Raw genomic sequence first — 57,671 nt, forward strand, 5'->3', positions numbered from 1 at the left:
TTTTTTAGAAAAAAATGAACTTAAAGTTCAGGGTGGAATTGATATTTTAAAAAAATTATTATTTGTAGATCCAAATTTAAAATATTTGCTAGAAGTTTTGTGTAAATATGTTGATATTGATGAACTTAAAATAAAGCATGGTGTTGATAAGAAATATGATGAGATTGATTTTGAAATTAGGAATTTAAATAAAAAAATTGAAAAACAAATTAAACAGATAATAAATTTAAATTCAAATTATTTAAGCTCTACTCTTATTTATTATAAATCAGGTAAATGTACCATTGCTCTTAAATCCAGTTTTAAAAATAGAATTAAAGGGAATGTTATATCTGTTTCCTCATCTGGTGAAACATTCTATGTTGAACCAAACGAAATGGTAAGTGAAAATAATAGATTGAGTTTTTTAAATTTTGAGAAGACAAGTATAGTTTTTAGAATTTTGCAAAAATTATCAGATGAAATACGAGAACATATTTTTCTCTTAAAATCTCTTTATAGTAATTTTATATATTATGATTCTTTAAAATCCAGAGCAATTTATGGGATTCAAAGTCAAGGGATCTTTCCTAAACTTGGTGGTGATTTGAATATTATAAATGCTAGGCATCCTTTAATAAAGAATGCAAAGCCTATTAATTTTTCTCCTTTAAATAATAAAGTTGTTGTTATTACAGGTCCTAATGCTGGTGGAAAAACAGCAACATTAAAAACAGTTGCTCTTTTGAGTGCTATGTTTCAATTTGGGATTCCAATACCAGTTGATGAGTCTAGTACTTTTAAGGTTTTTGATAATATTTTAGTTGATGTTGGAGATGAGCAATCAATTGTGAATTCTCTATCAACTTTTTCAAGTCATATGAATAATATTGCTTATATTTTAAAGCATGCAACAAAAGATAGTCTTTTAATATTTGATGAATTTTGTTCGGGTACTGATATTGAGCAAGGACAAGCATTGGCTATAGCTATTCTTGAACATTTAATTTGTATTAATGCTTTTGTGATTATTTCAACTCATTATAATGCTCTTAAATATTTTGCATATACCCATGAAGATGTTATTAATGCTTCAATGCAAATGGATTTGGATAAAATGGAGCCCAGTTATAAGTTAATGTTTTCTGTTCCAGGGGAGAGCTTTGCTTTTGGTGTTGCAAGCAAATTTCTTATTGATTTTAACATAATATCTAGAGCTAAAAATATTTATGAGTCCAGTAAGACAGAAATTAATGAGATATTGGCGAGACTTACAGAAAAAGAGAGAGAAATATATTTACTTGAGGAGAAAGTAAAGAATAAGCTTAAATTTATTGAGCTTAAGGAAGTTGAGATTAATGATATTCGGGAGACTCTTGTATTAAGAGAAAGAAATTTGGAAGAGAATCTTGTTAATGAACAAAAAGAGTTTTTAAAAAAATCAAGACAGACCCTAGAAAATTTGGTTAGAGAGATAAAAGAAGGTAGTGTTTGTCTTTTGAAAAATAAGAAATTTATATCTGATATTTCAGATAATATAACTTCTAAGGTTACTAAAATTGAAACGTTAAATCAAAAAATTGCTACTAAAGTTGAATTTAGAGTGGGAGATAAAGTGAAAGTATTAGGCTCAAATTTTTCAGGAGAAATAATAGGTGTTACTAAGAAAGGATTTATTATAAATACAGGTGTATTTAAGATTACAGTTGCAGCTGTTAGTTTAGAGAAAATATTGTATAATGATAAAGCTCCAAGAGATTGTAAGAAAAAATTTAGTTTTGCTTTTGAGCAGCAAGATGATACATTAAATTTAACAGTTGATATTAGGGGAATGAGGGTAGCTGAGGCTATAAACTTTTTGAGTAAGAAAATAGATGATATGTTACTTAGAAATGTTTCTAGATTTGAAATCATTCATGGCAAAGGAGAAGGTTTACTAATGGAGGGAGTGCACGCATTTTTAAAAGATATAACGTTTATTAAAAAATATTATTTTGCTCATCCAAATGATGGAGGGGTTGGAAAAACAATAGTAGAATTTTAAATGGGTATATTAAAGTTTGAAGAATTTGAAAATGTATTGTTTAATATTTGTCTTTGTGTTGACTCTATGCTTGAAGATGAGTTTGGTGATGCTTATGAATTGCATCCGAGTAGGCTTTCTAGAGGTAAAGCAGCTAATGGATTTTTGGATGGGCTCTTTCGTGTTACAACTTCTTTTACGCTTGGATATGGCTCTAAATTTGGGAGAGGATATTTAATTATTATTGAAATGATAACTCTTGATGTGGTTGATGTAGAATTTAATAAAAGAATTGTAGAAAAGGGCATTGAGGTTTTTGGTTCAAAACTTAAGGAAAAGTTTCCAGAAAAAGACCTTCGTATAGTTTATGATATTAATGTTTATAAGATTATTGGAGATTTTTTTCATGATATGTGATTTCGGTATTGTGACTTTTAATAATCAAAAATTTATTGGTATACTTTATGCAAAGATTTGTTTTATTTAGTGTTTTGTATTACTTTTTTGTATGTTAAGGAGTTGTAGTGCAATTTGAAGTTAAAGATTTAATAAATAAAATTAAAAAAGATGGACTTGATGAGGCTGAAAGGCTGGCAAGTGAAATTATTCTTAATGCAAAGCAAGAGGCTGAAGCTATTATTTTAAAGGCTGAGAGTGAGGCTAAAGAGTTAAAAATAAAAGCAGAAAAAGAAGCTTATGATTATAAAAGATATTCTCTTGAAGCATCTCGTCAGGCATTTAGAGATTTAATTATTGGTACTGAAAATAGTCTTAAATCTCTTTTTAAATCTGCTTTAAAGGATTCTGTTTCTAATGTCTATGATTCTAATTTTTTGAGAGAACTTATTATTAGAGTTGTAGATGTTTGGGGTAAAGATGATAAGATAGATATTATGCTTAATGAATCTGATATTGATAATTTATCATCTGCTTTGAAAACAAGAATAAGAAATAAATTTGGTGATGAAATTGAAATCAAACCTTTTAAGGGTATAAATAAAGGGTTTAAAATCCAACAGAGAGACGGTAGTTTATATTATGATTTTACATCAGAAGCTATTGCTGATATTCTTTTTGAATATTTAAATCCAAGGTTTAAGGAAGTTATAAAATTGGATTAGGAGTATAGTATGTTAAGTTCATATTACTATATTATATCCTCATTACCTTATCTTGATTTAAAAGTTGGAAAGGTATGGAGTATATCAGAGTTTTTTGATAATGTTGAGATTGTTTTAAGTAGCGAAGATTTTCTTTTTATAAAGGATTTGTCAGAATTTAGATTTAATAAAGAAAGTTCAAAGGTGACTAAGAGATTTTTTGAATTTGAGGAAATAATAAGATATACTCTGTCAGTTATTAGGGCTGAAAAATTAGGATTTGAAAAAGATATATATTTAGAATCTCCTTATTTTTCTAATTATTATTTAGGAGTTTTAAAACCTCTTTGTCTTAAAGAAAATCCTTTTGAGGTAGAATTAGGAATTGATATTTTAAAGTGGCAGTTTTTGACAGAACTTGAAGTTGGAAATGAATTTAACTTTGAAAAGTTGATAATTTATTTTTTAAAATTAATGTTGATTTCAAGGAGAAATCTCTTTAGAGAAGAGATAGGTGAGAAAAATTTTGATGATGTTTGTCAAAAATTAAGTATGAAAATAAGTAAAAATTTTTGAAGGAATTTAAATGGAAGCTCAAGGAAAAGTAGTAGGTGTTATTGGAAATTTGGTTACTATTGAAATGGTAGGTACGGTTTCCATGAATGAAATTGTTTTTATTAAAACAGGTGGTCGAAGTTTAAAAGCTGAAATAATTCGTATTAGAGATGGAGAAGTTGATGCTCAAGTGTTTGAAATGACAAGAGGAATTGCTGTTGGAGATAATGTTGAGTTTACAGATAAACTTTTAACAGTTGAGCTGGGACCTGGTCTTTTAAGTCAGGTGTATGATGGTCTTCAAAATCCATTGCCAGAGCTTGCTATTAAGTGTGGTTTTTTTTTAGAGAGAGGTTTATATTTAAGTGCTCTTGATAGAAATAAAAAATGGAGTTTTAATGTAACTGCAAAAGTTGGAGATTTTGTTGTTGCTGGAGATTTTCTTGGATTTGTTATTGAAGGTACCATTAATCATCAAATTATGGTTCCATTTGATAGGAGAGATTCTTATAAAATTATAGAAATAGTTAGTAATGGTGATTATACTGTAGATGATAAGATTGCTGTTATTGAAGATGATGCTGGGGGCAAACATATTATTACTATGTCGTTTCATTGGCCTGTGAAAGTTCCTGTTACTAGTTATAAGAAGCGACTTATTCCTAATGAGACTATGGTAACTCAAACAAGAATAATAGATACATTCTTTCCGGTTGCAAAGGGTGGTACATTTTGTATTCCTGGACCTTTTGGTGCTGGCAAGACGGTTCTTCAACAGGTTACGAGTCGTAATGCTGATGTTGATATTGTAATTATTGCTGCTTGTGGTGAGCGAGCAGGTGAGGTAGTAGAAACTCTAAAAGAGTTTCCTGAACTTACAGATCCAAGAACAGGTAAATCATTAATGGAGAGAACATGTATTATTTGTAATACGTCTTCTATGCCCGTTGCTGCTCGTGAAGCATCAGTTTATACAGCTATTACTATTGGTGAATATTATAGACAAATGGGTCTTGATATACTTTTGTTGGCAGATTCAACTTCAAGGTGGGCTCAGGCTATGAGAGAAATGTCTGGTCGTCTTGAGGAAATACCTGGGGATGAAGCATTTCCAGCCTATCTTGAATCTGTTATTGCATCATTTTATGAGAGAGCAGGTGTTGTTGTTTTAAATAATGGCAATATTGGATCTGTAACTGTGGGTGGTTCTGTTAGTCCTGCTGGGGGTAATTTTGAAGAACCAGTAACTCAAGCAACTTTAAAAGTGGTAGGAGCATTTCATGGTCTTACAAGAGAGAGATCAGATGCTAGGAAATTTCCAGCAATTAATCCTCTTGACTCTTGGAGTAAATATAGAGGTGTTGTTGAATATGAGGCAACAGAATATGCAAGGGCTTTTTTGGTTAAGGGAAATGAAGTTAATCAGATGATGAGAGTTGTTGGAGAAGATGGGGTGAGTATTGATGATTTTGTTGTGTATTTAAAATCCGAACTTTTAGATTCATGTTATTTACAACAAAATTCATTCGATAGTGTTGATGCTGCTGTGAGTTTTGAGCGTCAAAATTATATGTTTAATATTCTTTATAAGATTTTACAATCAGATTTTAAATTTGAAAATAAATTGGAAGCAAGAAGTTTTATAAATGATTTGAGACAAAATATTTTAGATATGAATCTTGCTCCCTTTAAGCAAGAAAAGTTTGATAAATTAGAGATTAATTTAAAGAATTTATTACGTTCTAAAAAATTGGATTTTTGAGGTGTGCAAATGAAGAGAGTATATAGTAAGATAGAATCTATTGTTGGGAATGTAATAACTGTTATAGCAAAAAGTGTTAAATATGGAGAACTTGCCATTGTAAAATCCAAAAATGGAAGTTCCTTAGCGGAAGTGATTAAGCTAGAGAGGGATAAGGTTTCTCTGCAAGTTTATAATGGAACAATAGGCATTTCAACTTCAGATGAAGTTAAGTTTTTGGGCCATCCAATGCAAGTAACATTTTCTGAAAATTTACTTGGTAGAATTTTTGATGGTGCTGGTAATCCTAAAGACGGAGGACCACGTCTTGAGGATAATTTAATTGAAATTGGTGGACCATCGGTTAATCCTGCAAAACGTATTGTTCCAAGAAATATGATAAGGACTGGAATTCCAATGATAGATGTTTTTAATACTCTTGTTGAATCTCAGAAATTGCCAATATTTTCTGTGTCTGGAGAACCTTATAATGAACTTCTTGTAAGGATAGCTCTTCAAGCTGAGGTTGATCTCATTATTCTTGGAGGAATGGGACTTAAAAATGATGATTATTTAACGTTTAAGGATTCACTTGAGAGTGGTGGAGCTTTAAGTAGGACAATCTTTTTTGTAAATACAGCCAATGATCCTGTTGTTGAGTCTTTAATTGTTCCTGATATTTCTCTTGCTGTTGCTGAAAAATTTGCTTTGCAGGGAAAAAAAGTTTTGGTACTTTTAACCGATATGACCAATTTTGCAGATGCTATGAAGGAAATAGCTATTACTATGGAGCAAGTGCCATCTAATAGAGGTTATCCTGGTGATTTATATTCTCAGCTTGCATCTAGATATGAGAAGGCTATTGATTTTGAAGGTGCAGGGTCAATTACTGTACTTGCAGTTACTACAATGCCTGGAGATGATGTTACTCATCCAGTGCCTGATAATACGGGTTATATTACTGAAGGACAATACTATTTAAGGAGAGGTAGAATTGAACCTTTTGGCTCTCTTTCAAGACTTAAACAAATGGTTAATGGAAAGACAAGAGATGACCATAGGACGATTATGGATTCAATGATTAAGCTTTATGCATCTTCAAGAGAATCTATAGAGAAAAAAGCTATGGGATTTAATATGACAGAGTGGGATGAGAAGCTTCTTAAGTATAGCAATATGTTTGAGAGTAAGCTTATGGATTTGTCTCTTAATATTCCTTTAGAAGAGGCTTTGGATTTGGGTTGGACTATTCTCTCTAGTTGTTTTGAACCTAATGAGACTGGCATTAAAACAGAATTGCTGGAAAAGTATTGGCCTAAAAATAGGGATTAGAGATGCCTAAAGTTAAGTTGACAAAAAATGAACTTAAAAAACAAAAAGATGATCTTAAAATGTTTAGTAGGTATTTACCTACTTTGCAACTTAAAAAACAACAACTTCATTTGGAAATTAGAAAAGTTAAGGCTTTGAAAGAAGTGAAAAAACTTGAAAAGGATAAGTTGAAAAGGGATATGAAATTTTGGATTTCGTTATTTGGTGAGAGATTTCCTTTTCAAGATTGGATTCAGATTAAAAAAGTAATGAAGGGTTTTTCAAATATAGCGGGTATTACTATACCCGTATTTGAGTCAGTTGAATATGAAGATATTAAACATGATCTTTTGTTGACTCCTTATTGGGTAGATGTGGGAATAGAGGCTATTAAGAACATTATTCAAATAAATGCGGAACTTGAAGTTTTAGATGAGCAAGCTAATTTGTTGGAATTAGAACTTAATATTACTTCTCAAAGAGTAAATTTATTCGAAAAAGTTATGATTCCTAATGCTAAAATTAATATAAAAAAGATTAATGTTTATCTTGGAGATCAACAGACTGCAGCTGTTGTAAGAGGTAAAATGGCGAAAGCCAGTTTAATTAAAAATAGATGAGGATGTGTTAATGATTGTTAAAATGAAGAAGGTTTTGCTTTTAACTTTATTAAAATATAAGAGAGATTCACTTGAGATCTTAAGAGAATTGGGGGTTGTTCATATCAATTTTTGCAATAAAGTTTCAGAATCTTTACAAAAAGTTATTGAGGAGAGGGGTATTTTAAATCATGCTTTGTCTTTGCTTGGTGATGATTCTGAAGTGCAAATTTTAAGTTCTTCAAATGAGAATTTTTTAGATATTGCAAAACGTATAGTTGACTTAGGTTCTGAGATTAAAGATTTAAGAGAAATGCGTCAATCATTACTTCGTAATAGAGATATTATATCTTTTTGGGGATATTTTTCTGTTGATTTAGTCAATAAATTAAGGGGATGCAATATTTATGTGCAATTTTTTAAATCTGGAATGTCCGAATATAAAAAATTGTTGTTATTTTCTAAGGTTAAAGTTGCTCTTATTAATAATTATAAAGGTACAGCCTATTTTGTAGCTATTAATGACTCTAAACAGAATATAGATGTAGCTGAAGAATATGAATTTGAATTTGACCTGGATTCTATTGAAGCCAAGTTAAAAATGATAGATGAGGTTTTAGAGCAAAAATTAACTCAGTTGTCAATTTTAAATAAATATAGAAATATTTTAAAAGATGCAATAAAAGAGTATGAACAAATTATTGAATTTGAACAGGTTATGGCTGATATGAATGTGGAGTGTGATGAGTTTGTATATATTACAGGATTTATTCCTGAAGATAAGCAAAAATATCTTCAAAATGCGACTCTTAATGGTAAGTTTGTGGTACAATTTGCGGAGCCAGATGATAATGATTTTATTCCTACTTATGTAAAAAGAAAAGGAATTGCTAAGCTTGCTAAGCCTATTTTCGATGTTTTAGATACAATTCCTGGATATAAAGAGAGAGATGTTAGTTGTGTTTTTATGTTGTTTTTCTTTGTGTTTTTTGGGATGATAATTGGTGATGCGGCTTATGGTGTTATATTTTTATTAATAGGCATTATTATTAGTTTGATTAGCGTTTTTAAAAATAAACCATTAACTTCTGCACATGCTTTAATATTTTATTTAAGTACCTCAGCAATAATATATGGTTCTATGACTGGTACTTGGTTTGGTAGTGGTCATTTTGTTCTTGATTTGTTTCCCATTTTGAAATCTCTGAAGGTTGAGTATTTGACGGGAAATAATGGTATGCAAAATGTTATGTTTATATGTTTTACAATAGGGGTTTTACAGCTATCTTTAGCTCATGTATGGAATTTTGTTCAAAAAGTGAAAGAAAAGCCACATATACATGCAATTGCTCAAATTGGTTGGCTTGTTTTAATGCCTGGGCTTTATTATTTTGTTCTTAATTTAATACTTGGAAGTGATAATTTTCCTATGCACAGTATGATTCTTAATATGATATATTTTGGAGTTATGCTTATTTTTGTTTTTGACAAACAGGATGGTTCAAACTTTTTTGTGTGTCTGTTAAAAAGCTTTGGAGGACTTATAGAGCAATTTTTAGCTACTGTTTCAGGATTTGCAGATATAATATCTTATATTAGGCTTTTTGCTGTTGGACTTGCAGGACTTGCAATTTCTGATAGTTTTAATAGCATGTCAGTGTCTTTATTAAAATCATCTAATATTGGTCTTATAATAGGCGGTATTATTGTGATACTTTTTGGACACATTTTAAATATAATGTTATCTTTATTATCTGTTGTTGTTCATGGAGTAAGACTTAACATGCTTGAATTTTCAAATCATTTGGGTCAGGAATGGAATGGATATTCTTATAGACCTTTTAAAAAAATTAAAGACTAGATAAGGAGAGAATAAAATTATGGATATAGGTTTAGTAGGAGTTAATTCAGCTTTAACAATTTCTGCAATAGGTTCAGCTTTGGGAATGGGGGCTGCCGGAAGTGCTGCTATTGGAGCGTGGAAGAGATGTTATATGCAGGGTAAGTCGGCTCCCTTTTTATTAATTGTTTTTGTTTCAGCACCTCTTACACAAATAATATATGGTTATATATTGATGAATACTTTAGCAGAGGTGATGACCCAGGCTAATCCTTGGTTATTGTTTGGAGCTGGTTTTGGTGGTGGAGTTGCAATGGCTATTTCTGCTTTTGCTCAGGGTAGAACTGCTGCAGGAGCTTGTGATTCTTTTGCGGAGACTGGCAAGGGATTTGCAACAAATCTTTTAGTTTTGGGATTAATTGAATCTGTTGCTCTTTTTGTAATGGTATTTTTGATGATATTTAAGTTTGTTTAAACTCAAATATTCAGATATTAAATTTTCTCGCAATTTGTGAGAAAATTTAATATATTTATTAATATGTTACGATTTTTTTTATTTCTTTTTATTTTTAGTTTTATCTTAAATTTAAATTCATTAGATGTAAAAGAACTTCCATATTGGATTTTGATTGAAAAAGGGCGGCAGTTAATTTATTCTAAGGAAGGTTTTATCAAATCTAATCTTACTGATGCAATAAATTTTTTGCAGGAAGCATTGCTTAGGAAAGGTATATATCCAGAAGCTAATTATTATCTGTCTATTGTTTATAGCATGATTGGTAATGTTGTACTTCAAAAATTACATCTTCAAAAAACTTTAGAAGATAAAGATTATTTGTTGGATAAATCGTTTGAAAAAAATATACTTTTTTCTTTGGCAAAAATTGCTGAAATTGAAAATAATTATGTTGATATGATTGATTATTTAAATGAAATTTTAAGTAAATTTTCACGTGGTGATGATTATTATAATTATCACTATATTGTGAAAAAATATGGAAATACTTCGGGTGATAAATCTGATATGTCCTTTTATTTAAATTCTTATCTAAAACAGGTAAGAGGGACATCTGGTATAGATTTTACTTTTAATCTTTATAGATTTAATAATTATGGTCTAATAGATACTCATAAATTGTTATCAAAGGTATATTTGAAGATAGGTGCCCACAAACTTGCCATTACTCATGGACTTGTTGCTGCAGTTGGTATCTTAACTAGAATGTATCATTATATTAATTATTATGAACCTCTTTATGAATTTAAGAATTTAAGATCTTTTGTTCAAAAAATAAATGAATATAATGATGTTAAGTTTAGTTTTGAATCTACAGATTTTTGGGAAATAATGTATAATATTTCTTATGCTACTTATATTTATGATGAACATAAGCATAAGTTGAGGGCTGTGGATACTTGGAAATTGATAGTTGATCTTGCTCCTAAATTTTCACCTTATGTTCTAAAATCAAAGACTCATATTAAAAGTTTTTTGTTTAATAAAAATGTACATTAGTACAATATTCCTAAACATTCTATTTTAGATTTAGGGGGAGGCATAAAATTAGTTCTTATAAAAAAAATTTTTGTATTATTGCACATATTGACCATGGTAAATCAACTTTAGCAGATAGGTTTATACAAAAGGCTAAAATAATCTCAGATCGAGAGTTTAAGAGTCAAATTCTTGATAGTATGGATATTGAAAGAGAGAGAGGAATTACCATTAAAAGTCAAGCCGTAACTATTGATTATAAGTGTAGTGATGGCAATATTTATGAGCTTAATTTTGTAGATACTCCAGGACATGTCGATTTTTCTTATGAAGTCTCAAGAGCAATTTCATCTTGTGAAGGAGCACTTTTACTTATTGATGCTAGTCAGGGCATAGAAGCTCAAACCGTTTCAAATTTTTATATGGCATTTGAACATAATCTTGAAATTATTCCTGTTATTAATAAAATAGATTTACCAAGTGCAAATATTGATTTTGTGAAAGAGCAAATAGAGAATGATTTAGGACTAGATGCTAATGTTGCTGTTCTCATATCTGCTAAGAATGGAATAGGTATTGATGAATTACTTGAGGCTATTTGTAAGTATGTCCCTTCTCCTAAGGGTAGTACAGAGAATCCATTAAAAGCTTTGATTTTTGATTCGCATTATGATTCTTACCGTGGTGTCGTTGTTCATTTTAGAATTTTTGAGGGACAAATTAAACCTGGTTATAAAATTAAATTTATGCATGCAGATAGAGAATATTTTGTAGAGGAGATTGGAATTTTTAAAATCATTCTTGAAAAAAAAGATATTTTAGAAGCAGGTGATGTTGGATATTTTATTGCAGGAATAAAAAATATATCGGATGTTAAAATTGGAGACACTGTAACCCTTGTTGATAATCCAGCAGTAGCTCCTCTTGAAGGATTTAAAGAAGTTAAGCCTGTAGTTTTTTCATCTGTTTATCCAGTTGATGCTAATCAATATGATGATCTATTGAAAGCAATGGATAGACTTAAACTAAATGATGCATCTCTTACTTTTGAAAAAGATGCTTCAGCTGCTCTTGGACATGGATTTAAATGTGGATTTTTGGGGCTTTTGCATTTAGAGGTGATTCAGGAAAGAATTGAACGTGAATTTGATCTTAGTGTGATATTAACATCACCATCTGTTCGTTATAAAATTATTCCTAAAAAGGGAAATCCCTATTTTATTGAAAGTCCTGAGCAATTTCCCGGAAATGAAAATATTGAAATTACACTTGAACCTTATATTAGGGCTAATATTATTGTTCCTGCTGAATTTTTAGGTAATATTATGAGTGTTTGTTTGCTTAAAAGAGGTGTACAGGAAAATTTAATTTATCTTGATGCCAAGCGTGTTGAAGTTATTTATAAGATGCCTCTTGCTGAAATATTGTTTGATTTTTATGATAAGATTAAGTCTGTAAGTCGTGGATATGCTTCTTTTGATTATACACTATTAGGATATGAAGAGACAGATTTAGTTAAGTTGGATATTTTAGTTAATGGAGATAGAGTTGATGCATTATCTCAATTGGTTTTTAGAGATGGTGCACGAGCAAAGGCCTTAAATATTTGTAAAAAATTAAAAGATGAGATTGCAAGACAGCAATTTAAAATAGCAATTCAAGGAGCTATTGGTTCAAATATTATTGCCCGTGAAACAATTTCACCTGTTAGAAAAGATGTTACTGCTAAATGTTATGGGGGTGATATTACTCGTAAGAGAAAGCTTTTAGAGAAGCAAAAAGAAGGAAAAAAGCGACTTAAAATGATAGGAAATATTGAAATACCACAAAGTGCATTTCTTGCTGTTCTTAAATCAGATGATAATTAATTTATGTTGAGATTAGTGTTGAGATAAATTATCTTTTATTTAAAGATGTCAATTTATACGTTTGTTTGCTTTGTAGATTAGATAGTTCACACATGTCTTTATAAAAATATTGTTCAATTGTTTTAAAGTATCGTAAACTGTTATAAAATTACATTATACCAATGAAATAATTTTATATGGAGATAGTTATGCTTAAACGTAATAAAGTTGTTCTTGTTGGGGCAGGTGGTGTTGGCTCAAGTTTTGCTTATGCTTTGACAATAGACAACTCACTTGTTCATGAACTTATAATTATTGATGTAGCTCAAGATAAAGCGAAGGGTGAAGTCATGGATTTAAACCATGGTCAGATGTTTTTGAAAAAAAATATCAAAATAGAATTTGGTAATTATAATGATTGTTCTGATGCTGATATTGTTGTAATTACTGCCGGTCTTAATCAAAAACCAGGTGAGACAAGACTTGATTTGGTTGGCAAAAATACTAAGATTTTTAAGGAAATTGTAACAAGTATTGTTTCAAGTGGATTTGATGGTATTTTTGTGATTGCAAGTAATCCTGTTGATATTATGACTTATGTGACAATGAAGTATTCTAATTTTCCAACTTGTAAGGTTATTGGAACAGGTACAACACTTGATACTTCAAGACTTAGATATTTTTTGGCTGAGCGTCTTAATGTTAATACTCAAAATATACATTCATATATTATGGGTGAACATGGAGATAGTTCTTTTGCTACTTGGGATGAGACTAAAATAGCTATGAAGTCTTTATCAGAATATATTGCTGATGGGATAATAGTAGAATCGGAACTTGATGAGATTCATAATAATGTTGTTAATGCTGCTTATGAGGTAATTAAACTTAAAGGTTCAACTTATTATGCTATTGGACTTGGAATTAAACGCATTGTTAATGCGATAATTGGTGATCAAAACCTTATTTTACCGATATCTTCATATATTAATGGTCAGTATGGTGATTCTATTAAAGATATTTATATTGGGGCACCTGCTGTAGTTTGTAAAGATGGTGTAAAAGAAGTCCTTGATTTTAAAATTAGTGAGAGAGAACTTAAAAAGTTTCAAATTTCTGCCAATCAATTGAAGAGTTATCTTGATAAAATAGAATTTTAATTTTGCCCCAATTGGGGCTTTTTTATTCTTCTAATAATTTTTCTCCATGTTTTCTGTGCTCAATTGCTTCTAGTAATGATTCTCTTGAAATATGAGCCTCATCTTTTAAATCGGCAATTGTTCTTGCAAGTTTTAGGATTGAATGGGTTGCTCTTGATGATATATTAAGTTTATTTAATATATAAATCATTTCTTCTGTCAGAATTTTGTCTAGGTTACAAAATATTGCGATGTGTTCTGGTTTGAGATCAGAATTTTTATGAACATTTTTAATATTTTCATATCTTTGATTTTGTATATTTCTTGCTTTTATTATTCTCTTTTTAATTTCTTTTGAACTCTCATTGTCTTCTTGAAATAATTTGGCATTATTTACTGGTTTAACTGGTACTCTAATGTCAATTCTATCAAGCATTGCTGCTCCAAATTTTTTCCAGTAGTTTGAAACTTCTTGTTGTGAACAAAAACATTCAATATCGTTTTTTCCAAGGTTGCCACAAGGACATGGATTTGTTGCAATCATTAATTGAAAGTTTGCAGGATATTTAAATGATTTTGAACTTGCTCTTACTATTGAGATTGTCTTATCTTCTATTGGTTCACGCAGTGATTGCAATATTGATTTTTGAAATTCTAGAGCTTCATCTAAAAATAGGATGCCATTATGAGCAAGTGATACTTCTCCAGGAAGTGCATTAGATCCTCCACCAATAATGCCTTCTTTGCTTGCAGTTTGATGTGGTTGTCTAAATGGTCTTTTTCTGATTATTTTTGTATCTATTAGCTTTCCTGCAATTGACCAAATTCTATTTGTTTCAATAATTTCTTTATTTGTAAGTGGAGGTAATATTGATTGTACACATTTAATACTGAGTGTTTTGCCACTTCCAGGAGGTCCAAATATCATAATATTATGTCCTCCTGCTACTGCTATTTCTAGTGCTCTTTTTATCCTATGTTGTCCTTTAATATTTTTAAAATCGTATTCAAATTCTTCTTCATTTTCTTCTGTTTTGAAATTAATTGTAGGTTTTGCGGGAAATATATTATTATTAAGATGTTCAATTATTTCTAGAGTTTCTTTTAAAGTTTTGACTCCCCAAATGTTTAAATTTGATATTAACAGGGCTTCTTCAAGATTATCAAAAGGTATTATTATACATTTAATTCCTTTTTCTTTTGCAAGAGAAATTGCAGGTAATACTCCCTTAATTGTTCTTATTTGTCCATCTAGTTGCAATTCTCCTAACATTAAGACTTTTAAATTGTTATTTTTATTTTCTTTTGTACTTATAATGCTAGTTGCAATTGAGAGATCAATTGCTGTTCCAATTTTTTTGATACCTGCTGGTGCAAGATTTATTAATATTCTATCTTTTGGGAAAGTAAATTCTGAATTTTTAATAGCTGCTTTTATTCTTTCTCTTGATTCTTTAATTTCACTTCCAGCTAATCCAACAATATCAATTCCTGGTATTCCTTTTTTAATATCTACTTCAACTTCAATTAGTTCTCCTTCGTATCCTATTGATGAGTGAGAGTATATTTTCATATAATTCTCCTTTAATTGCGATGATTTAATGTTACTTTAAAATTTCTTTTAAAGCTTTGTACGGTAGAATGAAACAGTCTTTTCTGTTTGTATATAAGAAATTTTCAAAAATTTTAAGGTTTTTATTGATTTCTTCTAAATTTTCAAAATTATTGTTAATTATTTTTGTTATGATTTCTGATGTTGTCTTTTTAGATTGATTGTCGCATATTTTGGTTAAAAGATAAGTACTGGCTAGAAAGACTATACATCCATATGCGTTATATTTTAGTCTAATTTTTTTGTTGTCTTTATCTATTTGAAAAATTATTTGGTCTCCACACTTAGATTTGTGATATATTGGATTTTGATTTTTTTCTACTTGAAAGCAATACTTTTTTATTTTGCTTAGTCTTATTAGTTCTTTTTTTATTTCTTCTGAGAACATGTTTCAATTTTAAGAAGTTTATTTGATTAAATCAATAATAGTTTTATATTGATTTAGCTTAAATTTTAGATAATAGGTAAATTTTATTTATCAATTTTACTGTCTATATAATTAAATTAATGATTTTTTAATGTTTTCAAATTTATTTAATAAAATTCTTTTATTGTTTTTTTAAGTGAAGAAATGAAAATATCAATTTCTTCTTTTGTATTATATAAGTAAAAGCTTATTCTTAATAAATGATCTTTTTTAATGTTTTCTGAAAAAAATGCAAGGTAAGCACATGTTTTGCCAGATCTGGTTGCAATTCCCATTGTATCAAGATATGTCTCAATGTCATGTGAATGAATATTTTTTACTGTAAATGATATTATTGATTTTCGTTTAATATTTTTATTTAAAATGAATTCAACCTCATCAATTTCTTTTAATTTTGAAACACAATATTCAATTAGTTCTTGATCATGTTCTTGAATAAATTGCATAGTTATGTTATTTATATATTTTATTGCTTGTCCAAGACCAATAATTCCTGCAATATTTGGTGTACCTGATTCAAATTTATTTGGGGAATTGATGGTTTTAAAATCAAGTTTTTCATTTTTTATATAGATATTTTCTATGGCATTGCCTCCTAGTTTGGAGCTGTTGAGTTTGTTTATAATTTTATCTGATATGTATAATACCCCAATGCCTGTTGGAGCAAGCATTTTATGTCCTGAGAATACTAAAAAATCACAGTTTATTTTTTTTACATCTATTTTTATATGTGGTGCCATTTGAGCCGCATCTATGAATAATGTAATTTTGTTATCCTTAGCAATTTTTCCTATTTGCTCTAAATTTTGCATTGTTCCTAGTATATTATTTATTCCAGACATAGTAATGATTTTTGTTTTATCTGTAATTAGATTTTGTATTTGTTTTGGTTGAATAATTCCCATTTCATTGAATTTTGCAAGTTTAATTTTTAAGTTTAAATATTTGGCAATATTGATCCAAGGAAGTAAATTACTATTATGTTCAAGTGTTGTTGTAATAATTTCATCATTTTCTTTAAAAAATTTTGATAATAACAATGAATTTGCTATTGTATTTGTTCCATCTGTAGTTCCAGAATTGAAAATTATGTTTTTAGTAGATTCTGCATTGATAAATTGTTTAACAATTTTTCTTGTCTCTTCTATTTTTAAGCTTGATTCTATTGCAAATTGGTGTCCACTTCTATGAACATTTGCATTATAATTTGTGTAGTATTCAACTATAGATGAAATTACACTTTGGGGTTTTTGAGAAGTTGCGGCATTATCAAAATAAATGATTTTTTGATTATTAATAGTTTTATTTAAAATAGGAAAGTCTTTTCTTAAATTTTTTATTTTTTCATTTTTATTTTCTAATATATTGATATTCATTTATTACTCTTTGTTTTTGTATAAAAAATTTTATTTTAAAAATTATAACATTATTTTTTATTTTATTTTTGTGTGTAAAATATTTTGTATTTTAATTGAAACAGTTTAGGATTTTAAATCTTATATTTTAATTCTAGATAAATATTTATGTTATAATTCGTTTTATGAAAGAAATAATTTACAGATTTGAAAAAGCAGAAGATTATAAATTAGTTCCTATTAATAATATTTATGGAAGTGTAACTAATACTGGAGAAATTTTTTGTGATCTTGTGTTTGAGTCTACAGAAATTCCTGAAGAGATTGTTTATACTAAAACTAAAGAAGGTGTTTTGGAAGAGATTTCTGGGGAGCTTAGGGGTTCTAAAGAAAAGGTAATTTTGATTAATTCTTTTGTTGGAATTTCTATTACAAAAGATACTGCTAAAAATATTGCTTATTGGCTTTTAAAAAAGGTTGATGAACTAGAAGATAATGAGTAAAACTTCTGAAGAAAGAATTAAAATTTATTTATCTACGTTATCTAAGCATAAGAATAAAATTTTAAAAGAAAGAAGAATAAAAGAAATTATTGAACGAGCTGATATTTCTGATGCTGATATAGAGAATATTGAAAAGCATTTTTTCAAGATATATGATAGAGCTCGACAATTAGAGAGAACTGGAGATTTAGTGCATTCTTTAAGAGAACTTCATGCTGTGTATTTGTATTCTCTTCATAATAAGTCTCTCTTTACTTCGTTTTTCAATCTGTATAAAAGGCTTGTTACGGAAATAAACACTAAAGAGACAAATAAAAAATTAATACATGTAAGTTTGCAGGCTAGAGAGTTTGGAATAATTGATGGCGTTGATTTAAGAGAATATGATGAATTTGCGAGATTGAAACAAAGGATATTAGTATTATTATTAAGTTTTATATTAATATCTGTTATTGCATTTATTACATATAAAACTGTATATCCTTTTATTAGTGGTCATGGATATTTTGGTGATTTAGAGAGGGATATCAAAGAGCCTGTAGTTCAAGGCTTGCCTTCAATTACAAGGGCATCTGATTTAATAGTTGAATCTGCTAATCTTATTGGCAATCCTAATGTTTTATATCATGTTGAAGTTGAAAGTGCTAAGGTATTGGTTTTTGAAGATTCACATACTTATCAGTTAAAAGCAGGAGTTATTTCATCGAAAGATTCTATTAAAAATATTTCTTATAGTATAACGGTTTATGATGATTTGGGAAAACCTATTTTAAATAAAGTTTTTGAAAAGAAGAGTGATTTTCCTAATAAATGGAATAAGGGAGTATATGTTCCAATTGATTTTATATATAATGTTTCTAAAGGTATTAGTTCTCATCCTAAAAAAATGGTTCTTGATATACGTTTAATTGAATTTTTTAAAGAAGTTAATGATTTCTCTAGTGTTAATTTGGAGACAAGTTCGTCAATATTAACTTTTAAATATCTTGGTAGTTATTTTAATGAATTTTTTGAAATTTATGAAGTTAGTTCTTTAATAGAAGTTTATAATAGTTCAAGTGATGATATTAAAGATTTAGAAATTGAAATAATGTATTTTACTAAAGATAGTCAAGTCATTAGGTCGTTAAAGAGAAAGTTAATTTCCGAATCAAATTCTTTTCTTAAATCTCGTTCTAGACAAGTTTTTACGTTAAAAACCATTTTTCCAAAAGAGATTTATTTAAATATTAAAGAAGAATTATCTTCTATTAAAATCATTAATGTATTTGTAAAATAGTATTTATTTTTTATATAGATTATAGTATTTCTTTTTCTTTAAATTTTGAAATGATGTCTAAAGGAATAAGTGTTGTTGCAATACTAATTAATGTATAGGATAGGAGGATAATTAGGCTAAATTTAGTACTTATTTTGATGTTAAATTCAGAAATATAATAATCAGAATTTAGAAGTTCTGTGTTATCAGCGCCAAATATCTTTAAAATCATATTGGTTATAATATCTATTATGTTAATTACGTGTTCTATATTGATGGTTAGGTAATTTCCTATGATTATACCTATTATACATGATGTTGAACTTAAAACAAGTGCTATCAGTATGAATATTAATTTAAGGGTTATATTATTCATTCCAATTGATTTTAATATTGCAATTTTCTTTTTATTTTCAAGTATTAACATACAGAGTGATGAGGATATGTTAATGCTTGCAAATATTACGATAAATGCCATAATGAATATTAAAAGTTTTTTGCTTATATTTAAATTTGTATATTTGTTTAGATATAGTTCATAAAATGTTTTGATTTTATATTCTTTAAATTCTTTTGTGATCTTTTCTTTAAGATTATTAGTTTTTTCTTTTGTATTGGTTTTGATAGAAAGACCAATTATACTTTTAGATAGTTCTTTTGTCATTATATTTGCATCTTGTAATGAAATAAAAACTAAATTTTTATCAATTTCTTTTAATCCTGTTTCAATTATTCCAGCTATGGTAAATTTTTGTGCTCTTGGGAGTATTTTTTGATATTTATTGTTAGGTACTATTAGGTAGATAGAGTCATTAATATTTAAATCAAGTTTGTCTTTGATTTGTCTTGATATTAATATTTCATTTTTGTTAAAGTTTTTCTTCCCATCTACTAATTTTATATGCTTATTATTATCAACAAATTTATTTTCTACTGCTCTGATTAAAGCCCCTTGTTTTTTTTTATTTCCAATAAGTCCATAGGTTCTTCTCTCAAAAAAATATTTTAGTTTGTCATGTTTATATTCGTTTTTAAGTTTTTCTAGCTTAGATTTGAGATATTCATCTTTGTGAATCTCATTATATTCTATTTGTACTGAAAATCCTTCATTTTCAATGTATCTTTCTATTGTGGCATTCATGATATTGTTTGACATATAATAAACGATTATTAGAGGAATCATTACTAAACTTAAAGATATCCCAGAACCTATAAGAGCTTTTTTATTTTTTGAGTGTATAAATATAACATATGCTATTTTAAAAAGTTCTTTAATATTGGAGTGCATCATATTCTCTTTAATGTTTTATCTCTAAGTTCGTATTTGATATCTGCTTTATTTGAAAATTCTGGATTATGACTGACCAAAAGAAGTGTTTTATTAAATGTTTTGGATGTTTCTATTAATAATGATTCTACTGTTTTGGCGGTGTTGATATCTAGATTACCAGTAGGTTCGTCGCATAGGATTATATTTGGTTCGTTTATTAGAGCTCTTGCAATAGCTGCTCGTTGTGCTTCTCCTCCGGATAATTCTGAAGGATAATGTTCTCTTCTTGTTTCTATATCTAATATTTTCATTAAGCGTAAAGCTTTTTTTTTGATTTCTGTAAAGTTGTCTTTTCCTTCTATTATTTTAGGTAAAATAATGTTTTCAAATACATTAAATTCATCAATTAAATTGTGGTTTTGAAATACAAGACCTATTTTTGTATTTTTATATAAACTTAAGGTTTTTTCATTTGCATTTTTTAAAGATATTCCACATGATATTATGTCTCCTGAATCCATTTTATCAATTCCTGATATGATATTAAAGAGTGTTGATTTGCCACAACCACTTTTACCTTGAATAGAAATAAAATCACCATTTTTGACATTTAAATTTAAATTTTCTAGTACTTGTATTTTCGTTTTGTTTTTAGTATACGTTTTATATATTTCTTTAATGCATATTATGTTTTGTGTATTGTTCATTTATGATGTTGCTCCGTTTATTGTATCAGTATATTTGATTTTTTTAGTCACTTTTAGGCTTGAACATATTGTAAATAGACAAGCAAAGAACAGTATCAGCATTAAATCACTTAAAAATATTTTAGGGGTAATTGTATTTTTTATTATTTTTATTTCTATATTTTCCAGATTTAATTTTAATATATAATTTACAGCATTAATCAAGCTATTTATCAAGATGTCAATTGTATTTAGAATTTCATTTATGTTTAGAGATATTATGGTTCCTGAAATTATGCCAATTATGCTTCCCAATACGCAAATTACTATTGAATGAATTAGGAAAACTTTTCTAATCTTTTGTGCTCTTAATCCCAAAAATAAGATTATTGAGATAGATTTACTTTTATTAATTATTATCCTTTTTTGGAGGTAGTATGTGTTAACAGCAATGACAAGAAATATGCTTGTTAGAATGATTAACATTGTATTTCTCTCTATTTTTAGTGCTTTGTAAAATTCTTTATTATATTCATGCCAAGGTTTAACTTTGATTTTTTGATTAATATTTTTGATTGCATTTATTAATTTTTTACTTGGATATAAATTTTTTGTTTTTAATTGATAATTAATATCTAGATCTTTAATTAGTTGTTTTGTATAAAAGTAATTGATATTCATAAATACTGTAGATTGATTTATTTTGCTATAATTGCTCTTAAAAATGGCTTTTATTTTAAATCGTTTTACTTCATTTTTCAATGTATGTAAATTTGTAATTTCATCATTTAATATCAATCCTATTGTGTCTCCTGCATATAGATCTAAGTTATATGAAAGCACGTCTCCTATGATGATTTCATCTTCATTAAGTTGGATTTGAGATGCTGTAAGACCTGTTAGAAGGAGAAAGTTTTTGTCATTTATGACGTCTTTTGTGTCAAATGCGATTATATTTAATATGCTTGGGTAATAATAATTTTCAATTCCAATTCCTTGTGTTTCATAAATTTTATTTATTTGAATTATTTCTTTCATTTTTTTAATGGAATTGAATTCTTGTTCATTTAATTTGCTTTCAATTTTTAAATTGCCACTCTCTAGTGTAGATATACTTGTGAAAAAATCATTTTGAAAACCATTCATTATTGATATTGTGATAATGATAATGATTTGTCCAAGTACTATACTTAAAATTATGACGATTGTGAGTGATAAGCTATTTTGTTCATCTAAGATTAATCTTTTAAATAAGAGTCTATTTAGTTTCATTTTTATCTCTAGTATCTGTATTTATTTGTTCAATAATTTCGTCATTTTTATATCTTATTTTAAATATAGGGTTTCCATTATGGTATATCTTTTGTTCATATTCATTGTCGTTAAAATAATCAGTCTTTAGTGATATTAAGTCATTTTCATAGATTGTTTTTGACATTAATTTATTATCAGAATCATATTCATATGTTGTTTTTGTAGTATATTCTTTATCTTCATCTTTGATAATGATATTTTCCATTGTAACATGTCCAGATTCATTATATTCAAAGTCGATTATTTTTGTTATTTTATTATCTTTATAGATTTCTTGTTTTATCAAGTTATGATCTTTATATTTTGATATGGTTTTTGTATTATCTTCTTCTTTTATATTGATTATTTCATTGTCATCTAAATATTGATTGTTTTCTTTAGATACAATTTTGTTATTATCTAGTATTATGTTTTTTAAATGTCTCTTTTGATCATCATATTGGATTACTTTTGTTTTAGATTTTTTTATATCAAGATATGTTGATTTTATCTCTCCATTGATTCCATAATTCCAAATTTGTAAATCTGATCCTGTTATTTTTAAAAGTTTTCCATTAGTATCTTTCATATAGTGTATTGTTTTTGGTTTTTGATTTAAAATTTTGATTTCTTTGTAAATCACATCGTTATTTTTATAAAAATAGTCTACAGATTCAAGAATTATTCCTTTGGGACTATATTTTATTTCTTTTATTTTATTATTTAACTCGTCGTAGATTTCTTCTTTTATCTTAATATCTTTTTCATTGTAAAATGTTAATTGTTTTTTATTATCTTCTATTTTTTTTTGTGTTTTGTATTTGATTAGTTTTAAATCTTTAAAAAGGCTAAATTTTTCAATTTCATTAACTTTGGTATATTCAATGTAAAATCCTGTTTGGGGAATATCATATATTTCCTGGTACTTGTTGAAAAATACGTCTGATATAAAGTAACTTTTTCCGTATGTGTTTTGTATTAAAATTGAAATTAATATTAATTTTATGATCTTTGTTGTCATAATAGTTTATCTAAGTAGTTTTCAGTGTTAAATTCTTTAATGTTTTCTACTTGTTCTCCAAATGTAAAGAAATATATGGGTTTTTGAAATAATTTTGATATATTAATTATTCCACCTGCTTTAGATGATGAGTCAAATTTTGTGGCTATAATTCCGTCAATTTGTATTGCTTTGTCAAATATTTCTGTTTGATTATTTGTGTTTTTTCCAGATATGGAGTCTATTACCAGTATTTTTTTATAATTGATATTTGTATCGAGTATTTGTTTTTTTATCACTTGATCCATTTTTTTGAGTTCTTTAATTAAGTTTTCTTTGTTTTGGAGTCTTCCTGCTGTATCAATTATTAATATATCATAATTTTTAGTTTTTGCACTTGAGATACTATCAAATATTACTGCTGCTGCATCACTTCCTTGGTTTTGAGATATGACTTTAATGCCAATTTTTTCGCTTTGTATTTTAAGTTGTTCGATTGCTGCAGCTCTGAATGTGTCTGCTGCAGCAATTAGTACATTTTTCCCTTCATTTTTGAATTTATTTGCTAGTTTTATAATACTTGAGGTTTTACCAACCCCGTTTACTCCAAGTATCAATAAGATGTTTAATTTTTTGTTTTCTAAATTAAGAGATTGTTGATTTAGAAAACTCGTTAGTAAATTTTTTAGTTTTAATAGTGTTTCTTTTTCATCTTTAGCTTTTATTTTTTTAATATGTTCTACTATTTCTATTACTATATCGTTTTTTATATCTGCTTCTAAGAGTATATCTTCTAACTTTTCAATTATTTGTGTCTTTTCTTGATTCTTGAATAAATTTCTTATTTTATTAAAAATGCTCAAAAGTTTAGTGCTCCTATTTTTTATTTGGTGTTAAATAAATTTACAATAGTTTATTCACCTCGAGTTGCTTCTTTAATATATTGTACCAAATGAATGATTAATGGTATAAAACTACCAACGGAAAATGTTATTCCTGTACCAAGTAAGAATGTTGCAATCATCTCTTCTACTTTTGCGTTATATAAATCTTGAGGCCTTATTCTATTTTTTAAAATATTATTTAAAGCTATATTGTAAAGTTCTGAAGATTCATTATATTTTGTTATGGCAAATGCAGTTCCTATAAGATTTAATGTAAAAATACTAAGGTTGATATAGAATATATCTCTTTTTTTAATGAGTTCGCTTTTATTGTCTCTTACCATTTCTATATGAACCTCTTTATCTTTGTTATTTATTATTATGAATTTATTTTTGTGTTCTTCAGCTTGCAATAATATGGATTCTATATTTTCAGGTTCTTCAATTTCAATTGGTGTTTCTCCTATAAATACTCCTTTTTTAAATACTTTAGATGTTATATTACTTGTAATTAATATTTTATTGGAATTTGCTTTTTGTAAGGTAATATTTAAGTCAATAGTGTCACCACTTTTTACTTTTTGTTTTATTCTATAGGGTTTGTAAGTTTTACTTATAATGTCAATGATAATTTCTTTATCTGGTAGTTTAGAAATATCCCATATATCATTGTTATATAATCCTTTTGATACAAATTCTTCATTTATATATATTTTGGCATCCAAATTATTTATGACATTGATCTTAAGTTTAATAAATTCTCTTCCTAATATTTCTTCAAGACTAAGTTTTGCTATTTTGTATGCAATGTCATCAACGGATGATGATAGTTTGAAAATTTCTTTGTAAACTTTTACTCCTTGTGGAGTAATATTGCTAATTTCAACTAAATAATGTTTATCTACTTTTTTTAAGTGTATGTAATTAACAAAGAATAATTCTTGACTTGTTAAAAGTTCTATATTCAAATTTGATAGATGTACTTTATCTTGATGCTTTTTGTAATTTGCTTTTATTTTTTTTAAAGTTATAAGGTATTTTTCAAGTTCTTGTTGTTTGATTTTTATGTTTTTAATGTCTTCTTTAAGATTTTTAATTTTAGCTTCTATTTTATTTTCTTCTTTTAAGCTTATTGCATTTTGTAACTTTTTTTTGTCCATGTCTTCTTTGAGTTTGCTAAATTCTTGTTCTTTTTTTATTATATTTTGATATACATAAATGCGTCTTATAAAGTCTTTATCATTATCGTTAATAATGTGTTCATTTATTGCATTGTATATCTTATTTAGTGTTTGTTCAATTCCTTTTTGGAGTTCTTTATTTTCATCTTTTGTATTTATGATATAAGAAAATCCGTACTCAATGTTACTCTGAGTATATGCTAATTTAGTTGTTGAGATTGAAAGTAACATGATTATTATTAATTTAAATTTTTCCATTTTAGGTATTCTTCTATAAAGTTATCAATGTTGCCATCCATCACAGACATAATATTTGGATTTTCAAATTTTGTTCTGTGATCTTTTACTAGAGTATAAGGTTGAAATATATAAGATCTAATTTGATTGCCCCACGATATATCTTTTTTTTCTTGTTGTTGAGATTTGCTTTTTTGTTGTTCTAATTTTTTGTAGTGTTCATAAAGTTTTGATTTTAATACTTTCATTGCTAACTCTTTATTTCTATGTTGACTTCTATCAGTTTGAGATTGTGTTACTATTCCTGTTTTAAGATGTGTAATTCTAACGGCTGATGATGTTTTATTAACATGTTGTCCTCCTGCCCCTGAAGCTCTATATGTGTCAACTCTAATATCTTCTGGTTTAATTATTATTTCAATTTTATCATCAATTACAGGATCAATGAAAACAGATGCAAAAGATGTGTGTCTTTTTTTTGCAGCATCAAAAGGAGAAATTCTTACAAGTCGATGTATTCCCACTTCACTTTTTAAAAATCCATATGCATATTTTCCTTTTATTTCGATTGTAACAGATTTAATGCCCCCTTCAGCTTCCAGTAAATCTATAAGTTCTATTTTATATCCACGTCTCTCAGAATATCTTAAGTATGTTCTATATAGCATATTAACCCAATCACATGCTTCTGTGCCACCTGCTCCTGAATGTATTGTCAGGAATGCGTTATTGATGTCAATATCTTCTTTGAAATATGATAATGTTAAGATATGTTTATATTGTTCTCTTAATTTATTAACATCTCTCTCTAATAGTGCTTTATCATCTTCACTTTCTGCAATTTTACAGAGTTCCCTTAAATCTTTAAGTTGACATATTAAGTTTTCCCAAGGTTCAATTTTGGTTTTTAAAATATTTTGATTCCTAAGAATTTCTTGTGCTCTTTTATTATCATTCCAAAAATTTTCATTATTTATTTGTTTTTCATATTTTTGAAGTTGTATTTTAATCTTGTCACTGTCAAAGCTTCCTCCAGACATTTTCAATTTGTTCTAGAAATTCATTTATTGTTTCTCTCATTATAAACTCTCACTATTATTTATTAATATAATTATATTTGGAATCAAAGATAAAATGAAGATTATAAAAAAGTACATTGTTTCATTAGTTATTAGTTTGAATGTTGATTTTTTTTCCAAACTTCTCTTTATTATTGTTGTTAATATAATAGTTATTAAGATGCTTAGTGAAGATAAGGTGAGTATTGTTATGCCTTCTAGAAAATTATGACTTTTATCTAGAGAAAAAAATATTATTGCAATCAAGCTACTATTAGATAACAAAAAATCATTTGAGTATTTTGTCTTGCTGTTATACATGACAACTAAGATATTGTTTAGTGTTTTTAACATAATTGTTAGTATGTAAATTAATGTCATATATATTATTGGTATCATAAATAATAAATTGTATTCTACAAATAATTTATAAATATAAAAAAGGCAAGAATAAATTAGTAGCGAAGTGATTATGATAGTTAGATATTTTGTTGATAATCTTTTATTATCTTTTATTTTGATATCTTCAATTCCAATAAAGTGTATTAGTAACAAATTGTTTACTAATAAGTATGTTATTAAATTGTTTGTCATATCTTAATAATTTCTTCTCCATTTTCATTTTTATTTTCTCTTACTTTTTCTTTATTTATGCTTAAATAGTGTAGTATTTTTTTTATGTGGAATGTTAAGCTGTACTTTTTAATTAGTGTTGAACTTATTTGTAATATAAATATTGATATTATAGCTGAAAAAGTTTCAAGAGGAATATAACTTAGAGTTATAAAATATCCTAAAGATAATGCAAATCCATAAAGTATTTGTTCAAATTTAAAGTGAGGAGCTGTTTGTAATTCTGTACCCATTGTGAATATTAAGATCATTGGAATTGGTGACATTATCAGGCTTAATATATCAAAACTTATGTAATTATAGAGAGAAAGGTTTTGTAGTATGTAAGCTATGAATAGCAGACTTATATAAAAAGATAGTGGTATTAGTTTGTTGATAATGAATTTTTCAAAGATGAATGAGAAGCCAATATAGATTAGAATGGGGGATAAGTACTTTTCATTTTGAAATCCCAAAAGGTTTTCAATATGGAATCTTGGTATCATTATATTTAAATGAGATAATATTTGTTCATTTATAAATTTGTCGATTATGTCGATGTATTTGTTTTCATGTCTTTTAAATTCTTTTAAGTTTTCTAAGTTGTGAATGTTTGGATTTTGAGAAATTATTTTATTCCATGTAGGAATTATATCGTTTTGTTTAACAAGTTCTTTGTAATATGTTTGTTTGAAACTTAGTGGAAAATTTAGTAATAAAAATATGAATGAAATTAATATAGGATTTATAAGGAGTTTGGAGAGCCTTGAGAAATAAAAAAACATTAAAAATGTAAAAAATATTGCCATTATTTTTAATGTTATAGGAAAATTTAAGGGTAGTATTATATTGGTAATTAATGCAGTATATATAAAAAAAGAAAAATATCTATATTTGGATTTGAGCATTATTGGTATATATGAACATAAACTTGTGATTATTAATATAAGGCTATCAATTAAAAATTTGATGTTGTTTGCAAAAGAAAATATTAAATTAGGAATTAATGCTAATATAGTAATTAAATAGATATCTTTTAAGTTGTTTTCGGTGTATATTGGTTCATTATTAAAGCTTATATTTAATATATTTTCCTTTATTTCTTTTTTTACTTTGTTTATTTCTTCTTCGATTTCAGTTTCAGTGTATTGTAAATATTGCTGTTGTGTGTTTTCGTTATTGTCTTGATTTTTAATTTTTTCTAAAATAATTTGTTCCATACATAATGGTGAAAAACTGGGTGTGTTTAAGAGTTTAATTTTGTTAACTTTGCTAAGTATTGTTTTTTTCCTTAATATTGTGATGCTATATATATCTCTTGTGATAGGTACATTTAGATTATCTATTTTTATTTTATTTATTGGATTGTTTAAAAAAATATCGTATTTTTTTAAATCAATATTTTCGTCTATTATTTGTTTAATAGATGTACCAATTTTAACTTTGATTATTTTGCTTTTTATTTTTTTATTTCCATTGATGGTTATGAGTTTTTCTTTATATGGAGAATTTGTTTTAAGTGTGGAGTAAATATTATAGAGATCTTCAATATTTGTTAATAGTATATTTTTATTTGGATTTATATTATTTTTTGTGTTTTCTTCATTGTATAAGAAATGCATTATTACTTCGTGATTTGAATATGGATGTGAAGAGTTGGGAATTAATTTGATTGTTAATCTTTTGTCTTTTGTGATATTTGATTTTTCAAGTTCTTTTTTAATATTATGGTTTTCGGTTATTATTAATATTTCTTTAAATTTGAATATTTTATCAATAGTTTCAAATCCGTAGACAATTTTGTCTAGTTTTGTTGTTATTAATATTTCTGCTATATTTGTGAATGAATCTTTTCCATTGATTAACAAAATCATTTTGTCTATTTTTTTGCATTTGTTCATATATTGAAATAATGAATCTTCATTAAACCAAGGAATTCCTAATCGAATTAATTTTTCTAGTATTTTTTCTCTTGATTCTTCTTCAGTTGAAATTTCTTTTTCATTGTTTATTCTTCCGTGAAATCTTATTAATGCTGATTTTATTTGATTTTTATTTGGAAGATTGGCAGTATATATTTTTTCTATTATTCCAGATATTGGGGTATATGTGTAAAGTTCTACATTTTTGTTTTTTGATAATATTTGTCCTTCTGAAATTCTTTGATTTTCAATGACATATATTGTAGATTTTGAATCTGCTGTTTCTAGTGGAATTAAAACACATTCAGGTATTTGGATTTCATCTATGTTAATTTTATATTGTCTTTTGATTTTTGTTTGTGAGTTAAACATTAAGTATTTCCCCTGATATATTTTCTATAACTTTTTTCACTCATATTTAAAAGAATTGTAAATCTTATTGCTTTAAATAGGAATAGTAATAAGAAAAATGGCAATGAGAGAGTGAATAATGTTTGATAATTGTTTTTATTAGTTGTAATGTTAGCAGGTGTTTCTTTATATATTAAAATTGGATTTCCATTTTCTAAGAATAATCTTGATAGTTCTTTATTTAGGTTTTTAGATATAAATTCTTTGTCTACTTTGTATATAATTTTTGGATTGATAGTTATTTTATTGTTTTCTATTTTAAAGTAGTCTTCTTTTACATTTGTGTTTACTTTGCCGTATTGAGATGTGATTTTGTATTTAAGTTCATTTTGATAAAATATATGATACATATAGCCTACAATATTTGGTATTTCTTCATTATGTCCAACCATTAAATAGATATTATTGGGATTTAGATAGTCAAAGTAGTTTAATTTTTTGCTGTAAAGATAATTGAAATTATTATAAGAGTTAAGTATATTTTGGGCGTAAAAAAATGGCATTATTGAGACTATAAATAGCATTATATGTATTAGTATTTTGTACTTCAAAATTTTGGTTTCTCGTTTTTGTTCTTTTATTTCAATTAAAGATAAAAATGTATGTTTCAAGTTGCTTTCAGTTTTGATCCAAGTAAATATTAGGAAAATACAAAGTGTTGATATTGATACACAAATAATTAAAATGGCTTCAAGGTTGGTGGATAAAAAATTAATGCTTACGGTAAAATATAATACTATAAATAAAAATAGAAATATTGGGGTTTTGATTTTTTTAATTAATACTGTAAAGCCTATATCTTTTAGATATATTTTGTTGTAATTTTTGTTAAAATTGTCAATTAGTACAAATAGTAGATAAGCGAGTATGGTTAAAGGATAAAAGTATGATATTTCGTCACTAAATATAAATATAATACATGAACTTATCAGAAAGAGGATCATAAAAGGAGCATATTTAATATTTAGTGATAATAATAAAATCATTATTATGATGAAAGTTGTGATTGAAAAGTATTTTATTTTGGTTTTATAGTTTAATGAATGCATTTCTGCTTTAATATTTTGATCTTTTTTTAATTTTTTTAAGTCATTATTAGTAAATGATGATTCAACATAAAGTATTTTTTTGTTTCCTGTATTAAAAAGATTAGGAAGTTTTTTTAAAAATAGATCTTTTCGAAGATCGTAGTCATTAAGATGAATTAATTTGTCTATTGTTATTTCTTTAAAGTGAGGAAAGTCCAGTATGTGTACTTTTGTTGTGTATTCGGATATTGTTTTATATCCTAATGAGTTTATATAGTCATTTGCTATTTTTAGGTCTTTTTCTTCTTGTAAATATATTGGTTTGTAGTCTCCAAATTGTGCTATGTTGCAAGAAAGTAGTGGTATTAGCAATATATGAAAAAACTTTAGTAGATTCATTTTTTCCTTTATGATCTGTTATTTAGATTATTCGATATAGTATTTGTTACATATTGCCCATGCAGAAATTATACCAATCAGTATGCCTGTAAATACTTCTTTTTTTTTGTGTCCTTTAACAACTTTAATTTTTAAAGGTTCAATTTTGATTTTCATTTTTAATTGTTCTGATAAATCATTTAAATATTCTGCTTGAACACCTGCCATATATCTAACTCCAAATGAATCTCTTATTGTGATTAAAGCAAAAGCTAGAGCAATAATAAAGTGAGTATTAATTCCTTCTTTTATTAATATTGATGTTGCAAGGGCTGTTACTGTTGAAGAGTGACTGCTGGGCATACCCCCTGTTTCTAAAAAAATGCTTTTTAAAAAATATTTTGGACTTAATTTGAGTTTTTTTGTTTTTATTGCTTGGATGATATATTTAATCATTTGAGCAATAATACCTGAAATTAAACAAGATAAGAAAAGGTCATTTGTAAACAAATCTTTTATCATTATTTGATTACTCCGTTATTTCATTTATATGAGAAATTGTCCATTTTGTATTATTATATGTTCTTTGCCCGATTTGGCAATACCGATGACATTTATGTCATTGCTTCCAATTATGAAATCTGTGTGAATTAAAGAAACATTACATCCGTAATCTAGTTTTGCAATATCTGTTTTAAGCTCACTTCCATTACTTAAACAGGAAGGATAAGCACTTCCTAGTGCAATGTGACAGCTTGCGTTCTCATCATATAATGTGTTGTAAAATGTAAGTCCACTTTTATATATTGGAGAGCTGTTATCTACTAATGCAACTTCTCCTATATATTGTGCTTGTGCATCGGTTTCTATATGCCTCTTTAGTATGTTATTTAATGTATCATTATCACATCCAAAATTGATTATTTTACCTTCTTGAAATTCCATCCATATGCCAGTTATTAGATTTCCAAGTATTGTTACTGGTCGAGTTGCGTACATAATACCATTTGTTTTTTTGTAGTTTGGTGTTGTGAAAACTTCTTGTGTAGGCATATTTGCATTAAATTCAATTTCTGTTCCACTTATTTTTTCACTTCCTCCTGTCCAAATGGAATGTTCTAGTAAATATATTTCTAGATTTGTTTTTTTGTTTTTAAATATTATTTTTTCTAATTGAAGATTATTTAGGGTTTTGCATCTTTGATGTAATTTATTTCCATGAATTTCCCAAGCTTTTATTGGATCTTCTGTGTCAAGTAACATAATTTTTTTTTGAATTTCAAAAAATTCTTTTAATGTTTTTTGACTCTCAGGTTTATTTAAGACTTTTGAAGCCCATTTTGGTCCTGGCGCACAGATTGTGCACCAGGACAATTCATTATTCATCATTGCACTTGAAATATTTTTTGATGCTAATTTTAATGCCTGAAAGTATTTAGATATTTTTTTATTGTCATATTCTTTTAGTGCATCCAAATTTTCTGTATTATCAATTCTTATTTTTGCCCATTTTTCATTTATCATTTCTTCAAAAAGTTTATGTTTAAAATCAGGAATAAACTCTAAAAGATTTTCTTGTGTTGATTGTAATCTAGATTTTAAGATTTCTGTATCCTCAATGCTTAATTCTACATATTTTGCTCCATGTTCATAAGCTTTTTGTGCTAAGATTCTTAAAAATTCATAACTTTCAATTGAGCCTGTAATGAGTACACATTGATTTTTTTGTAAGTTAATTCCTTTTACAATAATAAGTTCTGCATATTTTATTAAGTCTTTTTTCATGTGTGATCCTTTATTATGCAGGGTCTTCTAAAATATTGTCATTAATGTAATGAGCAACGGCTTCATTATCATTTGTGTTTATTATTTCTAAGTAAGATAACATTTTCTTTAGTCTGTAATTTGCATTTCCCATTAGTAATCCTTTTTTTACGTTTTCTAACATGTCAACGTCGTTAAAGCCATCTCCAAATGCAATTGTTTCATTTAAATTGATATTGATTCTTGTAAGAACATCTTTTAGTGCATTTCCTTTTGAAACTTTGCTATTAACAATTTCGAGTGAGTGTGGTGTTGATAAATAAGCATTTACTTCTTCTCTATATTTTTCTAGAATTGTTGCTTCATATTTTATGAGCTGTGCTTCTTCATCATGTAGTAATAAGATTTTTGCTATTTTGTTAAAATTTTTAATTTCTTTAAAATTATTGACTTCGTTATATCTTATGTTTATGTCTTGTAATTCGTGTTTGATATATTGGTGTTTATTTAATAATCTATGTTTTTTAAATATATCATTAATAGCATTTTTAGTTATGTTGTCAGCATAAAGGTTTTCATCTATATCATCAGATCTTTGTAAAAAGTGAGGTATGTTTTTATATTTATTTTCTCTGATATTTAGAATTTCTTTTACAATATCGGGAGCTAAGTCATAACTGCTTATTAATTGCCATTGGTTATTATATACCCTTGCTCCATTTAGTGTTATAAAAAATGACACATGTGAATTTAGATTCTGTATAAGAAGAGGTATTATTTCATTTTTACTTCTTCCTGTTGCAATAATAAATTTTTTGTTTTCTTTTGTTAGCTTTTTTATTACGAGTTCGCTAAAAGCTCCTATTTGGCTATTTGAGAGTAAGAGCGTACCATCGAGATCAGAAACAACAGCCTTAATGTTTTTCATGTTTTTGTCCTTTGATTTTTACTGTTATATTTAATTATATCAGATAAGAAGTTTTTTTAAAATTGAATTATTTGTTATAATTAAACAAAAAGTTACTTTTTAAATCCTAAGGAGCTTGCTTATATGGAGGTTAATACAAGAATATTATCTTTAAGAAAATTGATGATGAAAAATAAGATAGATGCATATTTAATAGCAAGTCATGATCCGCATATGAGTGAATATTCTCATGCTAGATTTAATATTCGTGAATTTATTACAGGTTTTACAGGAAGTGCTGGGACAGTAGTTATTACAGAAACGGAATCAGTGCTTTTTACTGATGGTAGATATTTTTTACAAGCTGCAAATGAACTTGAAGGAACTGAGTTTAAATTAATAAAACTTGGGGTGGAGGGCCATCCAGATATTTTTAGCTATATTAATATAAAGCTTAAAGGATTACGGATTGGAGTTTATGCTGAGGATATTAGTATAAAATTTTATGATGATTTAGTTAAAAATTGTAAATTTACAGATATTGAGATTTTACATGAAGATTTAATTTCTAAAATTTGGCAGGATAGGCCTTATTTTACAGGTAATAAAATATTTGAACTTAAGGAAGCTCAAAAAAATGATAAAAGAATAAATAAAATCAATAAAGTTAATGCAAAATTAGAAGCAAATACAATTGATTTTTATGTTATAAGTTCTTTGGATGAAATAGCATGGCTTTTAAATTTAAGAGGATTTGATATTGAATCATCAGCTTTGTTTTATGCTTTTTTGTTTATAGCTAGAAGTGAGAGATATAAGAATGTTCTTTTTGTTAATGTTGATAAACTTGATTTTGATTTAATAGAGAGACTTGAGGTTGAAGGAATTGAGGTCGAAGATTATAGTAATTTTTATTCATTTTTAGAAGAGATTAATCATGAGGGCAAATTTTTGATACCAGTTAATAGTAATGTTAAAATATTGGAATCTATTGGTAGATCAAATGCAGTATTTGGACTTAGTATTGTTAATGAACTTAAGGCAATAAAGTCTGATTATGAGATTAGTAAGATAAGAGACGCTCATATTATTGATGCTGTAAGTTTGGTTAAATTTTTATATAAATTTAAGAATTTAACTAAAGATGAGCTTGCTGATTTAGATGAGGTTGATGTTGCAAATATGCTTTTAAGCTTTAGGACATTAAGAGATGAATTTTTTAGTTCTAGTTTTGATTCGATCATTGGTTTTAAAGAAAATTCAGCATTGCCTCATTATAGACCAAAAAAAGGATTTAAAAAACTTAATCAGGATGGATTGCTTTTAATAGATTCTGGAGGTTCTTATCTTGAGCTTGGTACTACAGATGTTACGAGGACAGTTTTAATTGGGACAGTATCTCATAAAGAGAGAGAAGACTATACTTTAGTTCTTAAATCTTTTATTGCTCTTGCTTCTTTAAAATTTCCTTTTGGAATGTTGGGTGCGTCTCTTGATGGTATTGCCAGATTTCCTTTGCTTAAGCATGGCTTAAATTTTGCTCATGGAACGGGGCATGGAGTGGGATTTTTTCTTAATGTTCATGAATTTCCTGTTTCTATTAGCCCTTTATCCACTTATTCTTTTAAGGGTTCTGAAATTATTTCAATTGAACCTGGGATATATAGAAGTTCTGAATATGGTATTAGAATTGAAAATTTAGTTTTTGTAAAGCAAAGTTATTCAAATGAATTTGGAATTTTTTTGGAATTTGAAAATTTAACCCTTGTACCTTTTGAAAAAGAATTGATAGTTGTTGAAATGTTGTCAAAAGATGAATTAAACTATGTTAATAGTTATCATGAATTTGTATATTTTAGTTTAAAAGAATATCTTAGTGGTGATGAACTTAAGTTTTTAGAGATGTTAACTAGTAAGATATGAAATTTGTAAATTTATTGGCAATATTGATTTTTATTGTTTTTAATTTTGTATGTTTATTTTCAAATTCATTTAACGTTGTTTTTCATGATTCTTATGAGGATGCTATAGATGAGGCTCAAAAATTATATAAAAATGTTTTAATATTGGTTGGAAAAGATATTAAAGATAATTTAATAAAAGATTTTTTAAAGTCATTTGAAGATGATAAGCTTTTTAAGCTTGTTGCTAAGCATAATGTTTTTTTGATTATTGATGTAAATAATGAAATTTTTAGTGAAATTAATTTAAAAAAGAGTCCAACTTTATTTTTTGTTGATGCAAAAAGTGAACAAGTAAGGGCTGCTTATACTGAATCCATTAAAGATACTGTTCAATATAATAGAGAGTTTTTAAATTATGCTTTGGGAGTTTTAAAATTAGATGATATTGTGTATAAAAATGATAACTATGAAATTAATATTTTTGATGATAAGGTTTTTTTTTATAAAACATTGGATGGTCATTGGAGATTAAGAATGAATGGTAAAGATAAAAAACTTCTTCCTTCAAAAATAGAGCTTAAAGAATTTTTAGTATTTAAAGATGAGAATGGAGGTAGGCTTTATGCTTTGCCAAAATCTAAGAAAGGTGGTATTTATTTTTCGGAATCGGAAAAAGAAGAATGGAAGTTTTTTGGACAAATAAAGTCGTAATTTTAAAAATAGATTTTTGGAGGATTTATGGAAATAGTTTTTTATCCTGATGATTTGCTTCGAGTACAAACGAAGGATGTTGCAAATATTGATGATGAATTGCGAAGTATCATTTTTCAAATGATAGGTTTAATGGATAAAAGCAAGGGTGTTGGACTGGCTGCACCTCAAGTAGGTCTTGATTTGTCTATTTTTGTAGTTAGAGAAAATATGATGTCAAAACCTTTGGTTTTTATTAATCCTGTAATAACGTCAAAATCTATTGAACTTAGTGTTTATAAAGAAGGTTGTTTAAGTATTCCTGGAGTTTATTATGATTTATCAAGGCCAAAATCAATTGTAATTGAAGCTTATGATGAAAATGGCAAGTTTTTTAAGATTGAAGATTTAGATATTTTAGCCAGAATTATTCAGCATGAAATGGATCATTTAAAAGGTGTACTTTTTATTGATTATTATGAGGATAAACTTAGGAATAAATTATTGAAATCTTATCTTAAGGAAAGGAGGCTTGTTAAATTTTGAAAATTTTTTTTGCAAGTTCTGATAATATTGCTTTAGAGGTTTTAAAAAAAATATCAGATCAATATGATGTAGTTGGAGTATTAACTGCACCTGATAAGCCTAGTGGTCGTGGTCTTTCTTTGAAAGTAAATGACATTAAACGTGAAGCTCTTAGTAGAAACATTACTGTTTTGCAACCAGTTGTACTTGATGCTGATGTAATAAACGTGGTAAAAAGCTTAGAGCCTGAACTTATGTTAGTTTTTTCTTATGGAAAAATTTTTAAGCAAGAATTTTTGGATATTTTTCCAATGGGTTGTATTAATATTCATCCTTCTCTTTTGCCAAAATATAGAGGCCCTTCTCCTATTCAATCTGCTATTTTAAATGGTGATTCTATTAGTGGAATTACTGTTCAAAAAATGCTCTTAGAGATGGATAGTGGTAATATTTTGGCGCAAAGTCAGTTTGAAATCAAGGGTTTTAATACAAGTGTTGATATTTTTAAATATGTTTCTTTAAATAGTTTTGATCTCGTAATAGAAGCTTTAAATAAATTGCTTAAAGGAGATGTTGGAGTTGTTCAAGATAAAAATAATGCTACATATTGTTCTTTTTTTGGCAAAGAGCATAGAATGATTGATTTTAAGTTGAGTGCTTTTGATATTAAGAATAAAATTAATGCGTGTAATCCTTGGCCCCTTGCAAGAGCTAGGCTTGATAATAATGAGATTATTTTTCATAGAGCTGATTTTATAAGTACTAATGATTATGATGATCAAGTTATTGGAAAAATTGTTGATTTTGATCCTAGTAAAGGTCTTTTGGTAAAGACAGGAGATGGAATTTTGGTATTATTAGAGCTTCAAAGAATTGGAAAAAAAGTTTTAGATTGTGCATCATTTTATCATGGAAGTAAAGATTTAATAGGTAAGGTTTTTTCTTAAAAATAAAGTTTAAGGAGATGATATAATATTGATGGATAATAAACCACCACATAATCAGTTATTTTTAGATAGTCAAAATCTAAATGATAGTAATTTGCATGAATTTAGAGAAAATTATGATGATAAAATGCATGATTTGCCAGAGCATGTGTCTAGGGGTTTAGTGCTTACTATTGTTGGGTCTTTGATGATTTCATGTGCGATATTTTTTATTTTTTTAAAGGGTAGTGATATTGTTGTTGTTCCAAATTTAAGTGGACTTTATATTGAAGAGGCAATTACTGAGCTTCAAAATAAAGAATTAATTCCTTATGTTGAACTTAAGTTCTCATCAACTTCGCTTGATAAAGGTAAGGTAATAGATCAAAAACCTAAGGCAGGTACTGTTTTGAGACTTGATAGTAAGGTTAAAATCTTTATTAGTAAAGGAGCTGTGATAAATAAAGTTGATAATTTTATTGGTAAGAATATTGATGATGTTCTTATTAATTTGAAAGCCAATGCAATTAATAATAATAGGATGCTTTATCATTTGTTAAGACCTGTTGAAATTGAGAGTATTCTTCCAAAAGGAACAATAATTCGCCAAGAACCATCACCAGGTACTAAGATTGCGAGTTTAGTTGATCTTCAATTTTTAGTAAGTAAAGGGCAAGAAGAGCCATCTGTTAAGTATATAAAAAACTATGTTGGACTCTATTACAAAGATGTAATAATTTCTCTTTTAAATGATGAGATTAATTTTGATATCAATGTTTCTAAGGGTAATGATTTTGGAAGTGTTATTTATCAGTCTTTATCTCCTGGAAATAAGATTGAAACCTTAGATAAATTGATAATTACTATTAATGAACCAAGAGTTAATAGTACAAGCGTGTTTGGAATTATGACTTATAAATTAGATGTATATCCATCTAGTGTAGATATCATGGTTAAAGTAAGAGATTCTAGTGGAAATAGTGCTTTATTTTATTCTTTTAGATCTAAAGGTGGACTTATTAAATTGCCTTATGAGGCATTAAAAGGCTCAACAGTTGAGCTTTATATTCATGATAAACTTATAAATCAAACATTAGTGAATTGAAATAATGAAGGCAAATTTTATTTTTGAGTTTAATACAGGATGTTATTATTAGTCATTCATTTTTGATGTAATAATCGTGGATGCTACGATTGTAGCTGTTTCTGTTTTTAAAATATTTGGTGAAATGTTATATGTGTTAAAATTGTACTTTGTTATTAAATTTATTTCTTTTGTTATAAATCCTCTCTCAGGTCCAATTATGACAATCACATTTTCTGTTTTTATATTTATGTCAATTAGTTTGTTTTTGCTATTTCTTTCAAGTAGTATTTTTGTGGTATTAAAATTGTCATCTTTTATATTCTCTAAGACTTCTATCAAATTGTTAAAAATTTTAATTTTTGGTATATATGTAATTCCGCCTTGCATAGCTCCTTTTATTAAATATTTTTCATATTCTTTTGTTCTAAAGAGTTTGGAGTGTGAGTAGGATTTTTCACTAAGTAAAGCATTGAAAAAAATGATTTCAGATATTCCAATACTACCAAGGTGTTGAATTATTCTTTTTGCTGCAATTGGTCTTATGAACCCAATGACAACTTTTACTCTTGTCAGTCGATTTGATTTTGATATTTTATGATTGTTTTTAAAGAAAAGTCTTATATCTTTATGATATATGCATGAATAGATGTGTTCTTCACCAATAATGCCAAATTTAAAGGAATCATTATTTTTAAGTTTTAATATTTCTGTAATATGTTTTACTCTTGGATCATTAAGTACGATTCCATTATGAAACTCATTTGTGTTTATTAATATCAAATTCATTGTTTATGATTTAGTTCCTTATTAATTATATTATATTTATGTTATAATGAAAAATCGATTGATTTAGGAGAAAATATGGCAATTAGTTTGACTAAGCAGGAATTTATTGATAAGGTTTTTGATTATAAAAACAATCAAGAATGGAATTTTAAGGGTACAAAGCCTGCAATAATTGATTTTTATGCTGATTGGTGTGGTCCATGTAAAATGCTTGCTCCGATTTATGACGAACTTTCTAAGGAATATGAAGATAAAATTGATTTTTATAAAGTTAATACTGATAAGGAGCAAGAAGTTTCTATGATGCTTGGTGTACAAAGTCTTCCTACCATTATTTTTGTTCCTGTTGGAGATAAGCCAAGAGTTTCTGTTGGATTTATTGAAAAAAATTCTTTGAAGGATGCAATTAAAGATTTGTTTAAAGTTTAATAAAAGGGTTTAATGATAAGAAATTGAACTCTTGTCTGTTTATATAATGTTCTTTTTAAGTTATAATTAGTTTTAGGATATAGTGAATTGATAAAAGAGGAGTTAAATTTATGGGCAGAAGGTGTTGAGTTTAAACATTGGGATGCTTATTATAATTTTATTTTATCTGTTCTCAATATTCTTTGTATTAAAGAATATGAGCTATCTGTTATCCTATGCAATAATGAGTACATTCAAAAGTTAAATGGTGAATTTAGGCAAAAACCAGAGCCTACTGATGTTTTGTCTTTTAATTATTTTGAAGGTAGTGAACAAATAAATCATAAAATACAAGGAGATATTGTCATATCTCTTGAGTATTTGGAGTTTAGTTCTTTAGAATTTAATGTTGAAATGTATGATGAGCTTCAAAGAAATACTATACATGGGATTTTGCATTTAATAGGATATACTCATGATACAAATAATTTTCAAAATGAGACAATGTTGATTATTCAGGAACAGGTTTTAAGAGAAACCAGAAGGGTATTTTGATGTTCAAGTTTTTTAATTTTAAGAATAAAAAAATGAAATATGTTGAGGGTAAAGATAGCGAAGAAAAATCGAAATTTGAAACATCTTTGCTTAATAATTTTAATTCTCTTAAAGAAACGATTGTGAAAGAGATTATGGTTCCAAGAATAAGTGTAATATTTATTGATTATTCTATAAGTAAAGATGATATTTTGAAAGTTGTAACTTCTAGCAATCATTCAAGATTTCCTGTTTATAAAGAAACAATAGACGATATTATAGGAATAATTCATACAAAAGATATATTGTTACATATGTGGAAGAAAGATTTTTATGAGATAGATCTAAAAGATATTATGCGAAAAGTTATGTTTGTTCCTGAGAGTAAGAAAATAGATTCTCTTTTAAAAGAATTTCAAGAAAATCATGTGCATATTGCTATTGTAGTTGATGAATATGGAGGAATTTCGGGGCTTGTTACACTTGAAGATATTCTTGAAGAGATTGTGGGAGATATTCAAGATGAATTTGATAATGAAGTTGATGAAATAGTTCCTCTTGATGATGGAAGTTATCTTTGTACAGCTAGAGTGTTAATTGAAGATTTAAATGAAAAACTTGGATTGTGTCTTCCAGATGGAGATTTTGATACTCTTGGAGGTTTTGTTTATGATCTATTTGGAAGAATTCCTTTGAAGAATGAGAAGATAGAATATAATAATTTAATTTTTACTATTAAAAATATGCATCAGCGAAATATTAAGGTAATAAAGATTTCCCAAAAGGAAGGTTTATGAATTTTAAGAGATTTTTTATAATGCTTTTGTTTTTTTATTTAAATTTTGGTAGTTTAATAGGTGCTACTACAACTGCTATTGAATATTATCAAAAGGCACAAACATGTTATCTTATGCAAAAATATTATGATGCTATTGATGAACTTCTTGAAGCTGTTAAGATTAATCCTAATTATTATGAGGCTTACAAATTTCTGGCTGAAATTTATTATAAATTAAAAATATATAATCAAGCTCAGTTTTTTATAGAAAAAGCTTATAAGATGTCAAATAGAGACATCGAATATAAAATTCTTTATGCAAATATATTGCTTAAAAATAATGGAGCATCACAAGCTAAAAAGTTTTATTCAGAGGTTTTATCTAAACAGAAAAATAACATTGATGCTTTAGTGGGGCTTGCTTCAATTTTTGAAGAAGAAGGTTTACTTATTGCGGCTGCTAATTATTATTTGTCCGTTCTTGAGTATAGTCGTACAAATTATAGTGCATTTGACCATCTTATGAGCATTTATGAAAAATTAAACATGAATGATAAGGCACAACATTTAATAAATAAGGTTAGAGGAACTTTTACTTCTTTTCCGGATTTTCATAGGAGAGTTGCAGAATTTTCTATTAAAACTGGTAATTTAGGATCTGCTGAAAAATATGCTCAAAATTATTTAATGTTGCTAAAGACTACTTATAAAGATTTTGGACTTGTTGATGCTTATCGTTTACTTGCTCTTGTTTATTTATATCAAGTTAAATATGAAGATGCAGTAGATGCGCTTCAAAAAGCGATAGTTATTGAACAAGATTCTGATGAGCTTTATTATTTACTTGGATATTCTTATTTAAAATTTGGAGAGGTTGATAAGGCTGTTTTTAATTTGGAGAGGGCTAAAAATATGAAAAAAGACTTAGAATTTTATGATATGGCTCTTGAAGAAAGTTTTTTTGTATCTAATTTTAGAAGTGCATTTCAAAAAAATAATAGTACTAATGTAGAAATATCTAAGAGGTATCAAAATGAAGGGCTTAAGGCTTTTCAAGATTTAAGTTTAGATGCAGCAATATTTAATGTAAAGAATGCTATTGATATTTATCCTGATAATGATGGGGCTAGATTTTTGCTTGCTAAGATTTATAAGTTTATGAAATTAGATGTAATGGCTTATGAAGAACTGTATTATTTGGTAGAACAGAGAAAGGTTACTGATTCTGAGATTTTAGATTTTTATGATATGGTTGCATTTGATATTAGAAGTTCTTTGTTTTTTAAGTATGGTTATAAAACTATTGGTGACTTGAATAAGCTTTATGATAACCAAACAGTTTACAGGATAGGTATTTTTACTCAAAATGAAAATAAAGTTTTTGGTGCAAATGATTTAATTTTAAAATATGCTGAGAGGATTCTTGATCGTAATTTAAATATAGAAGTGGTTAATTATAGATTTGATTATAATAAGGATAAAGATTATTTGGTAAGTAGTTTTTCTGAGGAATTTTCTTATGCACGAAATAATAATCTTGATTTATTTTTAATGTTTGATCTTGATGTGGATGTTTTTCAAAACTTGGCTAGTTTAAGGGTAGATATTTTTTCAGGTAAAACCGGAGTTAAAGTGAAAACTTTTAGTTATAATTCAGGGGGAGTGTTATATTTGAGTAATATTTTAAGTTCTTTCTCTAGAGATTTTAATGATTATTTGCCAAAAAAGGGAAAAATACTTCAGATCAAAAAAGATGATGTTTTAATTAATCTTGGGCATGTAAACGATGTAAAACTAGGTGATGTCTTTTTAGTTCTTAAAGAGGGGGCTTTAAAATATAATAGTGATAGTGCTAGTTTTATGAGTTATAGTAAGTCAGATATTCTTGGTGAAATTTCTATTGAGGAGATAGGTGATTATATTTCTAGAGGGACTTTAAAATCATCTGCACTTTTAAGAGATTATATTCAAGAAGGATATACGGTTTTTATAAAAAAATAGTTTGACACTTGGTATTAATTAATTTATTATTTAATAATTCTAGTAGACAATAAAAAATGATGGAGGAGTTGTATGAAGTTAGCTATTAATGGCTTTGGACGTATAGGTAGAAATGTTTTTAAAATTGCTTTTGAGAGAGGAATAGAAGTTGTTGCTGTAAATGATTTGACAGATCCTAAAACACTTGCACATCTTTTGAAATATGATTCTACTTTTGGAGTATATAATAAAAAAGTTGAAGCAAGAGATGGAGCTATTGTAGTAGATGGGAAAGAAATAAAGATTATTGCTGAGCGTGATCCCAAAAAGCTTCCTTGGGGTAAATTTGGGATTGATGTTGTAATTGAGTCAACAGGTGTGTTCTCTTCAGCAACAAGTGATAGAGGTGGGTATCTTGATCATGTTGAACATGCTGGTGCTAAGAAAGTAATTTTGACAGTGCCTGCTAAAGATGATATTAAAACAATTGTACTTGGTGTTAATGAGCATGAAATTACTTCTGATTTAAAAGCTGTTTCTAATGCTTCATGCACAACAAACTGTTTGGCACCTCTTGCAAAGGTTTTACATGAGGCTTTTGGTATTGAACAAGGGCTTATGACTACTGTGCATGCTTATACTAATGATCAAAGGATTCTGGATTTGCCACATGCTGATTTAAGACGAGCACGAGCTGGGGCTCTTTCAATTATTCCTACTTCAACAGGTGCGGCTAAGGCTGTTGGACTTGTTTTGCCTGAACTTAAAGGTAAGCTTAATGGTACTTCTATGAGAGTTCCTGTACCTACAGGTTCTATTGTTGATCTTACAGTTCAACTTAAGAAAAAAGATGTTACAAAAGAAGAGATCAATTCTGTACTTAAGAAAGCATCAGAGTCTAGAGAACTTAGTGGTATTTTAGGATATACAGAAGATCCTATAGTGTCTTCAGATATTAGAGGAAATTCTCATTCTTCAATAGTTGATGGTCTTGAGACTATGGTATTGCTAGATGGTTTTGTGAAAGTACTTGCTTGGTATGATAATGAATTTGGATATTCTACAAGAGTAGTTGACCTTGCACAAAAATTAGTTAAATAATTGAGAAGATAATCTTGAGGTATTTGTAAATGTCAATAAGAACTATAAAAGATTGTGATTTTTCAGGCAAACGTGCTTTGGTTAGATGTGATTTTAATGTTCCCTTACGAGAAGGGAACATTACTGATGATACTAGAATTAAGGCGGCTTTACCCACAATAGAATATCTTAAATCTCAAGGAGCCAGAGTTGTTTTGATGAGTCATTTGGGTAGACCAAAGGGAGAGAAAAATCTTAGGTATTCTCTTATGCCTATTGCTAGGAGATTATCAGAACTGTTGGGGCAAGATGTTAAGATGTTGTCTGATTGTATAGGTGATGAAGTAGTTGCAGCTGTTTCTTGTATGCAGAATGGAGATGTTGTTTTACTTGAGAATGTGAGATTTTATAAGGAAGAAGAAGAAAATAGCGATGCTTTTGCAATGCAGTTATCTAAAAGTGGTGATATTTTTGTAAATGATGCTTTTGGAACTGCTCATAGAGCTCATGCTTCTACATCAGGTGTTGCATCTTATTTGCCAGCTGTTGGTGGATTTTTGATGGAAAGAGAAGATGAATTTTTGGGTAAAATTTTAAAAAATCCTGAGAGTCCATTTGTTTCAATAATTGGTGGTTCAAAAGTTTCTTCAAAAATTGCAGTTCTTGAATCCCTTTTACCAAAATCAAATGTAATGGTAATTGGTGGTGGAATGGCATATACCTTTTTAAAAGTAGAGGGATATTCTATTGGTAAGTCTCTTTTAGAAAATGAATATATTGATATAGCCGCATCTTTTTTGAAGAAGGCAAAGGAATTAAGTGTAGAAGTTATTTTGCCTATTGATCATGTTGTTGCGAGTGAATTTCAGGAATATTCTATGCCTGAATATGTTGATTTTGTGAATATTCCTGATAATAAGATTGGGATGGATATTGGCGAGAAGACTTTGGAAAAAATTGAGAGAGTTCTTAGTAGTGCAAAAACTGTAATTTGGAATGGTCCTCTTGGAGTATTTGAGTTTGATGCTTTTGCCAAAGGTACAGCAAAGGTTGCAGAATATGTGGCTAATTGTCCTGGAATTACGGTTATTGGCGGTGGAGATTCAGTGGCTGCTGTAAATAAATTTAATTTGTCTGGAAAGATAACCCATGTTTCAACAGGGGGTGGTGCTTCTCTTGAATATCTTGAAGGAAAAGTTTTACCAGGTATAAAAGTGTTGGAGGTTTAAGATGAGAAAGGTTTTCTTAGCAGGAAATTGGAAAATGCATTATACAAGTGTAGAGGCTGCAGATGTTGCTAAACAGATTGTAGATGGTGTCTACAATATTAATAATAATGTGGTGGTTATGATAACACCTACATTTACGTCCCTTTGTAAAGTTTGTAGGGTGACTAAGGGAACCAATGTTCTTCTTGGTGCTCAAAATATGTCTTATGAGAGTAGCGGCGCTAGAACAAGTGAAATTGCGCCTTCTATGCTTTTGGAATTTGGGGTTGATTACGTAATACTTGGACATTCTGAATGTAGAACATATCTTGGAGAAAATGATGAAATTATAAATAAGAAAGTTCTTACAGGACTTAAACATCCATTTAAATATTTGATTCTCTGTGTTGGAGAAACCCTTGAAGAGAGAGAAAAAGGTAAAACTTTAGATGTAGTTTTGAATCAGGTTAGAAATGGATTAGTATCTGTATATGAATCTGATCTTCAGAGAATAATTTTAGCTTATGAACCTGTATGGGCAATTGGGACAGGAAAGACAGCAACAAAAGAAGAAGCACAAGAAGTGCATAAGGCAATTAGGCTTGAAATTCAATCATTATATTCAAAATCGGCAGCAGATAATATTATTATTCAATATGGTGGTTCTGTTAATGTTGACAATGTTGAAGGTTTAATGGGTGAAAGCGATATTGATGGAGCATTAATTGGTGGTGCGTCTTTAAAAGCAGATTCGTTTTTAAAGATAATTAATAAAATATCGAAATAAAGAGGTTTGTTTTGGAGTTAGTTAGATTTTTAGTATTTGTCTTTTTTGTTATTACTTCATTTATGATTATTTTGTTAGTATTGTTTCAAGATGAACAAGGCGATGGCATTGGAGGAGTGTTTGGAGGTGGAAGTTCTTCTATTTTTGGGGCAAGATCTTCAAGTGTTGCAATAAAAATTACAGCATTTTTTATTATTCTTTTTTTTGTTTTTGTAATTGCATTGTCTTTTATTAATACCAAACGAGTTGATAGTGATTTGTTAAAAAATGTTAAAGTTGATGAGAAGAGTTCAACTTTTTGGGATGATGATAAAAATAAAAATAATGAAGATGCTTTAAATAAAGAAACTTTAAATAAAGAGAATCAAGAAGATAAATAATAAATTTTAAATAACTTGTATATACTATTAAAGAGATGATAGCTTATTAGGAAAATTGATTTATTGGAAATTTATTGGGGTTTTGTTGTGTTCTTGTAGATATCTTAAAGTTTTACTAAAGTGGTTTGAACCTAAAAATCCATTGTGTGCAGAATAAGGAGAGGGGTGGCTTGTTTCAAGGATTAAATGTTTTGATATATCTATTAATTCTTTTTTTCCCTTTGCAAAATTACCCCATAACATAAATACAACATTATTTAAATTTTTTGAGATGATTTTTATTACTTCGTTTGTAAAAATTTCCCAACCAATATCCTTATGAGATGATGGGCGACCTTCTTCTACTGTTAATATTGAATTTAGCAAAAACGTTCCCTGTTCTGCCCATCGTGTTAAATCTCCATTTGGAATAGTTTTTATTTTTAAACTTTTCTCTATTTCTTTAAAAATATTTTGTAATGATGGAGGTATCTTGATGTCTGGATTAACAGAAAATGCCAAACCATTAGCTTGTCCTTTTCCGTGGTATGGATCTTGTCCAAGTATCACCACTTTAATATCTTTAAATGGTAAGGTATCAAATGCATTAAATATTAATCTTGGTGGTGGAAATATTTTATCCTTTTTAGTTTTATATTCATTTTTTATGAAACTTACAAGTCTTTTAAAGTATCCTTTGCAAAATTCACTTTTTAACATTTCTTTCCAAGATTCTTCAATTTTTACTTCCACATTTAATATTATATAGAAAATTAATTATTTTGTAATATTTTAATTGAATTTTTCAATTTGATTTTATTGGTTTTTTATTTAGAATAATATGTTATGGTCAGTGATACATTGAAAAGAATAGAGATATTGGCTGAATTGATAACTCGAAGAAGACGAGAGAGAATAGATGAAGTATTAAATAATCGTACAAATTATTTGACACTTGTACTTGAAGATATTTTTCAATCTCAAAATGCAAGTGCTACAATGCGTACAATTGAGATTTTAGGACTTAGTAATATTCATATTATTGAGACTAATAATAAGTATATTTTAAATCCAGGTGTTGTTCTTGGAGCTTCAAAATGGATAGGTATTAATAAATATAAATGTGTAAAAGTTGCATTTGAACATTTAAAAGCTAATGGGTATAAAATAGTAGCTACATCATTAGATAATGAAGCCATATCTCTTGAAGATTTTCCAATTGATACTAAAATGGCAGTATTTTTTGGAACAGAATTAACGGGTCTTAGCCATACAATTTTGCAAAATGCTGATTTGCATTTAAAAATACCAATGTATGGATTTACACAAAGTTATAATCTCTCTGTAGCTGTAGCTATAGTCTTTTATTCTTTAATTAATCGTTTAAGAAGTAGTTCTATTGATTATTTGCTAAATGAAGATGAAAAGTTAAACTTAAAGCTTGAATATTATAGAAAAATTATAAAAAGGTACAAAATCATTGAGAAATTGTAGTTTTTCTAGTTTTTAGCTTGTTTAGGAAACAATATATAAAGGTGTCAATTATCATTATTGCAATGGTAAAGGGCCATGAACTTTTTACCATGTTAATGTTATTTCCAGGATATAGTTGTTCTATTATGTACATTGAAATATTTGCTAACATATAGGCTATACAAGAAGAGCAGAATCTTGATACATTGTGAATTATCCATTTGTTGTTTATATTGTTTTTTTGTAGTATAGAATATACTTTTATGTTCACATAGTTAGATAAAAATATGATATATGTTCCAGTGAAAATTATTGAAATATAAGAAGCATTGTAGAACAATACTTTTAAGTGTATGTTAGAAGTATCAAACTCATTTTGATGAAAATAGAGTGTAAAATGTATCATTATTACAAAAGTGATATGTGTGAGCATATTTAATGTTATTGACTCTATAGCTGATTTTTCATTGTATTTTTCTGTAATTAAATTTAGCGAACAAAGTATTGATAAAAAGGTTATGCCTGATAGGCTAATTTGTTGTTCAAATATAGTCACTTTCTTTAATATAATGAGATTTGAAAGTATACTCATTATTATGTTAAAACAAAAAAGTCCCGATTTGTCAAATAGGTAGTACAATAATGTCAATTGTGAATATACAAATGTTATTAAAATTATCCATAAAATCATGTCTATCATGTTGCTAATTATAACAAATTATTAAGTGATAATTGAATGTATATTTACTCATTAATTTGGATTTTTTTATTCTGATATATGTATTTTGCAATATAAATAAATGGAGTGCCCATGATGCCTGCGATTCCTTTAATAAAATATGTTGATATTATGATATTAAAATAGGCTTCTTTTGGGAATATATTAAAATATGTTGCAATGCTTACAAAAATTGTCGTATCTATAAATTCACTTACTAATGTTGATCCGTTGCTTCTTATAAACAAGAATCTTGGGAATTTTTCTTTTATTAAACGAAATAGGTATATATCGTTTAATTGAGATATTATATATGCGATAATTGATGCAATTAATAAAATTGGAATTGAAGAGAAAACATTTTCCAAATTTTCTAAATATATGTCAGAATTATTTGTTGAAAAATAAAGTTGAATGTTTGTAATAAATGCAAATGCTATAAAACTTATAAATCCAATATAAACTGCTTTTTTTGAATTTTTATGACCATAAATTTCTGATAAAATATCTGTTGCAACATATGATGATGCATAAAGAATATTGCCCAGTGTTGCATGCAATCCAAATATTGTAATTTGCTTTAAAACTTGAATGTTTGCAATAATTACGGATGATACTAGCCACGCTAGTAAGCCTTTTTGTCCAAAAAAGTTATACGTAATAATTAAAATCGAATAAGTGCAAATTAGCATGATGCACCATAGCATTTCGTTGTTCAAAAAATCTCCTTGTATTATTTATTATTTTAATATCTATTAATGTATTAGAGTAATTATAAGCTTTTAAGTGTTGTTTTGTAAATTAGTTTGTTTTTCTTTTTTTATTTATTTGTGTTATAATATCTTAAAAGATTATTGAGAGGGGATGTTTTTGGATTTGACTAGAAACTTTAGTAGCATAAGTGGCAAGCAGAGGGAATCTCTTAAAACTTCTTTAATAAATGCAAAAAATAATAACTTTACAAGTTCAGATCTTGTAATGGCTGCTTAATTTAGCAGAGAGTTTTGTTGGATTTTGCTTTGAGGTTCAACTTATACTCTTTAAGACATCAAAGTATGCCTAAAAATGTTTCAAGTTGATTTTTAGGGACTTTTAAACTTGAGAGTAATTTGGTGGTTTGCTTGTTTCCCAAGCCTTATTGCTTTTTTAAAAATTAGCTAAGCTTGTAGATATTTATGATATTATTTTTAGGACGCGGGTTCAATTCCCGCCATCTCCAATTTTTTATATTTAAGATATTAGCTTTTCAAGAAGCGTCCTATCGGAATCGAACCGACATCATTAGCTTGGAAGGCTAAGGTAATAGCCATTATACGAAGGACGCACAGATAACAAAGTTGATTCTATAAAAAAATTCATTTTATGTCAATTGATTTTATTGTTAATTTCGGCTAGTATTTTTCTTGTTTAGCAAGTACAATTATGTTAACTTTTGTATAAGCTAATATATAAAGGATTTTTGTGTGGAGGACTTAATGGGCGAGAGAGGGGAAGTATATTCTGATAAATTGTTTACAAATTCGGATAGGACTTATTTCTTTAATGTTAAAGAAAATAGAAAAGGTGATTATTTTCTCAATATTGTGGAGAGTAAGAGAAATGTTAATGGAGATTTTGAGAGACATTCAGTTTTTGTTTATGAAGAGAATATTGATGAGTTTGAATCAAATTTATTGAAAGCAATTTCTGTAATTAAGAAAAAGGTTGCCGGAAATTTAGTTAAAAAAGGAGAATATCATAATGATCGTAAATCCTAGAGTGTTTAATAAGCATGATCCTTTTTGAGGATGACTTAGTCCTAGTCATGGACATAATTAAAGTTATGTTAATTGATATTTAAATTAGTTGAAAGCTCTTTCTGTGAAGGCTTAATATTCCATATTTTTTGATTGCATCTTTATGTTCTTTTGTTGGATATCCTTTGTTTTTTTTAAGTCCGTATAGGGGATAAGTTTTGTCATATTCATCCATCAATTTATCTCTTTGTACTTTTGCAATAATTGATGCTGCTTTTATTTCATCGATCATAGAATCCCCTTTAATTATTGCTCTAATTTGTTTAGCTTGTATTTTGGGGATGAATTTTCCATCTACAAGTACTAAATTGCATTCTATATTTAACTTTTGATATGCGATTTGCATTGCAAGGAGTGAAGCATTATGAATATTGATTTTATCAATAATTTCATTGGATATATCTGCAAACGCATAATGTGCATTCTCTAGTATTAATGATGAGAGATATTCTCTTTTTGTTTTGGTAAGTTTTTTTGAATCATCTAGTTCATTTAAAAAGCTGGGTTTACTTTTAAAAATAACAGCTGCACTTAAGACTGGGCCAAAAATGCATCCTCTTCCAACCTCATCAATTCCACAAATCATAACTATTTATTATAATACAAAGTTATGTTTAGTAAATTAATATTGTTTATAATTTAATTTAATTGGGAGTAGTTTTGTTTTTAGAAAAAATAGGACTTTTAGGATTTAAGTCTTTTGTTAAAATGCAAGAATTAAAGTTAAATAGTAGTTTAAATTTTATAGTAGGTCCAAATGGTTGTGGAAAGAGTAATTTATTAGATGCAATTCGTTTTTGTATAGGTGAAGATAATTTAAGTATTTTGAGAATTAAACATATAACAGATTTAATTTCTGTATCAAAATCTAAGGAATCTAATTTTGCTGAGGTGACTCTTTTTTTTAACAATGAGGATCTCTCTATTAGTGATTTTAGAGATAAATTTTATATTAGAAGAAGACTTTATAAAGATGGTACAAGTGAATATTTTTTAAATAATGATAATTTGAATCTTAAAAATTATATGGATCTTGTTAATAAGCTAAGATTCAAGAATTCTCCTTATATGTTTATTAATCAGGGTAAGATTGAGAGAATATCTTCAAGTGGCAATATTAATTTAAAATCTCTAATAGAAGAGGCTAGTGGAATAGATATGCTTAGAGTTGAAGAAGAACAGGCATATAAGAGCTTAGAAAAATCTAGAGAAAATTTAACTTCTCTTTTGATTTTGAGAGATGAATTAAATGAAAAATATGAAAAAATTAAAAATGATTTTTTGATTAAAGACAAATACCAAAAATTAAAGAACGATCTAGAAGTATTGGATAAAAATTTAAACTTGAAGAAGCTTTTTAATCTTAACTTTGAATTAACTAAACTTAAAAATAGCTTGAATATTAAAGATATAGATAATATTTTGTATTTAAGTAGTTTTTCTATTGAGAGTATTAAGGAAAAATTAGAATTTTATTCTCTTAGAGAGAAAAATGTTATTAAAAATATTGAACTTATTAAAAAAGAAATTGAGACTTTAAAATCTAAGTTGCTTACAATGGAGATTAAAATTCAAAAATTAGAACATGACAAGAGGGGAAAATTAAATTTAGCAAATATTTTTATGAGCAATAAGTCACAGATTGAATCAGTAAAAGTAGGCATAAATGAAGAGCTTATGAATTTAAATAATTCCCTTCAAAGTAAAAAGAAAGATTTTTTCATACTGACTGATGAGATAAATAGGTATACAAGGAGTTTTTTTGAACTTGTTGATTTAGTATTGTCGATTGTCAAAGAAAGCAATATAGAAGAGTTTGAGCAACTTAAAAAAAACATTTTAAATTTGTTAAAATTATTTGAAGATACATTAAGCATAAAATATCTTAAAAATATTAGAGAAAATTTACTTAAATATATAGCCAAGGAAGATAAACTTTTAAATTTATTAAGAGAGAAAATTGAACCTATTTTTGAACAAAATGTTGATTTAAGAAAATTTTTGCTTACGAGAAATAATTCTAAAACTAGCCTTGCAAAGGAAATCACTACTATTGAGAGTTTAGTGTCTGAGAAGACATTGAAATTAAATGAGATATTGGGTGAAATTGAATATACAGAGCTTTCTAGGCTTAAAAATGAAGATGAAATTAAATTAATTGATAGTAATTTAAAGTTTTTATTTGAAACTAGAGATGAACTTAAGGAGCGCCTTAATAATTTAAATTTAAAACTGGATGAATTAAACTTGGAACGAAGTGACATTAATGTTAATTTAGACAAGTTCTTAAGTGCTGCTAAAGGTAGTGAATTGGTTGGAAATAAAGAGATCAATACTTTGAGTGTATTAGATGCTTTTAAAAATTCATCTTATTATGAATATATGAAAAAGCAAGCAGAATATGATATTTTATTGCATTCTAATTTGGATATTAAGGATGAGATAAAAGATTTTAATTTTATTAATAAGGATATGGAAAAATTTGATCTTGAAGATGATTTAGTGCAGATAGCTTCTTTACGGAAAGAAATTAGTATGATTGAACATGATAATTATATTTTTTTTAATGTTGAAAGGGAATATAATGAGATAAAGGATAAGGTTGAAAAAATAAATTTACAAATAAACGATTTAAATGCTACTAAAGAATCTTTAGATAAACTTAGAAAAAGAATTAAGAGGGAAATTAATAAAAAATTTAATGATGCTTTTGATAAAATTAGTGATCATTTTATTTATTTTTTTAGTCGAATATTTAAGGGTAGTGGAAGTTTATTTTATGATAAAGATTTAGATGAGATAGAAATTAAAATAAATTTTAAGGATAAATTAGTCAGAGGCAATAAAATGCTTTCTGGGGGAGAGCATTCTTTAATTAGCATAGCATTTTTGTTTGCTTTGTATTATTATTCTCCTGCTTCATTTTGTGTACTTGATGAAATAGATGCTTCTCTTGATTTTGAAAATAGTAATAAACTCTCAACACTTTTAAATGAACTTGGTCAAAAAGTTCAATTATTGATAATAACTCATAATATGTATGTTGCTAAGGGAAGTAAGAATTTGATAGGTGTTACTAGTGATAATGGAGAAAGTGTAATATTTAATATATAATTTACTTAGTATATTAGGAAAATTATTATGAGAGAGAAAAAGTTTCATTTTCAACAATATTTTTTAATTTTAATATTTTTATTAATTATTGTTTCTTTTTTTACTTATTGGTATTCATCTAAAATTATTGAAGAGAGTAAAAATAGTACTGAAGAGAATTTAAATCTTAAGTTGAAATTACTTAATATAGAAGATTTTTATTTTGATTTGAATTCTAGTTTTAATATGGATGATTTTTTCTTTCCTAAGCCTAGTCTTCCTGATGGTAGATTGGGTGATAGTGTAATGCATTATCGATCAATTAATGAAGACATTTTGAAAGATCTTTGGGTTAAATCAGATAATTTGTTTAATATTGATTTAGAAAAGGAAAATGAATTATTAGTTGATAAAATATTGGAAAATTATAAGTGAATAAATGGAATTTTATTTATTGTAATTTTTTATTCTTTATTATTAATATAGTATCTTCTTTTGCTTTTGAAAAAAATAAACAGAATATTTATGAACTTGATTTTAATAGTGAAAGGCAAGAATTTTTGGTAAATATTAATTCAAAATTTAATTTTTTTTTTAAAGATGAAGCTTGGATTTATATTAAAAATAATAAAAATAATCCTTTTATTAAACTCTTATCAGAATCTTATCAAGATGGTGCTATGTTTACTTTTCAAACTTCAAAAAATGTTGGAGTTGTTATGTTGACATTTAAGTATCAAAATGTAAAGGATTCTAGGGAATTTACTAAAAATGTAATTTTGAGGATTGTTAAACAAGAAAAATCTTTCAATTTGGATCAAATGAATTCGGAAGGTACTTTAAATTTGGATAAAGATATTAAAAATGATGAGGATTTTGGATTAAATAATCAGAATGGACATAATGTAGATTTGAAAGATATTATGAGGAGAGCTTTAAATTTATATCATATTAATGATTACAAGGGAGCAATTAAATTGCTTAATAAATATGATTTGAATAGTGATGAGTATATTTTATTAAAGGCAGAACTTTATTATAAGAATGGGGATTATTTGAACTCTTATTTAAATTATTTGAGTTTAAGGGATGATTTTTTTAATCAGATCTTTGTAAATTTAATTAGTCTTGGTATTAAATTAAATAAAGTTGAAAATGTATTAAGAGATGTTAGATTTTTAGTAGAAAATAATATTGATTTTGATGAGGATATTTATCTTGATATTCTTGAGTTTTTATTAACAAATGGTGAGTATGAATTTTACGCTAGCTTGAGTTCACTATATTACCCCAAATATGTAAGTTCAAAGTTTGAAGATAGATATAATTATTTATTAGGTAAATTTTATGAAACCGAGAGCAAATATAAAGATTTTGTAAAGTCTCTTAGTTACTACAAAAGAGTTATTGATAGTTATCCTTTTAGTAGTTATTATGAATTATCTAAATTAAGGTTTTTGTTTTTAAAACGGTTTTTTTAGGAGAAATTGAATATGATTAGGCGTAAACTTACTAAGCAACTTGAAATTATCAAAGACTATCTTTGGGATATGAAAGAGTGTGTTCTTAAGATGATAGAAAATTCATTAATAGCTTTAGAGTCTAGAGATAAAAATTTGGCTAAAAAGATTATTAATGAGGATGAAAAAATGATAGATGATTATCAATATGATATTGAAGATTTATGTGGACGCATAATTGCTACTGAACATCCTGTTGCTACTGAGCTTAGAGAAATTTTGGCAATTATTAAAATCATTAGCTCTCTTGAACGTATTGCAGATCATTCTACTAAAATTGTAAAAGTAGTACTTCTTTTAGAATCTAATGTAGGAGATTTTTCTTCTGTTGATATTTATCAAAAACCTTTAAGAGAAATGGCAGATACAGCAAAAGATATGCTTGCAAATATTTTTGATGCTTATTTTGATGGAGATTTTATTAAAATACTTAAGATAGTAAAGTATGATAATATTATAGATAAATTGTTTTCAAAACAAAAGACTCTTGTAATTGATGCAATGAAAAATAATCCAGAAAATTTGGATTATCTTTTAAATATATTATTTTTAAATAGTTTTTTAGAAAGAGTTGGGGATCATGTTGCAACAATAGGAGAACTACTTTACTTTGTTAAAGTAGGAGAGAAAGTAAATCTTACTTAAATAATGTGTTATTTTATTCTTTGATTATTTAATCATTATGATTGTTTTTAAATTAATTGATTTTTTTATATGTTGCTGGCATTACATATTCTAAGTTTTTATTACCTCTAATTGTTTCTGAATGTCCAATTAATAAGTAAGAATCATCTTTTAAGTATTTATTGAATTTGTCAGCAAGTTTGTTTCTTGTTTGCTCATCAAAATAAATCATTACGTTTCTACAAAAAATTAAATCGAATTTCTTATTAAATGGAAAAACATCATTCATTAAATTTAATTTTTTAAATACAGTCATTTCTTTAAGTTCATCTTTAACTTCAAATTTGTCATTTTCAAGTTTATTTAAATATTTAATTTTTAAATATTTTGGTAGAGTTTTTACTCGATCTTCTGGATAAATTCCTTCTTTAGCTTCTCTTAATACAGTAATTGAAATATCTGTTGCTAAAATTTTTGCTTTACATTGGATTTTATTGTTATTTATATATTCATTTAATATCATTGCTATTGTATATGCTTCTTCTCCACTTGAGCATCCAGCTGACCATATTCTAATTTCTTTTTCTTGCGTTTGTGTTATTCTTTTGATCATTTTGGGTAGAAGATTATTTGCAAGAAATTCAAAGTGATTAGGTTCTCTAAAAAAATAGGTGTGATTTGTTGATATTTTATCTACTAATTCTATTAGAGATATTTGATTTTTTTGATTTTCTAAGTAATTAATATATTCTGTAAAATTGGTTAAGTTTTTTGCTTTAATTGTTGATGATAAGCGACTCTCTATTAGTAATTTTTTTTTCTCGCTAAGATTAATACCAAAATTATTATAAATTATTTTGGAGAGTCTGTAAAATTCTTCTTGGTTTATTTTAATATTAAATTCATTATTTATGTTCATTATTATATGTCACATCCGTTATATTAATATTTCTTAATTTTTGCAAATATTAATTAAATATTAATTATAATGTCGAAATTTATGATATCAAATATTTTTTTAATATAAATGTTTGAATTGAAATAATGTGTGAATTATGCTATTTTAATATCTAAAATGCTATTTTATTTCAGTTGAAGGGTTTTTATTATGCGTAAGAGAATAAGTCAAACAAAAAGTGTTACATCTGGTGGTGATTTAAATGATAAAAGAGTTGGGATGTGGGGCATTTTAGCACTTATATTAATTGTATTTGGGTTTATTATTGCACCTTTAATGCCAGGATTATTTGATACTACTGATTTGTCTAATTTAAAGTTTGGCTTTTATAAGGGACAGCCGATTTATTATGCAAAAGATAATAAATTTGCACAATATGTTAATTTTTATTCAAATTTTTATTCTAAATTAAAAAGAGATAATAATTATGATATAGACTATTTTATTTGGCGTTTGGCTTTTATGAAGTATGTTGAAGATATTGCTTTTCTTGATTTGGCAAAAAGTAGTAACTTTTATATTTCAAAAAGTGTTTTGAGTCAAAATATAATGAACTCTCCTGTTTATTTAGATTCTAATGGTAATTTTAGTCCTAAAAGGTATAATAAAGTTTCTGATTATCAAAAGTTTAAAATTTATAGTGAAGCTGTGGAAAATTTGCTTTCTTCAAATATTCAGGTTTTTTTGAATAGTAGTTTTGTATTTTCAGATTTTCTTTTAAGTTCTGTTAAGGAGATGAGTAAGATTAGAAAAAATATTGCTTATATTACACTCTCTTATGAAGATTTTCCAGAAGATAAAATAATATCTTATGCTGAAGATAATCAAAAGTTGTTTAGAAGTTTAGATCTTGTTTCTATTAGTTTTAAAAATTTAAGTGATGCTAATGATGCTTATGACAAATTATCTAAGAGTATGCCTTTTGAAGAAGTTGCTAAGTTTTATTCTGAAGACGTTGCTAATTTTAAAGGTATTGCTTCTTCTAAGCAATATTATTTTGATTTAGATCTTATGCTGAAGGA

General features: G+C 27.0%; 55 protein-coding genes, 1 tRNA gene, 1 other RNA gene and 1 pseudogene (2 of these 58 running past the window's edge). 35 read left to right on the forward strand and 23 right to left on the reverse strand.

Annotated elements, in window-relative coordinates:
• The 12 genes from U880_RS0108950 to U880_RS0109010 form a co-directional block, all read left to right on the forward strand.
• Positions 1–2,023, forward strand: partial view of an endonuclease MutS2 gene (locus U880_RS0108950; RefSeq protein WP_038359718.1) — the 3' portion only. It extends 314 nt beyond the left edge of the window; 2,023 of the gene's 2,337 nt are visible here — the last part of the coding sequence; its start codon lies beyond the left edge, outside the window; it ends in the stop codon at positions 2,021–2,023.
• Entirely contained in the window at positions 2,024–2,419 is a 396-nt protein-coding gene (locus tag U880_RS0108955) for a hypothetical protein (RefSeq protein ID WP_024655687.1), read from the forward strand.
• Positions 2,420–2,526: 107 nt separating this feature from the next.
• Positions 2,527–3,123 carry a V-type ATP synthase subunit E gene (locus U880_RS0108965; RefSeq protein WP_024655688.1) on the forward strand — a complete coding sequence of 199 codons (597 nt, stop codon included), beginning with the start codon at positions 2,527–2,529 and terminating at the stop codon, positions 3,121–3,123.
• A 9-nt stretch (positions 3,124–3,132) separates the two neighbouring features.
• Positions 3,133–3,678 (forward strand): DUF2764 family protein, encoded by a 546-nt coding sequence (locus tag U880_RS0108970; RefSeq protein ID WP_024655689.1) that lies wholly within the window; start codon positions 3,133–3,135, stop codon positions 3,676–3,678.
• A 10-nt stretch (positions 3,679–3,688) separates the two neighbouring features.
• Positions 3,689–5,419 carry a V-type ATP synthase subunit A gene (locus U880_RS0108975; protein ID WP_024655690.1) on the forward strand — a complete coding sequence of 577 codons (1,731 nt, stop codon included), beginning with the start codon at positions 3,689–3,691 and terminating at the stop codon, positions 5,417–5,419.
• Between the two features lie 9 nt (positions 5,420–5,428).
• On the forward strand, positions 5,429–6,730 hold the full coding sequence (locus tag U880_RS0108980) for a V-type ATP synthase subunit B (RefSeq protein WP_024655691.1): 1,302 nt from the start codon (positions 5,429–5,431) through the stop codon (positions 6,728–6,730).
• Between the two features lie 2 nt (positions 6,731–6,732).
• A complete protein-coding gene (locus U880_RS0108985) occupies positions 6,733–7,329 on the forward strand; it encodes a V-type ATP synthase subunit D (RefSeq protein ID WP_024655692.1) in 597 nt (198 codons plus the stop codon).
• Positions 7,330–7,339: 10 nt separating this feature from the next.
• Positions 7,340–9,169, forward strand: a complete 1,830-nt coding sequence (locus tag U880_RS0108990; protein ID WP_024655693.1) for a V-type ATP synthase subunit I — start codon at positions 7,340–7,342, stop codon at positions 9,167–9,169.
• 19 nt (positions 9,170–9,188) lie between these two features.
• Positions 9,189–9,623 (forward strand): ATP synthase subunit K, encoded by a 435-nt coding sequence (locus U880_RS0108995; protein WP_024655694.1) that lies wholly within the window; start codon positions 9,189–9,191, stop codon positions 9,621–9,623.
• 63 nt (positions 9,624–9,686) lie between these two features.
• A complete protein-coding gene (locus tag U880_RS0109000; RefSeq protein WP_024655695.1) occupies positions 9,687–10,664 on the forward strand; it encodes a hypothetical protein in 978 nt (325 codons plus the stop codon).
• 47 nt (positions 10,665–10,711) lie between these two features.
• Complete coding sequence (lepA, locus tag U880_RS0109005; RefSeq protein WP_084543268.1) at positions 10,712–12,511, forward strand: translation elongation factor 4; 1,800 nt, start codon at positions 10,712–10,714, stop codon at positions 12,509–12,511.
• A 188-nt stretch (positions 12,512–12,699) separates the two neighbouring features.
• Positions 12,700–13,650, forward strand: coding sequence for an L-lactate dehydrogenase (locus U880_RS0109010; protein ID WP_024655697.1), 951 nt, complete (start codon positions 12,700–12,702; stop codon positions 13,648–13,650).
• Between the two features lie 22 nt (positions 13,651–13,672).
• On the opposite strand, the gene U880_RS0109015 is transcribed toward U880_RS0109010, so the two are convergent.
• The 3 genes from U880_RS0109015 to U880_RS0109025 all read right to left on the reverse strand — a co-directional run bounded on the left by U880_RS0109015 (position 13,673) and on the right by U880_RS0109025 (position 17,044).
• Positions 13,673–15,202 carry a YifB family Mg chelatase-like AAA ATPase gene (locus U880_RS0109015; protein ID WP_024655698.1) on the reverse strand — a complete coding sequence of 510 codons (1,530 nt, stop codon included), beginning with the start codon at positions 15,200–15,202 and terminating at the stop codon, positions 13,673–13,675.
• 31 nt (positions 15,203–15,233) lie between these two features.
• Positions 15,234–15,629: an iron-sulfur cluster assembly scaffold protein gene (locus U880_RS0109020; RefSeq protein WP_024655699.1), complete on the reverse strand. Its 396-nt coding sequence runs from the start codon at positions 15,627–15,629 to the stop codon at positions 15,234–15,236.
• Positions 15,630–15,775: 146 nt separating this feature from the next.
• The gene (locus U880_RS0109025; protein ID WP_024655700.1) at positions 15,776–17,044 is read right to left on the reverse strand and encodes a cysteine desulfurase; all 1,269 of its coding nucleotides are present in this window, start codon (positions 17,042–17,044) and stop codon (positions 15,776–15,778) included.
• 164 nt (positions 17,045–17,208) lie between these two features.
• Here U880_RS0109025 and U880_RS0109030 point away from each other — a divergent pair, with 164 nt between their 5' ends.
• Entirely contained in the window at positions 17,209–17,526 is a 318-nt protein-coding gene (locus U880_RS0109030; RefSeq protein ID WP_024655701.1) for a hypothetical protein, read from the forward strand.
• Positions 17,519–18,805 (forward strand): hypothetical protein, encoded by a 1,287-nt coding sequence (locus U880_RS0109035; RefSeq protein ID WP_024655702.1) that lies wholly within the window; start codon positions 17,519–17,521, stop codon positions 18,803–18,805. Before U880_RS0109030 ends, U880_RS0109035 begins: the two co-directional genes overlap by 8 nt.
• A gap of 19 nt (positions 18,806–18,824) precedes the next feature.
• Here U880_RS0109035 and U880_RS0109040 read toward each other — a convergent pair whose 3' ends face one another.
• From U880_RS0109040 to U880_RS0109100, 13 genes are all read right to left on the reverse strand, one after another.
• Positions 18,825–20,075, reverse strand: a complete 1,251-nt coding sequence (locus U880_RS0109040) for an ABC transporter permease (RefSeq protein WP_024655703.1) — start codon at positions 20,073–20,075, stop codon at positions 18,825–18,827.
• Positions 20,072–20,761 (reverse strand): ABC transporter ATP-binding protein, encoded by a 690-nt coding sequence (locus tag U880_RS0109045; protein WP_024655704.1) that lies wholly within the window; start codon positions 20,759–20,761, stop codon positions 20,072–20,074. The genes U880_RS0109040 and U880_RS0109045 overlap by 4 nt, the downstream gene beginning before the upstream one ends.
• Positions 20,762–22,012: an ABC transporter permease gene (locus U880_RS0109050; RefSeq protein ID WP_024655705.1), complete on the reverse strand. Its 1,251-nt coding sequence runs from the start codon at positions 22,010–22,012 to the stop codon at positions 20,762–20,764.
• Positions 21,999–23,054: a hypothetical protein gene (locus tag U880_RS0109055; protein WP_024655706.1), complete on the reverse strand. Its 1,056-nt coding sequence runs from the start codon at positions 23,052–23,054 to the stop codon at positions 21,999–22,001. Before U880_RS0109055 ends, U880_RS0109050 begins: the two co-directional genes overlap by 14 nt.
• On the reverse strand, positions 23,051–23,896 hold the full coding sequence (gene ftsY, locus U880_RS0109060; RefSeq protein WP_024655707.1) for a signal recognition particle-docking protein FtsY: 846 nt from the start codon (positions 23,894–23,896) through the stop codon (positions 23,051–23,053). The genes U880_RS0109055 and ftsY overlap by 4 nt, the downstream gene beginning before the upstream one ends.
• Before the next feature lie 50 nt (positions 23,897–23,946).
• Entirely contained in the window at positions 23,947–25,356 is a 1,410-nt protein-coding gene (locus U880_RS0109065; RefSeq protein WP_024655708.1) for a hypothetical protein, read from the reverse strand.
• A protein-coding gene (prfB, locus tag U880_RS0109070) for a peptide chain release factor 2 (protein ID WP_235048057.1) occupies positions 25,338–26,415 on the reverse strand; the annotation gives its coding sequence in 2 pieces (ribosomal slippage) (positions 25,338–26,361 and positions 26,360–26,415; 1,080 coding nt in all). Before prfB ends, U880_RS0109065 begins: the two co-directional genes overlap by 19 nt.
• Positions 26,415–26,987 carry a hypothetical protein gene (locus tag U880_RS11920; protein ID WP_024655710.1) on the reverse strand — a complete coding sequence of 191 codons (573 nt, stop codon included), beginning with the start codon at positions 26,985–26,987 and terminating at the stop codon, positions 26,415–26,417. Before U880_RS11920 ends, prfB begins: the two co-directional genes overlap by 1 nt.
• Positions 26,984–29,299 carry an RnfABCDGE type electron transport complex subunit D gene (locus U880_RS0109080; protein ID WP_024655711.1) on the reverse strand — a complete coding sequence of 772 codons (2,316 nt, stop codon included), beginning with the start codon at positions 29,297–29,299 and terminating at the stop codon, positions 26,984–26,986. The genes U880_RS11920 and U880_RS0109080 overlap by 4 nt, the downstream gene beginning before the upstream one ends.
• A complete protein-coding gene (locus U880_RS0109085) occupies positions 29,299–30,765 on the reverse strand; it encodes a hypothetical protein (RefSeq protein ID WP_024655712.1) in 1,467 nt (488 codons plus the stop codon). The genes U880_RS0109080 and U880_RS0109085 overlap by 1 nt, the downstream gene beginning before the upstream one ends.
• 27 nt (positions 30,766–30,792) lie before the next feature.
• Positions 30,793–31,266: a divergent PAP2 family protein gene (locus U880_RS0109090; RefSeq protein ID WP_024655713.1), complete on the reverse strand. Its 474-nt coding sequence runs from the start codon at positions 31,264–31,266 to the stop codon at positions 30,793–30,795.
• Between the two features lie 24 nt (positions 31,267–31,290).
• Positions 31,291–32,529, reverse strand: a complete 1,239-nt coding sequence (locus tag U880_RS0109095) for an aminopeptidase (protein WP_024655714.1) — start codon at positions 32,527–32,529, stop codon at positions 31,291–31,293.
• Between the two features lie 13 nt (positions 32,530–32,542).
• Positions 32,543–33,436: a Cof-type HAD-IIB family hydrolase gene (locus tag U880_RS0109100; protein WP_024655715.1), complete on the reverse strand. Its 894-nt coding sequence runs from the start codon at positions 33,434–33,436 to the stop codon at positions 32,543–32,545.
• 123 nt (positions 33,437–33,559) lie between these two features.
• Between U880_RS0109100 and U880_RS0109105 the strand changes: the two genes are divergently transcribed.
• Genes U880_RS0109105 through U880_RS0109125 form a run of 5 tightly spaced genes read left to right on the forward strand, consistent with a single transcriptional unit; the run spans position 33,560 to position 38,565 of the window.
• A complete protein-coding gene (locus tag U880_RS0109105; protein ID WP_024655716.1) occupies positions 33,560–35,338 on the forward strand; it encodes an aminopeptidase P family protein in 1,779 nt (592 codons plus the stop codon).
• On the forward strand, positions 35,335–36,030 hold the full coding sequence (locus U880_RS0109110; protein ID WP_024655717.1) for a hypothetical protein: 696 nt from the start codon (positions 35,335–35,337) through the stop codon (positions 36,028–36,030). The genes U880_RS0109105 and U880_RS0109110 overlap by 4 nt, the downstream gene beginning before the upstream one ends.
• Before the next feature lie 27 nt (positions 36,031–36,057).
• On the forward strand, positions 36,058–36,555 hold the full coding sequence (gene def / locus U880_RS0109115; RefSeq protein ID WP_024655718.1) for a peptide deformylase: 498 nt from the start codon (positions 36,058–36,060) through the stop codon (positions 36,553–36,555).
• Positions 36,552–37,481: a methionyl-tRNA formyltransferase gene (gene fmt / locus U880_RS0109120; RefSeq protein WP_024655719.1), complete on the forward strand. Its 930-nt coding sequence runs from the start codon at positions 36,552–36,554 to the stop codon at positions 37,479–37,481. The genes def and fmt overlap by 4 nt, the downstream gene beginning before the upstream one ends.
• Before the next feature lie 31 nt (positions 37,482–37,512).
• Positions 37,513–38,565 (forward strand): PASTA domain-containing protein, encoded by a 1,053-nt coding sequence (locus U880_RS0109125; protein ID WP_051373913.1) that lies wholly within the window; start codon positions 37,513–37,515, stop codon positions 38,563–38,565.
• Between the two features lie 48 nt (positions 38,566–38,613).
• Here U880_RS0109125 and U880_RS0109130 read toward each other — a convergent pair whose 3' ends face one another.
• Positions 38,614–39,333: a 16S rRNA (uracil(1498)-N(3))-methyltransferase gene (locus U880_RS0109130; RefSeq protein WP_024655721.1), complete on the reverse strand. Its 720-nt coding sequence runs from the start codon at positions 39,331–39,333 to the stop codon at positions 38,614–38,616.
• Between the two features lie 75 nt (positions 39,334–39,408).
• Between U880_RS0109130 and trxA the strand changes: the two genes are divergently transcribed.
• From trxA to secG, 8 genes are all read left to right on the forward strand, one after another.
• The gene (gene trxA, locus U880_RS0109135; protein WP_024655722.1) at positions 39,409–39,762 is read left to right on the forward strand and encodes a thioredoxin; all 354 of its coding nucleotides are present in this window, start codon (positions 39,409–39,411) and stop codon (positions 39,760–39,762) included.
• Between the two features lie 87 nt (positions 39,763–39,849).
• A complete protein-coding gene (ybeY, locus tag U880_RS0109140; protein WP_024655723.1) occupies positions 39,850–40,296 on the forward strand; it encodes an rRNA maturation RNase YbeY in 447 nt (148 codons plus the stop codon).
• Positions 40,296–41,072 (forward strand): hemolysin family protein, encoded by a 777-nt coding sequence (locus tag U880_RS0109145; protein ID WP_024655724.1) that lies wholly within the window; start codon positions 40,296–40,298, stop codon positions 41,070–41,072. Before ybeY ends, U880_RS0109145 begins: the two co-directional genes overlap by 1 nt.
• Positions 41,069–43,054, forward strand: coding sequence for a tetratricopeptide repeat protein (locus tag U880_RS0109150; protein WP_024655725.1), 1,986 nt, complete (start codon positions 41,069–41,071; stop codon positions 43,052–43,054). Before U880_RS0109145 ends, U880_RS0109150 begins: the two co-directional genes overlap by 4 nt.
• 72 nt (positions 43,055–43,126) lie before the next feature.
• Positions 43,127–44,134: a type I glyceraldehyde-3-phosphate dehydrogenase gene (gene gap, locus U880_RS0109155; protein ID WP_024655726.1), complete on the forward strand. Its 1,008-nt coding sequence runs from the start codon at positions 43,127–43,129 to the stop codon at positions 44,132–44,134.
• A gap of 29 nt (positions 44,135–44,163) precedes the next feature.
• Positions 44,164–45,342: a phosphoglycerate kinase gene (locus U880_RS0109160; protein WP_024655727.1), complete on the forward strand. Its 1,179-nt coding sequence runs from the start codon at positions 44,164–44,166 to the stop codon at positions 45,340–45,342.
• A 1-nt stretch (position 45,343) separates the two neighbouring features.
• Entirely contained in the window at positions 45,344–46,108 is a 765-nt protein-coding gene (gene tpiA, locus U880_RS0109165) for a triose-phosphate isomerase (RefSeq protein WP_024655728.1), read from the forward strand.
• An 11-nt stretch (positions 46,109–46,119) separates the two neighbouring features.
• A complete protein-coding gene (gene secG, locus U880_RS0109170; RefSeq protein WP_024655729.1) occupies positions 46,120–46,488 on the forward strand; it encodes a preprotein translocase subunit SecG in 369 nt (122 codons plus the stop codon).
• 60 nt (positions 46,489–46,548) lie between these two features.
• Here secG and ung read toward each other — a convergent pair whose 3' ends face one another.
• Positions 46,549–47,220, reverse strand: coding sequence for a uracil-DNA glycosylase (gene ung, locus U880_RS0109175; RefSeq protein ID WP_024655730.1), 672 nt, complete (start codon positions 47,218–47,220; stop codon positions 46,549–46,551).
• A gap of 93 nt (positions 47,221–47,313) precedes the next feature.
• Between ung and U880_RS10395 the strand changes: the two genes are divergently transcribed.
• A complete protein-coding gene (locus U880_RS10395) occupies positions 47,314–47,961 on the forward strand; it encodes a TrmH family RNA methyltransferase (protein WP_038359733.1) in 648 nt (215 codons plus the stop codon).
• Here the strand turns inward: U880_RS10395 and U880_RS10985 are convergent.
• On the reverse strand, positions 47,945–48,640 hold the full coding sequence (locus U880_RS10985) for a queuosine precursor transporter (RefSeq protein ID WP_084543269.1): 696 nt from the start codon (positions 48,638–48,640) through the stop codon (positions 47,945–47,947). The two genes, U880_RS10395 and U880_RS10985, sit on opposite strands and share 17 nt — an antisense overlap.
• A 44-nt stretch (positions 48,641–48,684) precedes the next feature.
• Entirely contained in the window at positions 48,685–49,377 is a 693-nt protein-coding gene (locus U880_RS0109190; RefSeq protein ID WP_024655732.1) for a queuosine precursor transporter, read from the reverse strand.
• A 141-nt stretch (positions 49,378–49,518) separates the two neighbouring features.
• Between U880_RS0109190 and ssrA the strand changes: the two genes are divergently transcribed.
• Positions 49,519–49,878: a transfer-messenger RNA gene (gene ssrA, locus U880_RS10990) on the forward strand.
• Between the two features lie 32 nt (positions 49,879–49,910).
• On the opposite strand, the gene U880_RS0109200 is transcribed toward ssrA, so the two are convergent.
• A tRNA-Gly gene (locus U880_RS0109200) sits at positions 49,911–49,982 on the reverse strand.
• A gap of 151 nt (positions 49,983–50,133) precedes the next feature.
• On the opposite strand from U880_RS0109200, the pseudogene U880_RS0109205 reads away from it, so the two are divergent.
• Positions 50,134–50,400, forward strand: a pseudogene (locus U880_RS0109205) (DUF3276 family protein); the annotation flags it as partial.
• Between the two features lie 94 nt (positions 50,401–50,494).
• On the opposite strand, the gene U880_RS0109210 reads toward U880_RS0109205, so the two are convergent.
• A complete protein-coding gene (locus U880_RS0109210; protein ID WP_024655734.1) occupies positions 50,495–51,040 on the reverse strand; it encodes a ribonuclease HII in 546 nt (181 codons plus the stop codon).
• Between the two features lie 74 nt (positions 51,041–51,114).
• Between U880_RS0109210 and U880_RS0109215 the strand changes: the two genes are divergently transcribed.
• Genes U880_RS0109215 through phoU form a run of 4 tightly spaced genes read left to right on the forward strand, consistent with a single transcriptional unit; the run spans position 51,115 to position 55,712 of the window.
• Entirely contained in the window at positions 51,115–53,568 is a 2,454-nt protein-coding gene (locus U880_RS0109215; RefSeq protein ID WP_024655735.1) for an AAA family ATPase, read from the forward strand.
• A 27-nt stretch (positions 53,569–53,595) separates the two neighbouring features.
• Positions 53,596–53,982 carry a hypothetical protein gene (locus U880_RS0109220; RefSeq protein ID WP_024655736.1) on the forward strand — a complete coding sequence of 129 codons (387 nt, stop codon included), beginning with the start codon at positions 53,596–53,598 and terminating at the stop codon, positions 53,980–53,982.
• A complete protein-coding gene (locus U880_RS0109225) occupies positions 53,979–55,028 on the forward strand; it encodes a hypothetical protein (RefSeq protein ID WP_024655737.1) in 1,050 nt (349 codons plus the stop codon). The genes U880_RS0109220 and U880_RS0109225 overlap by 4 nt, the downstream gene beginning before the upstream one ends.
• 12 nt (positions 55,029–55,040) lie before the next feature.
• Positions 55,041–55,712, forward strand: coding sequence for a phosphate signaling complex protein PhoU (gene phoU, locus U880_RS0109230; RefSeq protein WP_024655738.1), 672 nt, complete (start codon positions 55,041–55,043; stop codon positions 55,710–55,712).
• A 52-nt stretch (positions 55,713–55,764) separates the two neighbouring features.
• Here phoU and U880_RS0109235 read toward each other — a convergent pair whose 3' ends face one another.
• Positions 55,765–56,610 (reverse strand): CheR family methyltransferase, encoded by an 846-nt coding sequence (locus tag U880_RS0109235; protein WP_024655739.1) that lies wholly within the window; start codon positions 56,608–56,610, stop codon positions 55,765–55,767.
• 189 nt (positions 56,611–56,799) lie between these two features.
• On the opposite strand from U880_RS0109235, the gene U880_RS0109240 reads away from it, so the two are divergent.
• A protein-coding gene (locus U880_RS0109240; protein WP_024655740.1) for a peptidylprolyl isomerase crosses the window boundary here: on the forward strand, positions 56,800–57,671 show its 5' portion. It continues 640 nt past the right edge of the window; 872 of the gene's 1,512 nt are visible here — the first part of the coding sequence; the start codon lies at positions 56,800–56,802; the stop codon falls past the right edge of the window.

The organism is Borrelia hispanica CRI, assembly GCF_000500065.1.
GTDB lineage: Bacteria > Spirochaetota > Spirochaetia > Borreliales > Borreliaceae > Borrelia > Borrelia hispanica.

Bases quoted from the DNA above. Each gene is read 5' to 3' on its own strand.
- U880_RS0108955 (WP_024655687.1), top strand. From the start codon at position 2,024: ATGGGTATATTAAAGTTTGAAGAATTTGAAAATGTATTGTTTAATATT.
- U880_RS0108970 (WP_024655689.1), top strand. From the start codon at position 3,133: ATGTTAAGTTCATATTACTATATTATATCCTCATTACCTTATCTTGAT.
- U880_RS0108975 (WP_024655690.1), top strand. From the start codon at position 3,689: ATGGAAGCTCAAGGAAAAGTAGTAGGTGTTATTGGAAATTTGGTTACT.
- U880_RS0108980 (WP_024655691.1), top strand. From the start codon at position 5,429: ATGAAGAGAGTATATAGTAAGATAGAATCTATTGTTGGGAATGTAATA.
- U880_RS0108985 (WP_024655692.1), top strand. From the start codon at position 6,733: ATGCCTAAAGTTAAGTTGACAAAAAATGAACTTAAAAAACAAAAAGAT.
- U880_RS0108990 (WP_024655693.1), top strand. From the start codon at position 7,340: ATGATTGTTAAAATGAAGAAGGTTTTGCTTTTAACTTTATTAAAATAT.
- U880_RS0108995 (WP_024655694.1), top strand. From the start codon at position 9,189: ATGGATATAGGTTTAGTAGGAGTTAATTCAGCTTTAACAATTTCTGCA.
- U880_RS0109000 (WP_024655695.1), top strand. From the start codon at position 9,687: ATGTTACGATTTTTTTTATTTCTTTTTATTTTTAGTTTTATCTTAAAT.
- U880_RS0109010 (WP_024655697.1), top strand. From the start codon at position 12,700: ATGCTTAAACGTAATAAAGTTGTTCTTGTTGGGGCAGGTGGTGTTGGC.
- U880_RS0109015 (WP_024655698.1), bottom strand. From the start codon at position 15,202: ATGAAAATATACTCTCACTCATCAATAGGATACGAAGGAGAACTAATT.
- U880_RS0109020 (WP_024655699.1), bottom strand. From the start codon at position 15,629: ATGTTCTCAGAAGAAATAAAAAAAGAACTAATAAGACTAAGCAAAATA.
- U880_RS0109025 (WP_024655700.1), bottom strand. From the start codon at position 17,044: ATGAATATCAATATATTAGAAAATAAAAATGAAAAAATAAAAAATTTA.
- U880_RS0109030 (WP_024655701.1), top strand. From the start codon at position 17,209: ATGAAAGAAATAATTTACAGATTTGAAAAAGCAGAAGATTATAAATTA.
- U880_RS0109035 (WP_024655702.1), top strand. From the start codon at position 17,519: ATGAGTAAAACTTCTGAAGAAAGAATTAAAATTTATTTATCTACGTTA.
- U880_RS0109040 (WP_024655703.1), bottom strand. From the start codon at position 20,075: ATGATGCACTCCAATATTAAAGAACTTTTTAAAATAGCATATGTTATA.
- U880_RS0109045 (WP_024655704.1), bottom strand. From the start codon at position 20,761: ATGAACAATACACAAAACATAATATGCATTAAAGAAATATATAAAACG.
- U880_RS0109050 (WP_024655705.1), bottom strand. From the start codon at position 22,012: ATGAAACTAAATAGACTCTTATTTAAAAGATTAATCTTAGATGAACAA.
- U880_RS0109055 (WP_024655706.1), bottom strand. From the start codon at position 23,054: ATGACAACAAAGATCATAAAATTAATATTAATTTCAATTTTAATACAA.
- U880_RS0109065 (WP_024655708.1), bottom strand. From the start codon at position 25,356: ATGGAAAAATTTAAATTAATAATAATCATGTTACTTTCAATCTCAACA.
- U880_RS11920 (WP_024655710.1), bottom strand. From the start codon at position 26,987: ATGACAAACAATTTAATAACATACTTATTAGTAAACAATTTGTTACTA.
- U880_RS0109080 (WP_024655711.1), bottom strand. From the start codon at position 29,299: ATGTTTAACTCACAAACAAAAATCAAAAGACAATATAAAATTAACATA.
- U880_RS0109085 (WP_024655712.1), bottom strand. From the start codon at position 30,765: ATGAATCTACTAAAGTTTTTTCATATATTGCTAATACCACTACTTTCT.
- U880_RS0109090 (WP_024655713.1), bottom strand. From the start codon at position 31,266: ATGATAAAAGATTTGTTTACAAATGACCTTTTCTTATCTTGTTTAATT.
- U880_RS0109095 (WP_024655714.1), bottom strand. From the start codon at position 32,529: ATGAAAAAAGACTTAATAAAATATGCAGAACTTATTATTGTAAAAGGA.
- U880_RS0109100 (WP_024655715.1), bottom strand. From the start codon at position 33,436: ATGAAAAACATTAAGGCTGTTGTTTCTGATCTCGATGGTACGCTCTTA.
- U880_RS0109105 (WP_024655716.1), top strand. From the start codon at position 33,560: ATGGAGGTTAATACAAGAATATTATCTTTAAGAAAATTGATGATGAAA.
- U880_RS0109110 (WP_024655717.1), top strand. From the start codon at position 35,335: ATGAAATTTGTAAATTTATTGGCAATATTGATTTTTATTGTTTTTAAT.
- def (WP_024655718.1), top strand. From the start codon at position 36,058: ATGGAAATAGTTTTTTATCCTGATGATTTGCTTCGAGTACAAACGAAG.
- U880_RS0109125 (WP_051373913.1), top strand. From the start codon at position 37,513: ATGGATAATAAACCACCACATAATCAGTTATTTTTAGATAGTCAAAAT.
- U880_RS0109130 (WP_024655721.1), bottom strand. From the start codon at position 39,333: ATGAATTTGATATTAATAAACACAAATGAGTTTCATAATGGAATCGTA.
- trxA (WP_024655722.1), top strand. From the start codon at position 39,409: ATGGCAATTAGTTTGACTAAGCAGGAATTTATTGATAAGGTTTTTGAT.
- U880_RS0109145 (WP_024655724.1), top strand. From the start codon at position 40,296: ATGTTCAAGTTTTTTAATTTTAAGAATAAAAAAATGAAATATGTTGAG.
- U880_RS0109150 (WP_024655725.1), top strand. From the start codon at position 41,069: ATGAATTTTAAGAGATTTTTTATAATGCTTTTGTTTTTTTATTTAAAT.
- gap (WP_024655726.1), top strand. From the start codon at position 43,127: ATGAAGTTAGCTATTAATGGCTTTGGACGTATAGGTAGAAATGTTTTT.
- U880_RS0109160 (WP_024655727.1), top strand. From the start codon at position 44,164: ATGTCAATAAGAACTATAAAAGATTGTGATTTTTCAGGCAAACGTGCT.
- tpiA (WP_024655728.1), top strand. From the start codon at position 45,344: ATGAGAAAGGTTTTCTTAGCAGGAAATTGGAAAATGCATTATACAAGT.
- U880_RS10395 (WP_038359733.1), top strand. From the start codon at position 47,314: ATGGTCAGTGATACATTGAAAAGAATAGAGATATTGGCTGAATTGATA.
- U880_RS10985 (WP_084543269.1), bottom strand. From the start codon at position 48,640: ATGATAGACATGATTTTATGGATAATTTTAATAACATTTGTATATTCA.
- U880_RS0109210 (WP_024655734.1), bottom strand. From the start codon at position 51,040: ATGATTTGTGGAATTGATGAGGTTGGAAGAGGATGCATTTTTGGCCCA.
- U880_RS0109220 (WP_024655736.1), top strand. From the start codon at position 53,596: ATGAGAGAGAAAAAGTTTCATTTTCAACAATATTTTTTAATTTTAATA.
- phoU (WP_024655738.1), top strand. From the start codon at position 55,041: ATGATTAGGCGTAAACTTACTAAGCAACTTGAAATTATCAAAGACTAT.
- U880_RS0109235 (WP_024655739.1), bottom strand. From the start codon at position 56,610: ATGAACATAAATAATGAATTTAATATTAAAATAAACCAAGAAGAATTT.